The organism is uncultured Bradyrhizobium sp., assembly GCF_964252615.1.
Lineage (GTDB): Bacteria > Pseudomonadota > Alphaproteobacteria > Rhizobiales > Xanthobacteraceae > Bradyrhizobium.
Window position 1 is genome coordinate 1 of sequence record NZ_CAXUNQ010000042.1, and the last position, 44,070, is coordinate 44,070.

Sequence of the window (44,070 nt, forward strand, 5' to 3'; positions counted from 1 at the left end):
CTTCATGCCGCTTCGCAGAACCGGGACCCCGGTTCCTTTGCAGCCGCAACAACCGGAACCCCGGTTTCTTTGCGCCGCAAGCAACCGGGACCCCGGCTCTGCAGCGCACCGCTCCGCAAGGGCTGCGCGCTGCGCTGCGTCCGGGGAACGGCCCGATTAACGGCAGATGCTTCCACGCCTATGTCGAGCAAATCCTTTTGCCATTGCTCAACTCCCGCGACAACGTCATCAGGACAATCTCGGCAGCCACAAGGGGGCGGCGCTGCGGCCGCCTCTCAAGACGGCCGGCGCAAGGCTCTGGTATTAGACCTGGACAGCGGTTACGCCGCTTCGGCGGGCTTCGACTGATCCGGCCCGGAATCCAGGCCCTTGGCGTCGACGTCGCGGTCGACGAATTCGATCACGGCCATCGGCGCGTTGTCGCCGTAGCGGAAGCCGGCCTTGATGATGCGGGTATAGCCGCCCTGCCGGTCCTTGTAGCGCGTCGCCAGCACATCGAACAGCTTGCGCACCTGATCGAGATCGCGCATCTCGCTGATGGCCTGGCGGCGCAAGGAAAGACCGCCCTTCTTGCCAAGCGTCACCAGCTTCTCGACGACCGGGCGCAATTCCTTGGCCTTCGGCAGCGTGGTGACGATCTGCTCGTGCTTGATCAGCGCCGCGCACATATTGGCAAACATCGCTTTGCGGTGCTCGGCGGTGCGGTTGAGCTTCCGATGAACCTTGCCGTGACGCATATTTTATTCCTCAAACCTTGTTCGGTCGCGACGGCTCGCCGGACACGTTGCTCAGGTGGGCCGCCTGCGTTCGCCCGTCATTCCGGACGCCGCGCAGCGACGACCCGAATCTCGATGTATTCAACTTCTGAATTCCGGGTTTGCGCACGCGCGCACCCGGAATGACAAAAATCAGTAATGATCCTCAAAGCGCTTGGCCAGTTCGTCGATATTCTCCGGCGGCCAGCCCGGCACTTCCATTCCGAGATGCAGACCCATCTGGGCCAGCACTTCCTTGATCTCGTTCAACGACTTGCGTCCAAAATTCGGAGTGCGAAGCATTTCCGCTTCCGACTTCTGCACGAGGTCGCCGATGTAGACGATATTGTCGTTCTTCAGGCAGTTCGCCGAACGCACCGACAGCTCGAGTTCGTCGACCTTCTTGAGGAATGCCGGGTTGAAGGCGAGATCGGGAATGATCTCCTGCGCAACTTCCTTACGCGGCTCTTCGAAGTTCACGAACACGTTAAGCTGGTCCTGCAGGATACGTGCGGCATAGGCCACCGCGTCGTCCGGGCTGATCGCGCCGTTGGTCTCGATGGTCATAGTAAGCTTGTCGTAATCGAGGATCTGTCCCTCGCGGGTATTCTCGACCTTGTACGACACCTTGCGCACCGGCGAGAACAGGCTGTCCACCGGGATCAGGCCGATCGGCGCATCTTCGGGCCGGTTGCGCTCGGCGGCGACATAGCCCTTGCCCGCCGCGACCGTGAATTCCATGCGGATTTCGGCGCCTTCGTCGAGGGTGCAGATCTGCAGGTCCGGATTGAGCACCACGACGTCGCCGACGGTCTGGATGTCGCCGGCGGTGACCGCGCCGGGTCCCTGCTTCTTCACGACCATGCGCTTGGGACCTTCGCCCTGCATCTTGATCGAGATGTCCTTGATGTTGAGCACGATGTCCGTGACGTCCTCGCGCACGCCGGCGATCGACGAGAATTCATGCAGCACGCCGTCGATATGCACCGACTGCACCGCAGCACCCTGCAGCGACGACAGCAGGATGCGGCGCAGCGCATTGCCAAGTGTCTGACCGAAGCCGCGCTCAAGCGGCTCGGCGACCAAAGTCGCAAAACGGTTGGAGTCGGTGCCCGGGGTCACCTGGAGCTTGTTCGGCCGGATAAGTTCTTGCCAGTTTTTCTGAATCGTCACTGTTGTCACCCATACCTGCCAGTCAAAATTGCGATCAAATTACTGGCGTTGGAAATCGCGGACCGGTCCGCGTCATAAACATCTAAACATCGCAGGCAGACAGTCCGCCCGCGGTCGAAAACTCAAACGCGCCGACGCTTGCGCGGCCGGCAGCCATTGTGGGGGATCGTGGTTACGTCACGGATCGAGGTCACGGTGAAACCCGCGGCCTGCAATGCGCGAAGCGCAGATTCTCGGCCCGAACCGGGACCTGCGACCTCAACCTCCAGCGTGCGCATACCGTGTTCCTGCGCTTTTTTCGAGACGTCTTCCGCCGCGACCTGCGCGGCATAGGGCGTCGACTTGCGCGAGCCCTTGAAGCCCATCGTGCCAGCCGACGACCACGCAATAGTGTTGCCCTGCGCATCGGTGATGGTGATGGTCGTGTTGTTGAACGACGAATTCACATGCGCAACGCCGGACGCGATGTTCTTGCGTTCGCGGCGGCGTATGCGGGTGGCTTCCTTGCCCATTTCAAACCTTTCCTTAAGATCTCAACGCCGCCGTAATGCCAGCGGCTCCACCTGAATAACGAGTGGCGAATGGCCAATAGCGAACGGACCCTGGCCGCTGCCGCCTGTTCGCTATTCGCCTGATTACTTCTTCTTGCCGGCGATCGACTTGGCCGGGCCCTTGCGCGTTCGCGCATTGGTATGGGTACGCTGACCGCGCACCGGCAATCCGCGGCGATGACGCAGCCCGCGATAGCAGCCGAGGTCCATCAGACGCTTGATGTTCATGCCGGTCTCGCGACGCAGGTCGCCCTCGACCATGTAGTCGCGGTCGATGACTTCACGAATCTGCAGCACTTCCTGGTCGCTCAACTGCGACACCCGGCGATCGTCGGGAATCTTGACCTTCTCCATGATCTCGGCGGCATTCTTCTGGCCGATGCCATGGATGTACTGAAGCGCGATCAGAACGCGCTTGTTGGTCGGAATATTCACGCCGGCAATACGGGCCACAGAGTTCTCTCCTGTCGCCGATCATCCAATGACCGGCATTCTTTCATTACGTCAGGCGGGTATCCGCAAACGCGAACACGACGCCCGTCCCCCTGAATTGTCTCGGGGCCCGGCATCGTTGGAAACTATCCGACTGGATACCGGGCTTATTAAAGGATTCCACGTGGTTTCGTCAACCGTCTCTAGGCTTTAGCTCGCTTTTTCGGTGGTTTTTTAGCGAATTTTTTGGACCCTTCGATCGCCTTGGCCTTGGAACCCGGTCCGGTCGTGCGGCCTGACTTTTTTGCGCGCTTGGGTACGGGTTTTCCGGCCTTTCCAGCCCTCTTGGCGGTCTTTTTGACCGGCCTGCCTGCTTTGACCACGCGCGTAGGCGCCTCTCCTCGGGCCTTTTTAACCGATTTCGCGTCCATCGCGCCGATTGCGGCCAGGATGCGATGGATCTCGCGGGTGACGTGCTCGATGGTCATCATGCCGTCGACCGTCAGCAGCTTGCGCCGCTCCGAATAATAGTGAATCAGCGGCTCGGTCAGCGACCGATAGCTTGCCAGACGCTTCGACAAAACCTCGGGGGTGTCGTCGACGCGGACTTCTTCGCCGCGCGCGATCATTTCCGCGACCCGGGTCTCTACCCGCGCCAGCAACGCGCTTTCATTGACGCGCAGTTCGATCACGGCGTCGAGCTTGATATGCTTTTTCTTCAGCAGATCATCCAGCGCCTGCGCCTGCGGAACGGTACGCGGGAAGCCGTCGAGGATAAAACCCTTCACCATGTCAGGCTCGTCGAGACGGTCGGAAATGATTCCGACCACGATGTCGTCCGGCACAAGGCCGCCGCCGGCCATGATGTCCTTGGCCTTGAGGCCGATCGGGGTCTGCGCCGCGACTGCGGCGCGCAGCATCTCGCCCGTCGACAACTGAACGATACCGTAGCGGTGAACCAGCCGTTGCGCCTGCGTTCCCTTGCCCGACCCCGGCGGCCCGAGAAGAATCAGTCTCATGTAATCGCCCCCTGGCCGCCCGCGTTATCGACGGCGGCCCCGCAGCTTCGATTTCCTGATCAAACCCTCGTACTGATGCGCGAGCAGATAGCCCTGCACCTGCGCCACCGTATCCATGGTCACGCTGACGACGATCAACAGCGACGTGCCGCCGAAGTAGAACGGTACCGAGGCGTAAGAGATCAGAATCTCGGGGATCAGACAGACGATCGCAAGATACGTCGCGCCGAGCACCGTGATGCGCGAGAGCACGTAGTCGATGTATTCGGCGGTGCGTTCTCCAGGACGAATGCCGGGTATGAAGCCGCCATGCTTTTTCAGATTGTCGGCCGTTTCAGTCGGGTTGAACACGATCGCCGTATAGAAGAACGCGAAGAATACGATCAGCGCCAGATAGAGAAACAGGAACAGTGGACGGCCGTGGCTCAACTGCGTGTTGAGCCACTGAAACCACTCCGGCCCCTTGCCGGCATTGAAATTCGCGACCGTAGTCGGCAGCAGCAACAGCGACGAGGCAAAGATCGGCGGGATCACGCCCGAAGTGTTCAGCTTGAGCGGCAGATGCGAGGACTGCCCTTCAAACATCTTGTTGCCGACCTGGCGTTTCGGATACTGGATCAGCAACCGGCGTTGAGCCCGCTCCATGAACACGATGAATGCAATCACCGCGACCGCCATCACGATGACGACTAGGATGAGGCCGGTCGACAGCGCACCTTGACGGCCAAGCTCGAGCATATTGGCGAGCGCCGAGGGCAACTCGGCGACGATACCCGCCAGTATGATCAGTGAAATGCCGTTGCCGATGCCGCGCGAGGTGATCTGCTCGCCGAGCCACATCAGGAACATGGTGCCGCCGGTCAAGGTAATCGCCGTCGAGAGACGGAAGAACAGGCCGGGATCGCTGACCACATTGCCGGCGCCTTCGAGCCCTACGGCGATGCCATAGGACTGAAACGCCGCCAGGATCACCGTAAGGTAGCGCGTGTACTGGTTGAGGGTCTTGCGGCCAGCCTCGCCTTCTTTCTTCAAGGCTTCGAGTTGCGGCGACACGGTGGTCAGCAGTTGAATGATGATGGAAGCCGAGATGTACGGCATGATGTTCAGCGCAAAGATCGCCATGCGGTGAATGCCGCCGCCGGCAAACATGTTGAACATGCCGAGGATGCCGCCCGCCTGCGAGCGGAATACCTGTTCCCAGATATTGGGGTCGATGCCCGGCAGCGGGATGTAGGTACCGAGGCGATAGACCAGCAGCGCACCCAGTGTGAACCAGATGCGCTTCTTCAGTTCGTCGGCCTTGGCCAGAGCGCCGAAATTAAGGTTTGCCGCCAGTTGTTCTGCTGCAGAGACCATCGGTCCCGGTCCTTTCGCTCGTCATGGCCGGGCTTGTCCCGGCCATCCACGTCTTTTATCGCAAAATAGCAGGTAAAGACGTGGATGCCCGGCACAAGGCCGGGCATGACGATAAATTTACGACGCCTGTTGCTCGGCGCCTTCGTCCTTTTTCGGCGCCAGGATTTTCACCGTGCCGCCGGCTTTCTCGACCGCCGCGATGGCGGATTTCGACGCACCGTGAACCTCGATCGTCAGTTTGGCCTTGATCTCCCCGCGGCCCAGCAGACGCACGCCGCCCTTGGCGCGCCGGATGGCCCCGGATTTCACCAGCGACTCGGCATTGATGGTGCCATTGGCATCGAGCGTCTTGGCGTCGATCGCGCCCTGGATCCGGTCGAGGTTGATTTCGGCAAACTCGATCCGGAAGATGTTGTTGAAGCCGCGCTTAGGCAACCGTCGATGCAGCGGCATCTGGCCGCCTTCAAAGCCCTTGATGCGCACGCCGGAGCGCGCGGTCTGGCCCTTGCCGCCGCGCCCCGACGTCTTGCCCTTGCCGGAGCCGATGCCGCGGCCGACCCGCATGCGCTTTTTGCGCGAGCCGGCGTTGTCGGCGAGTTCGCTGAGCTTCATCGTCGTATTTCCTTCTCTCTTCGTCTTGGCCGGGCTTATCCCGGCTACCCACGTCTTTTGCGAGCTTGACACGAAAGACGCGGATGCCCGGCACAGGGCCGGACATGACGGCAAAAACTATTTCTCATCCACAACGCGGACGAGGTGTTGAACCTTTGCGATCATGCCGCGAACCGCAGGCGTATCCTGCAGCTCCGTGACTCGGCCGATCTTGTTGAGTTTCAAGCCGATCAGCGTCGCGCGCTGCGAGTGATGGCGGCGGATCGCGCTGCCGGTCTGCTCGACCTTGATCGTCTTTGCGGCATTGGCCATCGTCATAAGCTCCAAGCGTATTCAATCGGGCATGATCTTATCGGAAAGCCGGTATCGGATTTTCCGGATCATGCCATTATTCAGCAACCACTTCAGCATCGCCGCCGACACGGCGCGACTGCAGTGTGGAGACCTTGATGTTGCGGCGCGCCGCGACCGAACGCGGCGAGTCCTGATGCTTCAACGCGTCGAAGGTGGCGCGAACCATGTTGTAGGGATTCGACGAGCCGATCGACTTGGCAACGACATCCTGGATACCGAGCGTCTCGAACACCGCACGCATCGGACCGCCGGCGATGATGCCGGTTCCGGCCGGGGCTGCGCGCAGATAGACACGGCCAGCGCCATGGCGGCCAGCGATGTCGTGGTGCAGCGTGCGGCCCTCGCGCAACGCCACGCGCGTCAGATTGCGTTTCGCCGACTCGGTCGCCTTGCGGATCGCCTCGGGCACTTCGCGCGCCTTGCCGTGGCCGAATCCGACCCGGCCCTTCTGATCGCCGATGACGACCAGCGCCGCAAAGCCGAAGCGCTTGCCGCCCTTGACGACCTTCGCCACACGATTGATGTGGACGAGCTTGTCGACGAATTCGCTGTCGCGTTCTTCCCGGCCGCCCCGGTGGCCGCCACCGCGTTCGCGTTCACCTGCCATGGTGTTTTCCAATCTATCCGTTCATTAGTTAGAAGCTGAGGCCGCTTTCGCGCGCAGCGTCCGCAAGCGCCTTGACGCGGCCGTGATAAAGGTAGCCGCCGCGATCGAAGACCACTTCCTTGACGCCGTTCTTCACGGCGCGTTCCGCCAGCAGCTTGCCGACCGCCTTGGCCGCATCGATGTCCGCGCCGGTCTTGCCGCCATCACGCAGCGTCTTTTCCAGCGAAGACGCCGAAGCCAGCGTCTCACCCTTCTGATCGTCGATGACCTGCGCATAGATGTGCTTCGACGAGCGGAACACCGACAGACGCGGACGGCCGCCGGCGGTGCGGCGCAACGACAGCCTTACGCGGTGCTTGCGCCGGGCATTCGTAATCTTGAGTTTCGACATGACCGGCTCCGTTACTTCTTCTTGCCTTCCTTGCGGAAGATAAATTCGTCCGAATATCTCACGCCCTTGCCCTTGTAGGGCTCCGGCGGACGATAGCTGCGGATCTCTGCGGCGACCTGGCCGACTTTCTGCGAGTCGTTGCCGACGATGGTGATTTCGGTCGGTTTCGGCACCGTGATCGTGATTCCCTCCGGGATCGCGTAGACCACGTCGTGGCTGTAGCCGAGCGCAAGCTGCAGATTCTTGCCCTGCAACGTCGCGCGGTAGCCGACGCCGGTGATATCGAGCTTTTTCTCGAAACCCTTGGTAACGCCCTCGACCAGATTGGCGACCTGCGCACGCGCGGTGCCGTAAAGCGCGCGCGCGCGGTTGGTTTCGAACCTCGGCTCGACTTTGACCGCCCCGTTCTCAAACTTCACGTCGACGTCGTCATGCACGACGAACTGAAGCTGGCCTTTCGGCCCCTTCATCTTGACGGTCTGTCCTTCGACGGTCGCGGTAACGCCCGAAGGGACCGTGACAGGTCGTTTGCCAACGCGTGACATGATCGATCCTTCCTCAGAACACCGTGAAGAGAATTTCGCCGCCGACATTCGCGTCGCGCGCGTCGTGATCGGCCATGATTCCCTTCGGCGTCGATAACACCGAAATTCCGAGACCGTTGTTGACGCGCGGCAGGTTCTTGACCGAAGCGTAAACCCGACGCCCCGGCTTGGAAACCCGCTCGATCTCGCGGATAACGGGCTCGCCGTCGAAATATTTCAGCTCGATCTCAAGCTCGCTGCGGCCGGAAGCATGCTCGACGCTGGCGTAACCGCGGATGTAGCCTTCGCTCTTCAGCACTTCGAGCACGTTAGCGCGCATTTTCGAGCCCGGGGTCGAAACCTTTGGCTTGGCGCGCATCTGTGCGTTGCGGATGCGGGTGATCAGATCGCTGATAGGATCGTGCGTCGACATGTCCGCCCCCTTACCAGCTTGACTTGACAAGGCCGGGAATAAGGCCCTTGGAGCCGTATTCTCGCATCGCAATGCGGCTCATCTTGTTCTTGCGATAGACCGAGCGCGGACGGCCGGTGATTTCGCAGCGGTTGCGAATCCGCGTCGCCGACGAGTTGCGCGGAAGTTCGGCGAGCTTCAACGTCGCCGCGAAACGCTCTTCCATCGGCTTCTTCTTGTCGGCGATGATGGCCTTCAGCTTCGCCCGCTTGGGCGCGGCGTTCTTGGTCATCTTCTTCCGCCGGTTGTTCTTCTCGATCGAACTCTTCTTTGCCATGCTTGGCTCCTTACGTTTCCGCGTTTGAGAGGCTGATCAGCTTCTCACTGCCGGAACGGGAAATTGAATGCAGTCAACAATGCTCTGGCTTCGTCGTCGGTCCGCGCCGTAGTGCATACCGTGACGTCCATGCCCCATGTTTCCCCCATCTTGTCGAAGTCGATTTCGGGAAAAATGATGTGTTCCTTGATGCCGAGCGAATAGTTGCCGCGGCCGTCGAAGCTCTTCGGGTTGAGGCCACGGAAATCCCGCACGCGCGGCAGCGCAATGTTAATGAGACGATCGATAAAATCGTACATCTTGGACTTGCGCAGCGTGACCTTGGCGCCGATCGGCTGGTTTTCACGCAGCTTGAATGTCGCGATCGCGACGCGCGAATAGGTCACGATCGGCTTCTGGCCCGCGATCAGCGCGAGATCGGCAGCAGCGGTTTCCGCCTTCTTGCGGTCGTTGACGGCCTCGCCGATGCCCATGTTGAGCACGACCTTGTCGAGGCGCGGCACCTGCATGACGTTGGCATAGCCGAACTGCTCGGTCAGCTTGCCGCGGATTTCCTTGTCGAACTGTTCGCGTAAACGTGGAACGTATGCGGTTTCAGCCATCGATCTCTGCTCCCGAGCGCTTGGCGATGCGTACCTTCTTGCCATTCGCCTGAACCTTGAATCCAACCCGTATCGGCTTGCCGTCCTTGCCGACGATGGCGATGTTGGACAGGTGGATCGGCGACTCCTTGGAGATGATGCCGCCTTCCTGCGCCTGGGTCTGCTTCTGGTGACGCTTCACCAGGTTGACACCGCGGACGAGCGCCTTGTTGTCGCCGGGGCGCACCTCGAACACTTCGCCGGTGCGGCCCTTGTCGCGGCCGGACAAAACGATGACCTTGTCACCCTTCCGGATCTTGGCAGCCATCACAGCACCTCCGGGGCGAGCGAAATGATCTTCATATGGTTCTTGGCCCGCAGCTCGCGCGGCACCGGCCCGAAGATACGGGTGCCGACCGGCTCGGACTGATTGTTGATCAGCACCGCGGCGTTGCGATCGAAGCGGATCACCGAGCCGTCGGCGCGGCGAATGTCCTTGCGGACCCGCACCACCACGGCCTTCATGACGTCGCCTTTCTTCACCTTCCCGCGCGGGATGGCTTCCTTGATCGACACCACAATGACGTCGCCAACGGTGGCATACCGGCGCTTGGAACCGCCAAGCACCTTGATGCACATGACACGGCGTGCGCCTGAATTGTCGGCCACGTCGAGGTTGGTCTGCATCTGAATCATTGATGCACCTCGTCCTCTTCCCTGCGCGCGCTACGCGCTGGTTTGCGCTACCGCAGTCTGCTTCTGTGCGCCCCCGCCGACGGTCCAGCGCTTCAACTACGAGATCGGCTTGCTCTCCTCGATCCACACCATGTCGCCGGGCTTGAACTCGTTGTTCTCGTCGTGCGCGTGGTAGTTTTTCGAGCGGCGGATGGTCTTCTTGTAGATCGGATGGGTGAAACGGCGATCGACGCGCACCACAACCGTCTTGGCTTGCTTGTCACTGACGACCACGCCCTGCAGCGTACGTTTTGGCATGTCGGCCCCTTACTTCTTGGCGTCGCGCTTCTGCGCGGCGATGGTCTTGATGCGGGCGATGTCGCGTCGAGCTTCACGCAGCCGCGAGGTGTTTTCCAGCTGCCCGGTGGCGCGCTGAAAACGCAAATTGAACCGTTCCTTCTTCAGGTTGACGACGGCGTCGTCCATCTGATCGGGACTCATTGCACGGATATCGGCGGTTTTCATCTCGGCCATGACGCTCACTCCGCGATGCGCGCAACGAAGCGCGTTTTGATCGGCAATTTGGCTGCGGCAAGCGACAGCGCTTCCCTCGCGGTCTGCACGGTGACGCCGTCGATCTCGAAAATGACACGGCCGGGCTTTACCCGCGCGACCCATAGTTCCGGCGTGCCCTTGCCCGAGCCCATGCGCACTTCGGCCGGCTTCTTGGACACTGGAACATCCGGAAAGATTCGGATCCAGACCCGGCCGGCGCGTTTCATGTGGCGGGTCAATGCGCGCCTGGCTGCTTCGATCTGGCGCGCGGTGATGCGCTCGGGCGCCATTGCCTTCAGGCCAAACTGTCCGAACGACAACGTCGCGCCGGAAGTCGCGGTGCCGTGAATCCGGCCCTTATGCGCTTTCCGGAACTTCGTCTTCTTTGGTTGCATCATGGCTTACGCCCTCAAACCTTATCTGTCTTTTTGTGCATGATTTGGTCCGAAAACCGGTACCCACTTTTCGGGATCATGCTGTAGCTAATCAAGCGGCGTCGCGGCGCGGACGCGAGCCGTCGCCTTCGGCCATCTTCTTGTCCTGGGCCATCGGATCGTGCTCGAGGATCTCGCCCTTGAAGATCCAGACCTTGACGCCGCAGGTGCCGAACGTGGTGAATGCGGTGGCGACGCCGTAATCGACATCGGCGCGCAATGTATGCAGCGGAACGCGACCTTCGCGATACCATTCCATGCGCGCGATTTCGGCGCCGCCAAGACGGCCAGAACAGTTGATACGAATGCCTTCGGCGCCGAGACGCATCGCCGACTGTACCGCGCGTTTCATGGCGCGCCGGAATGCGACACGGCGTTCGAGTTGTTGCGCAATGGATTCCGCAACCAGGGTGGCGTCGAGTTCGGGTTTGCGGATTTCGACGATGTTGATGACGACGTCGGAGGCGGTGATGTCGGCGACCTTCTTGCGCAGCTTGTCGATGTCGGCGCCCTTCTTGCCGATCACGACGCCGGGACGCGCTGAATGGATCGTCACGCGGCACTTCTTGTGCGGACGCTCGATCACGATCCTGGCGACGGCCGCCTGCTTCAATTCCTTATGCAGCATCTCGCGAATTTTGACGTCCTCGTGCAACAGCTTGCCGTATTCGTTCTTGCCTGCGTACCAACGGGAATCCCACGTCCGGTTGATGCCGAGACGCAGCCCAATTGGATTGATCTTCTGACCCATCGTTTTCTCCCGCGCTCTTTTTAAGCGCTCGCCTCGACCTGACGAACCACGATCGTCAGCTGCGAAAATGGTTTAAAGATACGACCCGAGCGGCCCCGGCCGCGCGGTGCGAAACGTTTCATCACGATACCCTTGCCGACATGCGCCTCGGAGACGATCAGGTCGTCGACCTCGAGGTCATGGTTGTTTTCGGCATTGGCGATCGCCGACTCCAGGCACTTCTTGACGTCGATCGCGATCCGCTTGCGCGAGAACTGCAGGTCGGCGAGCGCAGCCGACGCCTTCCGGCCGCGGATCAACTGCGCGACAAGATTGAGCTTCTGCGGGCTCACCCGCAGCATCCGGGCGATCGCCTTGGCCTCGTTATCCGGGAGACTCCGTTCGCGCTTTGGTTTGCTCATAGCTTACGTCCTCAAGCCTTCTTGGCTTTCTTGTCGCCCGAATGGCCGTGGAAGGTCCGGGTCGGAGAAAACTCGCCGAACTTGTGACCTACCATTTCCTCGTTGACCGACACCGGCACATGCTTCTGGCCGTTGTAAACGCCGAAAACCAGGCCGACGAACTGCGGCAGGATTGTCGAGCGGCGGCTCCAGATCTTGATCACGTCGTGACGGCCGGACGAACGCGCGGCATCTGCTTTCTTGAGCAGCGAGCCTTCAACGAACGGGCCTTTCCAGACTGAACGAACCATGTCCGGGGTTCCTTACTTCTTCCGCTTGTGGCGGCTGATGAGAATGAATCGGTTGGTCGACTTGTTCGACCGGGTCTTCTTACCCTTCGTCGGCTTGCCCCATGGCGTCACCGGATGACGGCCGCCGGAGGTGCGGCCTTCGCCGCCGCCATGCGGATGATCCACCGGGTTCATGGAGACGCCACGGTTGTGCGGCTTGCGGCCGAGCCAGCGGTTGCGGCCGGCTTTGCCGATCGAAATATTCATATGATCCGGGTTCGACACTGCACCGATGGTGGCGGTGCATCTGCCATGAACCAATCGTTGCTCGCCCGAGTTGAGGCGGACGATGACGTAGTCATGATCGCGTCCGACCACCTGCGCGTAGGTGCCTGCGGAGCGCGCCAGCTGGCCGCCCTTGCCGATCTTCAGTTCGACGTTGTGGACAATGGTGCCGATCGGCATGTTGCCCAGCGGCATGACATTGCCCGGCTTCACGTCAACATAGTTGCCGGCGATCACGCTGTCGCCGACAGCCAGACGCTGCGGGGCGAGAATGTAAGCTTGCGTGCCGTCGGCATATTTCAGCAGCGCGATAAAGGCGGTGCGGTTCGGATCGTATTCCAGACGTTCGACAGTCGCCGCCACGTCCACTTTGGTGCGTTTGAAATCGACAATGCGATAGGTCTGCTTGTGACCGCCGCCGCGAAATCGCACAACCATGCGGCCGGTGTTATTGCGGCCGCCGCTGGAATGTTTGCCTTCGGTCAACGCCTTGACCGGTTTGCCCTTATAGAGGGCAGAACGATCGACCATCACCAGCTGCCGCTGGCCGGGCGTCGTGGGGTTGTATTTTTTCAATGCCATCGTCGTATCCGCCTTATAGCCCGGTGGTAACGTCGATACGGTGGCCCTCTTCAAGGGTCACGATCGCACGCTTCACATCCGACTGCGAACCGAACTGGCCGCGGAAGACCTTGGTCTTGCCCTTGCGCACCAGCGTGTTCACGCTCTTAACCTTGACGTCGAACAGTTTTTCGACGGCTTCCTTAATCTGCGGCTTGGTGGCCTTGGAGGCGACCTTGAACACGACCTTGTTGTGCTCGGAGGCAACGGTCGCCTTTTCGGTCACGACGGGCGCTACGATGATGTCGTAATGGCGCGGATCGATGTTCTTCATTTGAAGCGCGCCTCCAACGCATCGACCGCGGCCTTGGTCAGCACCAGCTTCTGACGGCGCAGAATGTCATAGACATTGATGCCCTGGATCGGCAGCACGTCGATATTGGGAATGTTGCGGGCCGCCGCCGCAAAACCGTTATGAACCTCGGCGCCATCGATGATCAGCGCGCTGGTGAGACCAAGACCCGAGAAGTGGCCGATCAGGGCCTTGGTCTTGGCGGCTTCAAGTATGGCCGACTCGATCACGATCAGGCCGCCGTCCTTGGCCTTGGCTGAAAGTGCGTGGCGCAACGCCAGCGAGCGAACCTTCTTCGGCAGAGCAAATGCGTGACTGCGGACCACCGGACCGAAGGCACGGCCGCCGCCGCGGAACTGCGGCACCCGGGCCGAGCCGTGACGCGCACCGCCGGTGCCCTTCTGCTTGTACATTTTCTTGCCGGTGCGCCAGACGTCCGCGCGACCTTGCGTCTTGTGGGTGCCGGCCTGACGCTTGGCGAGCTGCCAGTTGACGCAACGCTGGATCAGATCCTTGCGCGGCTCCAGGCCGAAGATGGCATCCGATAGCTCGACCGAGCCGGCATCCTTGCCCTCAAGCGTGGTGATATTCAATTTCATCTCACACGCCCTCCTGCCCGGCAGCCGGCGCTTCCGCGGGAGCGGCAGCCTCCGTACCGCCATTGGCGAGCTTGAACTTGCCGGGCTTCGGTGCGTCTTTCGGCAACGCTCTCTTCACCGCATCGCGCACTGCGATCCAGCCGCCCTTGGAGCCGGGAACGGCGCCCTCGACCAGGATCAGACCACGCGCGACGTCGGTCTGCACCACGCGCAGATTGAGCGTGGTGATGCGATCGACGCCCATGTGCCCGGGCATCTTCTTGTTCTTGAAGGTCTTGCCGGGATCCTGCCGTCCGCCGGTTGAACCGATCGAGCGATGCGATACCGAGACACCGTGGGTGGCGCGCAAGCCGCCGAAATTCCAGCGTTTGATGCCGCCCGCAAAGCCCTTGCCGACCGACGTGCCGGTGACATCGACAAACTGGCCGACCACGAAATGGTCCGCCTGAATTTCGGCGCCGACCGGGATTAGCGCGTCTTCCGAAACCCGGAATTCGGTGACCTTGCGCTTCGGCTCGACCGAGGCTTTGGCGAACTGGCCGCGTTCCGCCTTGGGCAGATAGACGGTCTTGCGCGTGCCCGAGCCGAGCTGCAGCGCGATGTAGCCGTTCTTCTCGCTGGTACGGTGACCCAACACCTGGCAATTGCCGAGCTTGAGCACGGTCACAGGGATATGCTCACCGGCCTCCGTAAAGACCCGCGTCATCCCGACCTTTTGTGCGATCACTCCGGAGCGCATCGGCGTGCTTCCTGTTCCTGTCGTCCGGCTAATGCGGACTGGCTAAAATCTAGAGCTTGATTTCGACGTCGACACCGGCGGCCAAGTCAAGCTTCATCAAGGCATCGACGGTCTGCGGTGTCGGATCGACAATGTCGAGCAGGCGCTTGTGCGTGCGCATCTCGAATTGCTCGCGGCTCTTCTTGTCGACGTGCGGCGAACGGTTGACGGTGAACTTCTCGATACGCGTCGGCAGCGGAATCGGCCCGCGAACCTGCGCACCGGTCCGCTTCGCGGTGTTCACGATCTCACGCGTCGACGAGTCGAGAATTCGATGGTCGAACGCCTTGAGGCGAATGCGAATATTCTGGCCGTTCATTGTGTCGATCTCTGTTGGCTCTTCTGTTCGTCATTGCCGGGCTTGACCCGGCAATCCATCGATCTTGCGAAGAAGATGGATGCCCGGGTCAAGCCCGGGCATGCCGACGGATAGTCTGTTACTCGATAATGCTGGCCACCACGCCGGCGCCGACGGTGCGGCCGCCTTCGCGGATGGCGAAGCGGAGCTTCTCTTCCATCGCGATCGGCACGATCAGGTGCACTTCCATGGCGATGTTGTCGCCCGGCATCACCATCTCGGTGCCTTCCGGCAGGTGCACCACCCCGGTCACGTCGGTGGTGCGGAAGTAGAACTGCGGACGGTAGTTGGTGAAGAACGGGGTGTGGCGGCCGCCCTCCTCCTTGGTCAGGATGTAGGCCTCGGCCTTGAACTTGGTGTGCGGCTTGACCGAACCCGGCTTGGCCAGCACCTGGCCGCGTTCCACTTCCTCGCGCTTGGTGCCGCGAAGAAGCGCGCCGATGTTGTCGCCGGCCTGGCCCTGGTCCAAGAGCTTGCGGAACATCTCCACCCCGGTGACGATGGTCTTCTGGGTGTCGCGCAGCCCCACGATCTCGATTTCCTCGCCGACCTTGACCACGCCGCGCTCCACCCGCCCCGTCACCACCGTGCCGCGGCCCGAAATCGAGAACACGTCTTCCACCGGCATCAGGAACGGCTGGTCGATCGGACGCTCCGGCTGCGGAATGTAGGCGTCAACCGCCTTCATCAGCTCCAGGATCGAATCATGGCCGAGCTTCGGGTCCTTGCTTTCCAGCGCCGCCAGCGCCGAACCCTTCACGATCGGAATGTCGTCGCCAGGAAATTCGTACTTCGACAACAGTTCGCGGACTTCCATCTCCACCAGTTCCAGCAGCTCCGGATCGTCCACCATGTCGCACTTGTTCAGGTACACCACCAGCGCCGGAACGCCGACCTGGCGCGCCAGCAGGATGTGCTCGCGGGTCTGCGGCATCGGGCCGTCGGCCGCCGACACCACCAGGATCGCGCCGTCCATCTGCGCCGCTCCCGTGATCATGTTCTTGACATAGTCGGCATGCCCCGGGCAGTCGACATGCGCATAGTGACGGTTCGCGGTCTCGTATTCGACATGCGCCGTCGAAATCGTGATCCCCCGCGCCTTCTCCTCCGGCGCCTTGTCGATCTGGTCATAGGCCGTGAACGTCGCACCGCCGGTTTCCGCCAATACCTTGGTGATCGCCGCCGTCAGCGACGTCTTGCCGTGGTCAACATGACCAATCGTCCCGATGTTGCAATGCGGCTTGGTACGTTCAAACTTTGCTTTGGCCATTTGACTCTCCGTTCAGTCGTTAACTGTCGCCAACGACAATCAGGCAAACTTCTTCTGGACTTCCGCCGACACGTTTGCCGGCGCTTCCGCGTAGTGGTCGAACTGCATGGTAAAGGTCGCGCGGCCCTGGCTCATCGAGCGAAGGTTATTCACGTAACCGAACATATTCATGAGCGGCACCATCGCGTTGATGACGTTGGCATTACCGCGCATATCCTGACCTTGGATCTGGCCGCGCCGCGAATTCAGATCGCCGATGACGGAACCCGTGTAGTCTTCCGGGGTCACCACCTCGACCTTCATGATCGGCTCGAGCAGCACGGATTTGCCCTTCGTTAACGCTTCGCGGAAACAGGCTCGCGTCGCAATTTCGAAGGCCAGCGCCGAGGAGTCGACGTCATGATACTTGCCATCGATGAGCTGCACCTTGACGTCCACCACCGGAAAGCCGGCGACCACGCCCGCACCCAGCACTGACTCGATGCCCTTCTCGACTCCCGGGATGTATTCTTTCGGCACCGTGCCGCCGACGATCTTGGACTCGAACTCGTAACCTTTTCCGGGCTCGTTGGGTTCGACGATCAGCGTCACAGCCGCAAACTGACCGGTACCGCCGGTTTGCTTCTTGTGAACGTGGCTGTGTTCCACGCGCCTGGTAACGCGCTCGCGGAACGCCACCTGGGGCGCGCCGATATTGGCATCGACTTTGTAGGTGCGGCGCAGAATGTCGACCTTGATGTCGAGATGAAGTTCGCCCATGCCCTTCAGGATGGTCTGGCCGGACTCGAGGTCCGTCGACACCCGGAACGACGGATCCTCCGCGGCGAGTTTGGCCAATGCGACGCCGAGCTTTTCCTGGTCGGCTTTTGACTTCGGCTCGATCGCGATTTCGATGACGGGTTCCGGAAATTCCATCTTTTCGAGAATTACCGGCTTGTTGGCATCGCACAGCGTGTCACCGGTGCGCGCTTCCTTCAGGCCAGCCAGTGCGACGATATCGCCGGCGTAGGCTTCCTTGATGTCTTCGCGGTTGTTCGCATGCATGAGCAGCATGCGGCCGATGCGCTCCTTGCGGTCGCGCGTCGAATTGACGACGCCGGTGCCGGAAAGCAGCGTGCCTGAATAAATACGGCAGAAGGTGATAGTGCCGACAAACGGATCGTCCATGATCTTGAACGCGAGCAGCGCCAGCGGCTCCTTGTCGTTCGGCAACCGAACGACTTCGTTGCCGTCCTCATCGACGCCCTTGATGGCGGGCACGTCGACCGGCGACGGCAGGTAGTCCACCACCGCGTCGAGCAGCGGCTGCACGCCCTTGTTCTTGAAGGCCGAGCCGCACAGCACAGGAAAGAACGCGCCGGTCAGCACCGCCTTGCGGATCATGCGCTTCAGCGTGGCTTCGTCGGGCTCATTGCCATCGAGGTAGGCGGACAATACTTCGTCGTCGAGTTCGACGGCGGCTTCCAGCATCTTCTCACGATATTCCTTGGCCTTCTCGACCATATCCTCTGGAATGTCGATGTCCCTGAAATTGGCGCCTAGCGCCTCGTCTTCCCAGACCACGCCCTTCATGCGGACGAGATCGATCAGGCCCTTGAAATTATTTTCCGAGCCAATGGGGAGCTGGATCGCGATCGGCTTGGCGCCAAGACGGTCGATGATGTCCTGCAGGCATTTGTAGAAATCGGCGCCGGTCTTGTCCATCTTGTTGGCGAAGACGATACGCGGAACTTTGTATTTGTCGCCTTGACGCCAGACGGTCTCGGTCTGCGGCTCAACGCCCTGGTTGGAATCGAGCACGCATACCGCGCCGTCGAGCACGCGCAGCGAACGCTCGACTTCGATGGTGAAATCGACGTGGCCGGGGGTATCGATGATGTTGAGGCGCTTGCCGTTCCAGAACGCGGTGGTCGCGGCCGACGTGATGGTGATGCCGCGCTCCTGCTCCTGCTCCATCCAGTCCATCGTCGCGGCACCTTCGTGCACTTCGCCGATCTTGTGGCTCTTGCCCGTGTAGTAAAGAATACGCTCGGTGGTGGTGGTCTTACCGGCATCGATATGCGCCATGATACCGAAGTTGCGGTAATCCTCTATGGCATGAACGCGTGGCATTGAATGATCCTTAAATTCCGTTGCTTCGCCGTTACCAGCGATAGTGCGAGAAGGCGCGGTTGGCTTCCGCCATCCGGTGCACGTCTTCGCGCTTCTTAACGGCGTTTCCCCTGCCATTCGAGGCGTCGAGCAGTTCGGCCGAGAGCCGCTCCGTCATCGTCTTTTCGTTGCGGTCGCGCGCCGCAGTGATGATCCAGCGAATGCCCAACGCTTGGCGTCGGACGTTGCGGACTTCCACCGGAACTTGGTAGGTAGCGCCGCCGACGCGGCGCGAGCGTACCTCGATGGTCGGCATCACGTTCTCGAGCGCCTGCTCGAAGATCGGCAACGGGCTCTGCTTGGTCTTGGTTTCGATCATGCCGAGCGCGCCGTAGACGATGCCTTCGGCAACCGATTTCTTCCCGGCGTACATCACCGAGTTCATGAACTTCGTAATGATAATGTTTCCGAACTTCGGATCCGGAAGCACTTCGCGCTTTTCAGCAGAATGGCGGCGAGACATCTCTTCTCTTCCTTCGTCATGGCCGGGTCGTCTCGGCCATCCACGTCTTTCCTTTTTCTCCATGCCCGGACTTCGCCCGGGCATCCATCTCCTTGCGAAGAGGATAGATCGCCGGGTCAAGCCCGGCGATGACAGCAGCAACTTATTTCGGACGCTTCGCGCCGTACTTCGAACGGCGCTGCTTACGGTTCTTGACGCCCTGGGTATCGAGGACGCCGCGAAGAATGTGGTAGCGCACGCCGGGCAAATCCTTGACGCGGCCGCCGCGGATCATGACCACGGAGTGTTCCTGAAGGTTGTGGCCTTCGCCGGGAATATAGCCGATGACTTCAAAGCCGTTGGTCAAACGCACCTTGGCGACCTTACGAAGCGCCGAATTCGGCTTCTTTGGAGTCGTGGTGTAGACGCGCGTGCAAACGCCGCGCTTCTGCGGCGACTGCTGCAACGCCGGCACCTTCTTGCGCGACTTCTGTACTAAGCGCGGACTTGCGATCAGCTGGTTGATCGTCGGCATCGTTCACCCTTGCTCGCGCGAAACCTGGACGGCTCCGCAAATTCGTTCGGGACCCACCTTGTCCCATCGGCCGCATTGCGCGAATTAAACCCGCGCAAAGCGAAATCGCGCCAACCGCTCGTTGCTGAGCGGAAGCGCTTCGACGCACAGAGGACCGCGATTCCCGCCGGCCAGCATGTGCCGCCCAGCCCGCATCGAGGTCATGCATCCGAAATCAATCTCGAGAGAACTTGCTCAAGAGAACGAAAATCGTCCTGGCATTGCCTGACTTTGATCGACAGCGTTTGAGCGGCATTTGTCGAGGTTGGTGCCCGTCTCAATCCCGAGAGATTTTGAGGGTGATCCGTTCCGACTCTGGCGACGCTCACCGCCTGTCGTTAAGTGCGCGGGTTTTATCCACCATGATTGGCCAAGTCAAGGCCAAACCCACCGCGGCGGAAGCGCGTTTAACATCAACGAAAACAACGGTCGAACGATGTATCTGGTCGCCAAACCTTGTCATCGCGACCCGGCTCGCGAGGCTGTTGCTCTGAGGGTGAAAGTCCCGCCTTCGTGAGTCGGCGATCCGCCCCGGCCTGCGAGAATCGCGCGACCAGGAGCCTTTGGGAAAGGGCCGCGAATCCTAATAACACCCGGGTATATTTAACGAAGTGCGGAATTCGCGGAACGGGCGGACCAGCGCGAAAATCGCGGGCTCGATTGCCGCGAGCCGCGGTTTCACGCCCCTGCTCAAGCTAGGCGACAAACTAAGGATTTGTTTGCCTTTTCGGGCGCAATGATAGCGCTGCAAAGCGAAGACAGGCCTATGCGGTACACGGACATTGCGATCGTCGGCGGAGGTCTTGCCGGCTCGACCGCTGCGGCAATGCTGGGGCGCGCGGGCATTCCGGCGATCCTGATTGATCCGCATCCCGTCTACCGGCCCGACTTCCGCGTCGAGAAGCTCAGCGGCCAACAGCAGCTCGAACGCTTTCGCAAGACCGGCCTCGCCGAAGCCGTGCTTCGATCCGCCACCCATGACGGGGAAAACTGGATCGCGCGCTTCGGTGTTCTGCTCGAAAAGAAGCCCAGCCAGCAGTTCGGCATCATGTACGATGCCCTTGTCAACGCAATCCGGGCTGAAATTCCACACGAGGTCGCAACGGTTCATGCCAAGGTCACGGCGATCAAGACAAGCTCGGAGCGTCAGAAACTCACGCTGTCGGATGGCGACGAAATTTCCGCACGCCTGGTCGTGCTGGCCAATGGATTGAATGTTGGATTGCGTCAGACGCTTCGCATCGAACGCAAGGTCGCCAGCGCCTGCCACTCTATCTCGCTTGGATTCGATATGGCGCCGATCGGCCGCCCGGCCTTCGAGTTTTCCGCGCTCACTTATTTTTCCGAACGGTCGAGCGACCGGATCCCTTATCTCACGCTGTTTCCCGTCGGCAATACCATGCGGGCCAATCTGTTCGTCTATCGTGAGATTGACGATCCATGGCTTCGGCAGATGCGACGAGTGCCCGAAGAAACGCTGAATGCGTCGTTGCCGAGGCTGCGCAAGCTCACAGGGAATTTCAAAATCACGGGAGACATCAAGATTCGGCCGGCTGACCTCTGTGTCAGCACGGGCTATTACCAAGCCGGCGTCGTTCTGGTGGGCGACGCTTTCGCTACCTCCTGCCCTGTCACCGGAACCGGCACCGACAAGGTGTTCACGGACGTCGAACGGCTCTGCAACGTCTACATCCCGAACTGGCTCGCTACCGAGGGCATGGACGAACTCAAAATCGCGGCGTTTTACGATGATCCGGTCAAGACGGCCTGTGACGCCTGGTCAGCCGCGAAAGCCTACAGCTTCCGTTCGGTGACGTTGGACGACGGCATTTCCTGGCGAGCCCGGCGCTGGGCCCGGTTCATCGTGGGCTTCAGCAGGGGCGCGTTGCGGCGGCTGCGCAATCGGCTCACAATCGGATCGAGGGATCGAAATGGCGGAGCGGCACAGCCATCGCAGGAAGGGCTCGCGTAAAGCCGGTTGGAGCGGACGGAGGGAATCGAACCCACACCTCCAGTTTGGAAACCGTCGCTCGGCCATCGAGCTGCATCCGCGAGATGAAATCTATCATCACGGCAAACCTTGGCAGCTAATTTCTTCAGGTGACCTGCAATTCGTTAAAGTTGGCGTTAATTTTCTCTCACCACGGGCTGTAGCGAACGCCCCGGTTCGACCTCAATCGTCGTCGTCATCGTCATCATCGTCGTCATCCCCAGCAGCGGGCGCATGCATTTGAACACCCTGATCGTCCCAGAGTCTCCGATAAATCCCGTTGGCGGCAAGCAGCCTTGCATGCGAACCGCGCTCGATCGCCCTGCCGCCGCTGATGACGATAATCTCGTCCATGTCGACCACCGATGTGAGACGGTGGGTGGAGAAAATCATGGTGCGGCCCTTGGCTAGCTTTAGCAGCGTCTTATTGATCGCCGCTTCGGTGGTCTGGTCCAGCGCCGAGGTCGCTTCGTCCAGCAACAGCACCGAGGGATTGCGAACGATGGCGCGCGCTATTGCGATGCGCTGACGCTGCCCGCCCGACAGGGTATCCCCGCGCTCGCCCACCGGCGTGTCGTACTTCTGCGGCAGGCTCATGATATAGCGGTGGATCTCCGCCTTGCGCGCCGCCTGCTCGACCTCCTCGTCGCTAGCTCCCTCCTTGCCGAGACGGATGTTTTCCCGGATCGACATGTTGAACAGCATGTTTTCCTGGAACACCACCGCCATGCTGCTGCGCAGCGATTCGCGGGTTACCTTGCGGATATCGACCCCATCGATGGTGATACGTCCCTCATCCGGCACGTAGAGCCGCAGAATGAGGTTGAGCAGCGTGCTCTTGCCGGAGCCGCTGGGACCGACGATGGCGATGGTTCTTCCGACATTGAGCTTGAGACTGAGATTGTCGAGAACCGGAGTCTGGCTACCTTCATACCGGAAGGTGACACGGTCGAAGGTGATATCGTTGGTGATGCGCGGCAGATCGGGCGCGCCGGCCCGATCGGCGCCGCGGGTCGGTTCATCCAGCAGCTCCTGCATGTGGCGAACCGCGGCGGCGGACTGGATCGATACCGGAATGAAATGCATCAAATGTGCGATATTATACGACACTTCCCAGAACGCGCTCTCGAAGGTCACGAAAGTCCCGATGGTGATCTGGCCCTTGGTCGCGAGATAGGCGCCGATCGCCAGCACCACGAGATGCAGCAACAGCACGGAAATCGTGACGGAACGCTCCACCATCGTCGATAAAAACACGGCAGAAGCGGTTTTATGGCGCACGTCGTTGTTGCGCAGCGTGAACCAGCCGAACGTCCGGCGCTGCAGGCTGAAGGCCTTGACCACCGCCTGCGCGGCGACGTTTTCCTGCACCATGCCGAGCAGCGCCGATTCGTTGAGTTTCTGTTCGTAATTCGCCTGCACCGCCTTCGGTGTCAGAATACGCGGTCCGATCAGCGTGATCGGAAACACCAGCAGCGCCACGGCGGCGAGCTGCCAGTTCAGGAACAGCATCAGAACGATGCCGGCAATTAGTTCCAGAAACGGAAGCGCGGCGCTATTCGCAAAACTCTTGATCGATCCTTCGAACGCCGACAGATCGATGGAAAACCGCGACAGGATTTCGCCGCGTTTGGTGCGCGCAAAATAAGCCGAAGGCAAATTCTGGACATGCTCGAACAGCCGCGATCGCACGTCCGAAATAACACACGCGGCCAGCCTTGCATCCCAGCGTTCGTACCAGACCGCGACGATCGAGGTGAAAATACCGGTCACGGCCAGCACGCCCAGAATTGTATAAAGCGCCTGAAAATCTTCCTCGCCGAGAGCGTCGTCGATCAGGAATTTGAGGCTCAACGGCATGATGACGTTAAACAGGGTTTCGACGACAACGCCGATGCCGACGAACGCCAGCATTTTCTTGTAATTCTTCAGGAACGGCTTGACGAATGCATAGACCGTCCCGAGCGCTCCCGCGGCTTCCTTCGCGGTAAAGACGACGAGGTCTTCTTCATTATCCTCGTCGTCGATATCCAGTTCCTCGTCCTCCTCGGACGGAACCGGTGCCGTCGGCTTGCCGTCGGTGATATGAAGCGAGGCCGCAACGCCGGCGGCTGCCGCGAGCTTTTGCTCGAGTTCCGGCGCGGCGGGATCAGCCGCAGCGGAATCCGGATTATCCGACGATGGAGGCTTCGGCGCCATGAAACGAACCGGTGCTCACGGCCGGCATGACCGTAAATTGACTGCATTGGTTAGTCGTCGGCGGCGACCTTGTCAAAGAACGAGTAACGCAGGCTGTCGGAGTCCGCATACCACTGGCCGGGGCCCTTGTTCGCAGCCAGTGTAGCCGCCCAAACTGCGTCGGTGCAATCGCGTCGGTGCATCGACAAGTCGAATCCGTTGCCGAAAAACAGCTCCGACCACTCCCACCAGGTGCCGAGCTTCCTCACCCCGCGCAACAGGTCGTAACGATCGATCAACGCCGGCGCCATATCCGAGGTGACCGATCCGAACAGCAGGCCGTTTCTCACCACGCGGTTCAATTCGCGAACGGCGCGGGAAACTTGTTTTTCGGAGACGTGACAGAGGCTGGTTTCGAACACGAAGTCAAACTCGCCGTCCTTGAACGGCATGCCGACGATCGATCCGAGCTTGTTGAATTTTCTCAGCGCTTTCGGCGTCTTCGCGTGGATCGCCCGGTTGTTCTCGATTCCCCACGCATCGATGCCGCGCTCGCGCAGCGCTCCGACCAACTCGCCGCTCGCCGATCCGGCCACTAGCAGCTTGTAACCCTTGGCCCTGTTCCAGACGATTTTGATCAGGTCCGTCAGGTAGGCTGGATCGGTGAACCTGCTCCAGACCTCGCTATAGGGCCCCAGCCCGCGATAATTCTCGAAATAATCGCGGTCAATCTTGTCGGAAATCGCAACGCCGTCCTCGCGGCGCGCATGGCGCAGCTTGATCATCTCGGTAAGAATGATGTCGGTTGCGGCATCGGAGGAATCGAGCAACCCGTTGAGGGTGGAGTCAAACAGATAATCGCCAACAACGACCAGGCCGGGATGCTGCTTCGGATCGGGCCGATGATTGGTCATTACGTCGCGTACCGGCAAGCCGCCCGGGATCGCATTCACTGACGATAGCCAACGGTGCGTCTTGCCCTCGACGAAGTGCGCGCGGGCATTTCCGAGCGACGCCGGCAGCGACTTCATCGCAGCGTCGATCAGCTGTTCATCGCTCAGATTAGCGAACGCCAGCGCGTCGGAGCCGGCGATCAGCCAATTCAGCACGCCATGCCTGCCGACATCGTGACGCGCGCCCTCATTGTAGACGCAGCAGCCGCCGAACGCCTCGGACATGAACCATGCACCGGGAATTTTCTCGCCCCAGAACGGCGTATCGAACAGGATCGAAACCCGAAGATAATGCGCCGGACGATCGAAGTAAGCCACGTGCTTGACCATCGACTTGCGCAATTGCTCGCCGCCCCATCGCATCGTTGCTAACCAGGAGTGCGGCAGGCACATCAGCACCAGATCGAACTCCCGGGTTTCCGGCCCCTTGCCGTTCATCATGTCGAGCTGATAGCGGCCCGTCGGCGTCTTGCCGACCTTGAGGACGCGATGATTGAGCTGGATGTCCGCGTCGACTTCGGACTGCAGGCAGCCGATCAATTGCTCGTTGCCGTTCTGGATCGAATACAGGCCGATATAGCCGTCGACGTCCATGACGAAGTTCTTCAGCGCATTCAGGCCGTTGGTATTGTGGCTTTCGGTCGCCAAATCGGAGCGCGCCATCACTTTTAAAAAACGCTTGGCGGTGGGATCATCGACATGCCTGTCGAGCAGTTCCTCGCACGTCATCGAGGCCCAGGGATGTTCGTTGTCATGCGCGCCGACGCCTTCATAATACTCGACAGGAGTAACCATATTGGTGCAAAGCTTGCGGAACGCCTCGATCGCGTCGGCGGTTTTCGCCCCGTATTTTCGGCGCATGCCCGGCACGTCGTTCAGCAATTCGCCGTCGAGCTGCACCTGCTCGGCGTCCATGGGAATGGTCTGCAGGCCGAAATGCTGGATCAGTTCGCGTAAGGGGTCCGGGCCGGTCATCGAGTAGTCGTAGATTTCGGCGACGCCGGCTTCGTACATTGCCGGTGCGGAATCGAATTTACGCGTAAGTATCTTGCCACCGACGCGGTCGGTCGCTTCATAGATGGTGACGCGGCAGAGCTCGCCCAGCTTCTTTTTCAGATACCAGGCGCTCATCAGACCGCCGGGACCGCCGCCAACAATTGCAAGATCGAGCATCGTTTCTTCCGTCGCCTGCCGTTGCGCCGCATCCGCCGGCATGCGGTCTAAGCCACCCTAGCAAAAGCGCTTTTCACCCTGAAGGAAAGATGAACAAAGCAGGTTCGTGCGCCGCAGCATCAAAGAAAACCGCAAAAAAGGCCGGCATAAGCCGGCCTTTCATAACATCGTGCATCCGCTGGGCTTATTCAGCGGGCGGCAGCGCCAGAGGTTCGACTTCCGGTGCGGCAGGAACGATTGTTGCCTGTTTTTCGCGCTCGTCGAGAATCAGCTTGTCGCGCTTGACGGCGACTTCGCGGATTTTGGCCATCGATGCGCCGGTGCCCGCCGGGATCAGCCGGCCGACAATGACGTTTTCCTTGAGGCCTTCGAGCGGATCCACCTTGCCGTTGACGGCGGCTTCGGTGAGCACGCGGGTGGTTTCCTGGAACGAGGCCGCGGAGAAGAACGAGCGGGTCTGCAGGCTCGCCTTGGTGATGCCGAGCAGCACCGGCGTTCCCGTAGCGATCTTCTTGCCCTCTTCCTTGGCCTTGGCATTGATCTGGTCGAACTCGATCTTGTCGATCTGTTCACCCGAGATCATGTCGGTGTCACCCTGGTCGGTGATCTCCACCTTCTGCAGCATCTGACGCACGATCACTTCGATGTGCTTGTCGTTGATCAGCACGCCCTGCAACCGGTAGACCTCCTGGATTTCGTTGACCAGATAGGCCGCGAGTTCCTCGATGCCTTTGATCGCCAGAATGTCGTGCGGCGCGGGGTTGCCTTCGACGATGAAGTCGCCCTTCTCGACGATGTCGCCATCCTGCAGATGGATGTGCTTGCCCTTCGGAATGAGGTATTCGCGTGTCTCCTCATTCTTGTCCATCGGCTCGATCGAGATGCGGCGCTTGTTCTTGTAATCGCGGCCGAACCGGATGGTGCCGGCGATTTCCGCGATGATGGCGGCGTCCTTCGGCTTGCGGGCCTCGAACAGTTCCGCGACCCGCGGCAGACCGCCGGTGATGTCGCGGGTCTTTGCGCTTTCCGTGGAGATACGCGCGAGAATGTCGCCGGTCTTCACCTTGGCGCCGACGTCGACCGACAGAATGGCGTCGACCGACAGCATGTAGCGGGCCTCGCCGCCCCGCGCGAGCTTGAGAATCTTTCCGTCCATGCCCTTGATGACGATAGCCGGACGCAAGTCCGCGCCGCCCCGCGACGAGCGCCAATCGATGACGATGCGCTTGGCGATGCCGGTTGATTCGTCGAGCGTCTCCGAGATCGACTGACCTTCCACCAGATCCTCGAACCCGATGGTGCCCTCGACTTCGGTAAGAACGGGCCGAGTGTACGGATCCCATTCGGCGATGCGCTGGCCGCGCTTGACCATGTCGCCTTCGTCGACATGCATGCGCGCGCCGTATTGGATACGATGCGTTGCACGTTCGGTACCGTCGGCGTCGGTGATGGCAACCACCATGTTGCGCACCATCGCGACCAGATGATTTTCGCCGTTCTTGGCGATAGCCTTGTTCTTGATCGTGATCTTGCCGTCGAAATTCGACTCGATCACCGACTGCTCGTTGATCTGTGCCGCACCGCCAATGTGGAAGGTACGCATCGTCAACTGGGTACCCGGCTCACCGATCGATTGCGCCGCGATGACGCCGACCGCTTCACCGTGGTTGACTGGCGTGCCGCGCGCAAGATCGCGGCCATAGCACTTGCCGCAGATGCCGTTGACGAGCTCGCAAGTCAGCGCGGAGCGGATCTTCACTTCCTGAATACCGGCCTGCTGGATGGCGTCGACATGACTCTCTTCCATCAGCGTGCCGCGCTTGACCACGACCTTGTTGGTCGCGGGGTCGCGCAAGTCCTCGCCCGCGGTGCGCCCGAGAATACGGGAACTCAGCGAAGCGACCACGGTGCCGGCATCGATGATGGCGCGCATCTTGATGCCGAGCTTGGTGCCGCAATCGTCCTGGGTGATGATGCAGTCCTGCGCCACGTCGACCAGACGGCGCGTCAGGTAGCCGGAATTCGCGGTCTTCAACGCGGTGTCCGCGAGACCCTTGCGGGCGCCGTGGGTCGAGTTGAAGTATTCGAGCACCGACAGGCCTTCCTTGAAGTTGGAAATGATCGGCGTTTCGATGATCTCACCCGACGGCTTGGCCATCAGACCGCGCATGCCGGCGAGCTGACGCATCTGCGCCGGCGAACCGCGCGCGCCCGAATGCGCCATCATGTAGATCGAATTGATCTGGGCCTCGCCGCCCTTCGGGTTCTTTTTAACGGCAGAGATTTCCTTCATCATCTCCTTGGCGATTTCTTCCGTCGCCTTGGACCAGGCATCGACAACCTTGTTGTACTTCTCGCCGTGCGTGATCAGGCCGTCGTTGTACTGCTGCTCGAAATCCTTTGCCAGCGTACGGGTAGTGTCGACGATCTTCCACTTCGAAGCCGGCACGACCATGTCGTCCTTGCCGAACGAGATGCCGGCCTTGAACGCGTTATAGAAACCCAGCGCCATGATACGGTCGCAGAAGATTACCGTCTCCTTCTGGCCGCAGTGGCGGTAGACCTGGTCGATAACGCCGGAGATTTCCTTCTTGGTCATCAGCTTGTTGATGACGTCGAACGGCATCCTTGGCGACTTTGGAAGCACCTGACCGAGCATGGCGCGGCCGGCCGTGGTTTCGTACCAGCGGCTGACCGGCATGTTGTTTTCATCGACGCCCTGCCAGCGATATTTGATCTTGGTGTGAAGATGGATCACCTTGGAGTGCAGGGCATGCTCGATCTCGGACATCTCGCCATAGAGCTTGCCCTCCCCGGGCAGCCCTTCGCGCAGCACCGATAGATAATAAAGGCCGAGCACGATATCCTGCGAGGGCACGATGATCGGCTGACCGTTCGCCGGATGCAGGATATTGTTGGTCGACATCATCAGCACGCGCGCTTCCAGCTGCGCTTCCAGCGACAGCGGAACGTGTACGGCCATCTGGTCGCCGTCGAAGTCGGCGTTGAACGCCGCGCACACCAGCGGGTGCAGTTGGATCGCCTTGCCTTCGATCAGCACCGGCTCGAATGCCTGGATGCCCAGGCGATGCAGCGTCGGCGCACGGTTCAACAGCACGGGGTGCTCGCGGATGACTTCATCGAGGATGTCCCAGACCTCCGGACGCTCCTTTTCAACCAGCTTCTTCGCCTGCTTCACCGTGGTGGACAGACCTTTGGCATCGAGCCGCGAATAGATGAAGGGCTTGAACAGTTCGAGCGCCATCTTCTTGGGCAGGCCGCATTGATGCAGCCGCAATTCGGGACCGACCACGATGACCGAGCGGCCGGAATAATCGACGCGCTTGCCGAGCAGGTTCTGGCGGAAGCGGCCCTGCTTACCCTTCAACATGTCGGCGAGCGACTTCAACGGACGCTTGTTGGCGCCGGTGATGACCCGGCCGCGGCGGCCATTGTCGAACAAGGCGTCGACAGCCTCCTGCAGCATGCGCTTTTCATTGCGGATGATGATGTCGGGCGCGCGCAGCTCCATCAGCCGCTTCAACCGATTATTGCGATTGATGACGCGGCGGTAGAGGTCGTTGAGATCGGACGTGGCAAAGCGGCCGCCGTCAAGCGGCACCAGCGGGCGCAGGTCCGGCGGGATCACCGGCACGACCGTGAGGATCATCCACTCCGGCTTGTTGCCGGAGAAGCGGAACGCCTCCACGATCTTCAGGCGCTTGGCAAGTTTCTTGTGCTTGATGTCGGATTCGGTTTCGTGCATCTCGGCACGCAGCTGCGTCTCGAGCTTTTCGAGTTCGAGTCCCTTCAGCAGTTCGCGGATGGCTTCCGCGCCGATCATGGCCGTAAACGAGTCCTGGCCGTATTCGTCCTGGGCGCGGAGATATTCCTCCTCGGACAGCAGCTGACGATCCTTCAGCGCGGTGAGGCCCGGCTCGAGCACGACGTAGTATTCGAAGTACAGGATCCGCTCGAGATCCTTCAGCGTCATGTCGAGCAACAGGCCGATGCGCGACGGCAGCGACTTCAGGAACCAGATGTGCGCGACCGGGGCAGCCAGTTCGATATGGCCCATGCGCTCGCGGCGAACCCGCGACAGCGTGACTTCGACCGAGCACTTCTCACAGATGATGCCCTTGTACTTCATGCGCTTGTACTTGCCGCACAGGCACTCGTAGTCCTTGATCGGCCCGAAAATGCGCGCGCAGAACAGGCCGTCGCGCTCCGGCTTGAAGGTGCGGTAGTTGATGGTCTCCGGCTTCTTGATTTCGCCGTAGGACCACGACAGAATCTTCTCGGGCGACGCGATGGAAATCCGAATCTGGTCGAAGACCTGAGCCGGCGTCGTCGGGTTGAAAAGATTCATAATTTCTTGGTTCATGGTCTTCTCCTTAGCCGCTTGGCGGCTTTAAGAAATTCCGTAGTCGTCTTGCCCGGGCTTGCCCCGGGCATCCACGTCTTCAAGCCGGAAACGCAGCGAAGAGGTGGATGGCCGGGACATCCGTGCGAAGACGCGCTTCGCGCTTAAGCCCGGCCATGACGTTGTTGACCGCTACTGCTACTCGGCCGCCTCGGATGTCGTGCCGCCGATCTTCGAATTGTGCAGATCGACGTTGAGGCCCAGCGAACGCATTTCCTTGACCAGCACGTTGAACGATTCCGGGATGCCGGCTTCGAACGTGTCGTCGCCGCGCACAATGGCCTCGTACACCTTGGTACGGCCGGCCACATCGTCCGACTTCACGGTCAGCATTTCCTGCAAGGTGTATGCCGCGCCGTAAGCCTCGAGTGCCCACACTTCCATTTCGCCGAAACGCTGCCCGCCGAACTGCGCCTTGCCGCCCAGCGGCTGCTGGGTGACGAGCGAGTACGGGCCGATCGAACGCGCGTGGATCTTGTCATCCACCAAATGGTGCAGCTTGAGCATGTAGATATACCCAACCGTCACCTTGCGATCGAAGGCGTCGCCGGTGCGGCCGTCGTAAACGGTCGACTGGCCCGACTTGTCCATGCCAGCCAACTCGAGCATCTGCTCGATGTCGGCTTCCTTGGCGCCGTCGAACACCGGCGTTGCAATGGGCACGCCGTGCCGAAGGTTGCCGCCGAGTTCCATCAGTTCGGTATCGTTGAGCGACTTGATGGTCTCGTCGTCGCCGTAAATCTTCTTCAAGGTTTCCTTCAGCGGCCTGGTGTCCTGCTTGGCATTCGCAAGGTAGGCGTCCACCGCCTGCCCGATCCGCTTGCCGAGACCCGCGCAAGCCCAGCCAAGATGCGTTTCCAGAATCTGGCCGACGTTCATCCGGCTCGGCACGCCCAGCGGATTGAGCACGATGTCGGCATGAGTCCCGTCTTCAAGGAACGGCATGTCTTCGACCGGAACGATCTTGGACACCACGCCCTTGTTGCCGTGACGGCCCGCCATCTTGTCGCCAGGCTGAATCTTGCGCTTCACCGCGACGAAGACCTTCACCATCTTCATCACACCGGGCGGCAACTCGTCGCCGCGCTGTAGCTTTTCGACCTTATCGAGGAAGCGCTGTTCAAGGCCCTTCTTCGATTCATCGTACTGCTTCCGCATGGCTTCGATTTCGGTCATCAGCTTGTCGTTGGGCGAGGCGAACATCCACCACTGCGACCGCGGATGCTCGTCGAGCACTGCGCGCGTGATCTTGGTGTCCTTCTTGAATCCCTTCGGACCGGCGATGCCCTGGCGGTTTTCCAGAAGCTCCGCGAGGCGGCCGTAGACGTTACGGTCGAGAATTGCCTGCTCGTCGTCGCGATCCTTGGCAAGACGCTCGATCTCTTCCCGTTCGATCGCCAGAGCGCGCTCATCCTTGTCGACGCCATGGCGGTTGAACACCCGCACCTCCACGATGGTGCCCTGGACGCCCGGGGGCACCCGGAGCGAGGTGTCGCGAACGTCCGAGGCCTTTTCGCCGAAGATGGCGCGCAGCAGCTTTTCTTCCGGCGTCATCGGGCTTTCGCCCTTCGGCGTGATCTTGCCGACCAGGATATCGCCGGCGCGGACTTCGGCGCCGATGTAGACGATGCCGGCTTCGTCGAGGTTCTTCAGCGCTTCTTCCGAGACGTTCGGAATGTCGCGGGTGATTTCCTCCGGGCCGAGCTTGGTATCGCGGGCCATCACCTCGAATTCCTCGATATGGATCGAGGTGAAAACATCGTCCTTCACGATCCGCTCGGAGAGCAGGATGGAATCTTCGAAGTTGTAGCCGTTCCACGGCATGAACGCGACCAGCACGTTGCGGCCGAGTGCGAGTTCGCCGAGATCGGTCGAGGGACCGTCGGCAATGATGTCGCCCTTGCGCACGAGGTCGCCGACCTTCACCAGCGGACGCTGGTTGATGCAGGTCGACTGGTTGGAGCGCTGGTACTTCATCAGGCGATAGATATCGACGCCTGACTTGGTCGGGTCGAGATCTTCGGTGGCGCGGATTACGATACGCGTGGCGTCGATCTGGTCGATCACGCCCGAGCGGCGCGCCGCGATTGCGGCACCCGAATCGCGCGCGACCACGCCTTCCATGCCGGTGCCTACGAACGGCGCTTCGGCGCGCACCAGCGGCACGGCCTGACGCTGCATGTTCGAGCCCATCAGTGCGCGGTTGGCGTCGTCATTCTCAAGGAACGGAATCAGCGCCGCGGCGACCGAGACGAGCTGTTTCGGCGACACGTCCATGTAGTCGACCTTGTCGGGCGTGATCATCAGCACGTCGCCGGCGTGGCGGCAGACCACGAGGTCGTCGGTGAAGCGGCCCTTGTTGTCCAGCGCCAGATTGGCCTGCGCGACGTGATAGCGGCCCTCTTCCATCGCCGAGAGATAGATCACCTCGTCGGTGACGCGGCCGTCCTTTACCTTGCGATAAGGCGTCTCCACGAAGCCGTATTTGTTGACCCGCGCAAAAGTCGCGAGCGAGTTGATCAGGCCGATGTTCGGACCTTCCGGCGTCTCGATCGGGCAGATGCGTCCGTAATGGGTCGGATGCACGTCGCGGACTTCGAAGCCGGCACGCTCGCGCGTCAGACCGCCCGGGCCAAGCGCCGAAAGGCGGCGCTTATGGGTGATCTCGCTGAGCGGATTGGTCTGGTCCATGAACTGCGACAGCTGCGAGGAGCCAAAGAATTCGCGCACGGCGGCAGCCGCCGGCTTGGCGTTGATCAGGTCCTGCGGCATCACGGTGTCGATATCGACGCTGGACATGCGCTCCTTGATGGCGCGCTCCATGCGCAACAGGCCGATGCGATACTGGTTCTCCATCAGTTCGCCGACCGAGCGTACGCGCCGGTTGCCGAGGTGATCGATGTCGTCGATCTCGCCCTTGCCGTCGCGCAGGTCGACCAGCGTCTTGATCACCGCCAGGATGTCTTCCTTGCGCAGCGTGCGGTGAGTGTCGGGCGCGTCGAGTTCAAGGCGCATATTCATCTTGACGCGGCCGACCGCGGACAGGTCATAGCGCTCGCTGTCGAAAAACAACGACTGGAACATGTTCTGCGCCGAATCGATGGTCGGCGGCTCGCCGGGACGCATCACACGGTAGATGTCGAACAGCGCGTCTTCGCGCGTCATGTTCTTGTCCGCGTTCAGCGTATTGCGGATATAGGCGCCGACATTGACGTGGTCGATGTCGAGCAGCGGCAATTCCTTGTAACCGTGCTCATTGAGACCCTTCAGCGACTTCTCGGTGATTTCCTCGCCGGCTTCCGCGTAGATTTCACCGGTTTTCGGATTGACCAGATCCTCGGCGAGGTAGTTCCCGACCAGTTCCTCATCCGACAGCCGGAGCGCCTTGAGGCCTTTTTCCTGCAGCTGCCGGGCCGAGCGAACGGTGAGCTTCTTGCCGGCTTCGAGCACGACCTTGCCCGAGTCGGCGTCGATCAGGTCATTGATGGTGGAATAGCCGCGGAACCGGTTTGCATCGAACGGAACGCGCCAGCCTTCCTTGGCGCGCTTGTACATGATCTTCTTGTAGAACGTCGAAAGGATCTCTTCGCCGTCGAGGCCGAGCGCGAACATCAGCGACGTCACCGGAATCTTGCGGCGGCGGTCGATCCGCGCAAACACGATATCCTTGGCGTCGAACTCGATGTCGAGCCAGGAGCCGCGATAGGGGATCACGCGCGCGGCGAACAAGAGCTTGCCGGACGAATGGGTCTTGCCCTTGTCGTGGTCGAAGAACACGCCGGGCGAACGATGCATTTGCGAGACGATGACGCGCTCGGTGCCATTGACGACGAAGGTGCCGTTCATGGTCATGAGCGGAATATCGCCCATATAGACGTCCTGCTCCTTGATGTCCTTGACCGACTTCGCCGCCGTTTCCTCGTCGATATCGAATACGACAAGACGCAGCTTCACCTTCAACGGGGCCGCGTAGGTCATGCCGCGCTGGCGGCATTCATCGACGTCATATTTCGGCTGTTCGAATTCGTAGCTGACGAAATGCAGTTCGGATGTATTCGAGAAGTCCTTGATCGGAAAAACCGATAGGAAGACCGCCTGCAAACCTTCATTCAGGCGTCCGCCGACGGGCTCGTCGACCATCAGAAACTGGTCGTAGGACGCCTTCTGAACCTCGATGAGGTTTGGCATCTCCGCCACTTCCTTGATATGCCCAAAGAACTTGCGAACGCGTTTGCGACCGGTGAACGTCTGCTGCGCCATCGTGGCCTCTCATTTCGTCGCCCGTCAGAGGCGAACCTTCCGAAGCGCGATTGGCATCGCCCCCGGGTTGAATCCCGACATCCCAATTTCCGGCTCAATTTCAGGTTTTTATTCTTAAACCTGACTTGTAGCCTTCAGAACGCAAAACGACGCGCGAAGCAGGTCTCCCGCTTCGCCCGTCTCAATCAACGTTCTACGGACCGAAAAAGCCCGAAATTTGCCATCTCCCAACGGCTTGTGCAGAAACGTCGCCGTCTCTGCCGCCAAACCGTGCTTTCGTGCTGCCGTCCCGATATGGGATGGCAATCGTGGAGATTCGAGGGTTAAGCCAGCGAATCCCCACACAATCTTGTGTACAACGCGTCCAGATCACACCAATCATGGCGGGGCTCGACACCCAAGTCGGTTTTAGCCGACCAAGGTCCTTCAATCCACCGTACCGGGCAGGTCCCAATTCGGTGGCCATCCAGGTTCTACTGCTGTCCCGGTCGCGCTGGGCCGCGGCCTGCTTGTCCGGAAGTCGCCGGAATTGCCTGCGGTTACTTGAGCTCGACCTTGGCGCCAGCCTTCTCGAGCTGAGCCTTGATCTTCTCGGACTCGTCCTTGTTCACGCCTTCCTTGACAGGCTTTGGCGCGCCTTCGACAAGATCCTTGGCTTCCTTGAGGCCAAGGCCGGTGATCGCACGGACTTCCTTGATGACCTCGATCTTCTTTTCGCCGGCGGCCAGCAGGATGACCGAGAACTCGGTCTTTTCCTCGGCGGGTGCGGCGGCGGCAGCGGCGGGTCCGGCCACCGCAACGGCGGCGGCGGCGGACACGCCCCACTTCTCTTCAAGCAGCTTTGCAAGTTCGGCGGCTTCGAGCACGGTGAGGCTCGAGAGGTCGTCGACGATTTTCTGTAAGTCAGCCATTGATCTGTTTCCTTAAACGGTTTGGTTCGAACCAGGTTTGATGTGCGAAGGGCGTCAGGCCGCTTCGCTCTTTGAGGCATAGGCCTGAACCACGCGCGCGAGCTTGGCGGCGGGCGCGGTGGTGAGCTGGGCGATCTTGGTCGCCGGCGCCACAAGGAGGCCGACAATCTTCCCGCGCAATTCATCCAGCGAGGGTAGCGCGGCCAGTGCCTTTACGCTGTCGACATTCAGGACGGTTTTACCCATCGAACCGCCGAGAATGACGAACTTTTCGTTCGCTTTGGCGAATTCGACGGCAACCTTCGGCGCCGCCACCGGATCGTTTGAAGTCGCGATCACGGTCGGCCCCTGCAACAGGGAGCCGATGGCAACGACGTCCGTGCCTTCAAGAGCAATTTTGGCGAGACGGTTTTTCGAGACCTTCACCGAGGCGCCCGCCTGCTTCATCTGCATCCGCAGCTTCTGCATCTGGGCCACGGTAAGGCCGGAATAATGAGCTACGACCGCGACGCTGGTGGTCTTGAACAGACCGTTCAGCGCTTCGACCGCCTCTTTTTTTGCCGCTCTTTCCACTAGCGAAGCTCTCTCTGCCTTGGCGGCCCATGGGAATGGGACCGCCGGGTTACACCCGATCGCCCCGCCCAAACCTGACCTCAAGACACACGGTCTGTCGGACGCGCCGGGCAGGACGACATTTAAAAAGCCTGCCCTCCCGACCCCAATGGGGCGCGGGGTGTCGAGGTTCGAACCCAATCACGGCCCGCCGCAGGCGCGGCGAAACGCAAAATCCGGTCTTCACCCGTCTGTGCAGGCCATGCGATTAAGCCGTTGAAGAGATTCGTATCTCGCCGCGGGCGCCTACAGTCTTGGACAGGATCGAGGCCAGCGGCTCAAGCCCGCGGCCCCTGCCGTATTCCTCCAACGCGACAGGTTTCCTTCCTTTCGAGCAATCCATGCGGACGTCTTGAAAGGAATGATCTCCTAGCGAATCGGGTTTTCGGAATGCGAGCACAGACGCGCCAGCAACGGCCAGCACGCCCGGAAGCCGCTGTGTAGCGAGTCTTTTCCGGCTTGCCAAGCGGTTTTTTGCCGGACTCGTAACCACCGGCGTGACGGCTGGAACCTGCGGTGCAGGCGTCTTTCACTGAATCGATAGGGCGTAGCGATCCCGCCTCCGCGGGGGGACGACCCATGGCGAGTGGTCATTTCACCGGATACGGCAGCGCCTTGCCTGCAAAAAACGCGTCCAGATTGGCCATCACGCAATTCTGCATGGCGACGTGCGAGTCGAGCGTGTGGCCACCGATATGCGGGGTCAGCACCACATTGGCAAACGCGGTCAAGGCATCCGGCGCGTGCGGCTCCGTCTGGTAGACGTCGAGACCGGCTCCGGCAATGGTCTTGTCGGTCAACGCGGCAACCAGCGCATCCTGGTCGATTACGGAGCCGCGCGAAATGTTGACGATATATCCGTCCGCGCCGAGTTTTCGAAGCATCTGCGCATCGATCGCGTGATGGGTGTCGGCGCCCGCACGGACCGCGATCATCAGGACGCTGCACCATTCCACCAGTGCTTCAAGGCTCGGAACATACCGATACGGCACGTCGTGCCGGCTGCGGCTGTAATAGGCGACATCCATCTCGAACGCCGCCGCCCTCGCCGCGATCCGCCGCCCGATCTCGCCCATGCCGTAGACGCCGACGCGGCGGCCGGGATTGCCGGGCTGCGGCTTCATCAGCGGCGAGGGTTTTGCGCCCGACCAGTTTCCGCTGCGCACGTAATCGTCGGCGGGCAGCAGCCTCCGCGTTACCGCCAGCATCAGCGTCATCGCGATATCCGCGACCGAAGACGCATTCGCCGCGGGACTGTTGCCGACGGCAATGTTCCGGCGCGCAGCGGCGGCGAGATCGACGCCGTCATAGCCGGTGCCGTAGCAGACGATCGCCTGCAGCGCCGGCAGCGTGTCGATCACCTCGGCGCCGAGCGGCGTGCCGCCCGCCGTGATCATGGCGCGGACGCCTGCGAGTTGACCAGCCGAGAACATGTCATTCGGCGGTTTTCCGGCGGCGTCCATCAAGTCGTAGCGCTGCCCGATGCGCACCATCATCGCTTTCGGAAACCGCGAATAGATCAGGACTTGCTCGGGCATATTCTCTCTTTCCCGTCATCGCCGGGCTCATCCCGGCCATTCCGTCTTCCTGCTCGCGAGGTCGAGAAAGACATGGATGCCCGCGACAAGCGCGGGCATGACGAACGATAGACGGAACAATGAAAAGGGCGAAACCGGTGTCCCGAATTCGCCCTCGTTCTTATCACGCGTACCGCAAGCGGCGCGGCTCAGGTCCCGCCGGCGTTGCCGACGAGGCTGAGGCTGGCCGGTTCGACCTTCACGCCCGGTCCCATGGTCGATGACACCGCCACGCGCTGGATGTAGGTGCCCTTGGAGCCGGAGGGTTTTGCTTTCGCGACCGCGTCGGCGAGCGCCTTGACGTTCTGCACCAGTTTTTCTTCGGAGAACGACGCCTTGCCGATTCCGGCCTGCACGATACCGGCTTTTTCGACGCGGAATTCGACCGAGCCGCCCTTCGCGCCTTTCACGGCGGTGGTGACGTCCATCGTCACGGTGCCGATCTTCGGGTTCGGCATCATGCCGCGCGGACCAAGCACCTTACCGAGGCGGCCGACCAGCGGCATCATGTCCGGGGTCGCGATGCACCGATCGAAATCGATGCTGCCGCCCTGCACCTTCTCCACCAGGTCTTCCGCACCGACCACATCGGCGCCGGCAGCCCTGGCTTCGTCGGCCTTGGCGCCGCGCGCGAACACGCCGACACGCAGCGTACGGCCGGTGCCGTTCGGCAGCGTCACCACGCCACGCACCATCTGGTCGGCGTGACGCGGATCGACGCCGAGATTGATGGCGATTTCGATGGTTTCGTCGAACTTCGACGTAGCCCGCTCCTTCACCATCCTGATGGCGTCGGTGAGCGGATAGAGTTTTTCGCGGTTGACGCCTTCGCGGGCCTTTTTCAAACGTTTTCCGATTGTCATGCCCGTTACCCCGCTACTTCAAGGCCCATCGAGCGGGCTGAGCCCTCGACCATTTTCATGGCTGCCTCGATGGTATCGCAATTGAGATCCTTCATCTTCTTTTCGGCGATCTCGCGCACTTGCGCCGCGGTCACCTTGCCGGCCTTGTCGCGGCCCGGAGCTTTCGAGCCGGACTGGATCTTGGCGGCCTGCTTGAGGAAGTAGGACATCGGCGGCGTCTTCAGCTCGAAGGTGAAGGAACGATCGGCAAAGATCGTGATCACCACCGGGATCGGCGTGTTCTTTTCTTCCTTCTGCGTCTGCGCGTTGAACGACTTGCAGAATTCCATGATGTTGAGGCCGCGCTGACCAAGCGCGGGTCCGATCGGGGGCGACGGATTCGCGGCTCCCGCCGGCACCTGCAATTTCAGGTATCCGGTCACTTTCTTTGCCATGCGTTACTCCTTTGTTGTTCCGGATGATCCGGAGCTTCACAGGACCGTGGTACGGTCACAGGCGACTGGCGATCGCCTGCTTCCTTCCACGGCATTCTTGGAAACAGCGCCTGCTGTCTCCCCGTTCGTCATACGCGGGCTTGGCCCGCGTATCCATCTTCTTCGCAAAAGTCTTTCGAAGCGGATGGATTGCCGGGTCAAGCCCGGTAATGACGGCGATCAGACCTTCTCGACCTGACCGAATTCCAGCTCGACCGGCGTCGCGCGGCCGAAGATCGACACCGCGACCTTGACGCGCGAGCGGCCTTCGTCGATTTCCTCCACCACGCCGGAGAACGACGCGAACGGGCCGTCGGCCACGCGCACGTTCTCGCCGATCTCGAACGATACCGATGCCTTCGGCCGCTCGACGCCTTCCTGCACCTGATGCAGGATCCGCATCGCCTCGGCCTCGGAAATCGGCATCGGCTTGTTTTCCGCGCCGAGGAAGCCCGTCACTTTCGGCGTGTTCTTGATCAGATGGAACGCCTCGTCGGTGAGGTTCATCTTCACCAGCACATAGCCCGGGAAAAACTTGCGTTCGGCGTCGACCTTGCGGCCGCGGCGGATTTCCACGACCTTTTCGGTCGGCACCAGCACCTGCTCGAACAATTCCTCAAGCCCGCGCTGCTTGGACTGTTCGCGGATCGATTCGGCGACCTTCTTTTCGAAGTTCGAATAGGCGTGGACGATATACCAGCGCATGCTCATGGTTCAGTTCCGCGCCCGTGTCATTAGTGGATCCCCAGCAGGAAGGTGACGAGGATGCGGATCACCTGATCCGAAAGGAAGAAGAAGATCGACGCCAGCGCCACCATCACGAACACCATGATGGTGGTAATCATGGTTTCGCGCCGCGACGGCCACGTCACCTTCGCGGTCTCGCTGCGCACTTCCTGCAGGAATTTGAACGGGCTGAAAGCCATCGTGGTTATCGCGTCCATGGTTGATCGATCGTCAGGATGTTCGAGAATCCGAACAGCCCTCTTGCGCCCAACCCTCTCTTGAAGGATGAGCGCCAAGCGGGCTCGATTGTCCGGGAAATTTCAAGGCCGCGCCGGATATCCGTTAAACGGGCCGGCAGCAGGTGGCCGCTATGTACTGTGCGCGTCACGCAAGGTCAAGGCGCGCGGCTTGCGGCGAAATCAAGGCGCCGGGACCGCTTCGGGGCCAAAACCGACGCCGGTTGAAGGGCTTAAGGTCATGCGGACGATGGCCGCGGGGCGCGGCGAGTCTTGCGGCAAACTTCAGGCGCGTTGCGGCGAACCGAAGGCAATCGACCGCCTTTTGCGCGTTCGGCGCAACGCGCAGCAGCTGAAAAAACGTGCCGAGGCAAGCACTTGCCCCGCACGGCGTGGAAGTTCGCCGGTTTCCTAGCGAAATTCAGCAGCGCATTCAGACGCTTGCAAGCTGTCACGCCGCGCCCCGCCGCGCTTGCGCCGCGTTGTCCAGCGAGAAATCCGCTGCCCCTGATAGGACTTAACTGCGGTCTGCGTTGCACGCAGAGCTCGAACATTAACTGCGCCGACGAGTCTTGCGGCAAACTGAAGGCAGCCGATCCCGGCGATTTTCTTGCGGCAGGATCAGGTTTTTTCGCGGCAAAAAAGTGTCAGCGCTTGAATCGGCGATCGCTCGTGCCGAGCACGTCGAATCCGGACGATGCCCGCTTCCGCAGATGTGTGTTCTTACCCAGGAGGGCAGGCTCGCCATGGATGGTGAAAAAGGATCTTACGCGATCGCTCAACCGTTGCGCCGCCAGGCCCGCCTTGCCGGAGAGGTGAGCCGGGCGGCGCGGCCGCCGACTTGAAGCCATCCTGCGTTGATACCGGAATTCCGACGATGGTACCAACCCGAAGCTCGAGACTCGCCGATTTGCCGGTGCTACTATCGCAGGCGCGACAGGCCGATGCGGCGCCGTGTCCCTGCCGCCGTCATCGGGCCGGCGTCGAACAAGAAAATCCAGCCTCGGGAGAGCTTGCGCGGATCAACCCCGGGCTATGCGCGACAGGGAGGCTCTCATGAATCGAATGACCGGATTTGTGTTTGGCATCGGCATTGCGGCGGCGGCGTTCGACGGCGCGGCGATCGCGCAAGATTCATCCGTCAAGGCCGCGCTCGACACAAGCCTGCGCGGCGCCGTCGAGGCCAAGGACGTGCCGGGCGTGGTCGCGCTGGTCACCGACCGCGAGCGCGTGCTGTATCAGGGCGCCTTCGGGGTGGCGGATGTGTCGACGGGACGCCCGCTCGCATCGGATGCGCTGTTTCGCATCGCCTCCATGACCAAGCCGGTGACCTCGGTGGCAGTGATGCAACTGGTCGAACAGGGCCGCATCGGTCTCGACGATGCAGCCGAGAAATACCTGCCGGAGCTTGCCGGACTGCAAGTCTTGGACTCGTTCGATGCCGGCACCGGAGACTACAGGCTGCGCGCGCCGGCGCGGCCGCCCACGGTCAGGCATTTCCTCACCCACACCTCCGGCCTTGCCTACGGATTCACCAGCGCGATCTGGCGCGATCTGAAGCCGCGCGCCGGCGACGTCTTTCCGTTCGGCGGGCCGCTGCTGTTCGATCCCGGCGAACGCTGGCACTACAGCACCTCGACCGATGTAGCCGGCAAGCTGGTCGAAGCGGTGTCGGGCCAGAAGCTGGAGGATTATTTCCGCCAGCACATCTTCGCCCCGCTGAAGATGGACGACACGTCCTACAACGTGCCGGAGACCAAGGGCCCGCGCCTGGTCGCGCAGCAGCAGCGCGCCGGCGAGCGCATGGACGGCCCGGTCGTTCTGCAGAATCCGCAAGCCCCGCTCACCGTCGCAGCCCCGATCGGCGGCGGTGGCCTCGCCTCGACCGCCGAGGATTACGGGCGCTTCGTGCGCATGCTGCTCAATGGCGGCGCGCTCGACGGCGCGCGGGTGCTCAAACCGGAGACGGTAGCGCTGATGGGGCAGAACCACATCGGCGCGGTCTCGGTCCCCGCGCTCAAAAGCGCGCTGCCGCGCAGCGCCGACTTCGGCTTCATCGCCGACGGCCGCGACAAATGGGGGCTCGGCTTCCTGATCACCGCCGATCAGGTGCCGGGCAAGCGCTCTCCCGGGAGTCTCAGCTGGGGCGGCATCAACAACACCTTCTTCTGGGTCGATCCGGCGCGCGGCATCGCCGGGGTGATCATGATGCAGTATCTGCCGTTCGCCGACGCCAAGGCGCTCGCCGTCTACGACGCGTTCGAGCGCGGCGCGTATCAGTTCGTGAACGCGGAGCGGTAGAAGCATGATGCGTTGCTGTTGAACCTTCACTGGCAGCGAGGCGAAGCAACGCAAGCGCGGATTGGACTGCTTCGTCGCGTCGCTGCCCGCAATGACGCACTCAACCTGATGTCATCCTGTTTTACACCCGCGGGGCGGGCGAGAACACACTCGGGCAACGGACAACAGCATGAAGAAAACGGCACCCACGACCAAGCGCGGGGCGGAGCCGGCGACACTCACCGCCTCTTCCTCCAGGCTGATCGATGCGCGGATCGAGGAACTGGGTGACTGGCGCGGCACGACGCTGGCCCGCGTCCGCGCGCTGATCAGGCAGGCGGATCCCGATGTGGTGGAGGCGTGGAAGTGGCGCGGCGTTCCGGTGTGGGAGCATGCCGGAATCATCTGCACCGGCGAGACCTACAAGAGCGTGGTGAAATTGACTTTCGCCAAAGGCGCCGCGCTTGAGGATCCGTCGCGCCTCTTCAACTCCAGCCTCGACGGCAACGTCAGGCGCGCCATCGATATCCACGAGGGCGACAGCATCGATGCAACGGCGCTGCAGGCGCTGATCCGCGCCGCGGTGGCGCTGAACACGTCCAGGCGCGCTTCCGCCGGCGCCGGCCGCGCGCCGAAAAAGCCGAACAGCGCTTAATCCGCGTCAGTCCTTTGCGCCCGCCGCTGTTTCTGCAACGAATTCCGGCGCATCAGTCTGGCCTTTGCGGCCTGGATGGCGTCTTCTCTGGTCGGCCGCTTTTTCGGGAGCGGCGCCTTTGCTTTTTTTTCGGCGGTCGGCATCGCCGGCAGCAATTGCGTCGGTACGATTGAGCCGTGTTCGACCGGCTGCACGCTCATAGGACCGGGCGATGTCGGTTTGCGCTTGGACATCCTGGACAACGCGGTAAAGCCCGGTTCGTTCGACATCCTGAGACGTCCTGCCCCAGGTCACGATCCGCATGAAGCGCTTTGCCGCTTGAACTTCCATTGCGAAATATTGCGTTCATGCGAATCGGGAAATTCCGCAATCTTCGAATTCGCGATCACCTTGATAATTCTTTCCGGTCCGGAGCGCACGCTCAACTTCGCCAGTTGAAGTTTCATGACGGCCAGAACGGCCTGATCGGCGGCCTTTTCGTCGTATGCGTTCTGCTTTCTATTCGCGGAAAAATCCTGGCCCCCTATAGCGGCTTCGCCGGCGACAGAATTAGCCGTAACAATTCGACGATTGCTGACGGTACGTTTGAAAAATCCTTGTATTTCAATCATTAAAGCTGGCAGGGGCGGCAGGGCTCGAACCTGCGACAACCGGTTTTGGAGACCGGTACTCTACCAACTGAGCTACACCCCTGTAGGAACCCCGGCGTCACCGCCGATCCCGGCCGTTTCAAGCATAGGGACGGGCTGAAAAGCAAGGGCGAAGCGGGGGCTGGCCTGCGTGCTAAGCCTGGGTCCGGTTCGGCCAAGCACGCACCGCAGACTCGACCATCCGTCATACGCCGGCCCGACCCACATCGTCATACGCGGGCTTGACCCGCGTATCCGTCCATCTTCGGAAGAGTCGTTTCGAAGCGGATGGATTGCCGGGTCAAGCCCTACTGGATGCACACATCTCGCCGTCATGCCCGGCCTTGTGCCGGGCATCCACGTCTTCCTTCCGATGTGGAGCACAGACGTGGATGGCCGGGCATGACGACGGACGACAGAGAAACGACCGACGACAGACGACAGATGTTCCCAATGTCTCGCCCGTCTCTGCCTTTCTGTCCTCGGCCGTCCGTCGTCTGTCGTCCGTCGTCTGTCCTTACTCGATAATGCTGGCCACCACGCCGGCGCCGACGGTGCGGCCGCCTTCGCGG

47 protein-coding genes, 1 tRNA gene and 1 pseudogene are annotated in these 44,070 nt (G+C 61.0%); 4 read left to right on the forward strand and 45 right to left on the reverse strand.

Going from position 1 to position 44,070, the window contains the following annotated elements; genetic code table 11:
* Window positions 1-146 precede the first annotated feature (146 nt).
* Window positions 147-304: pseudogene (locus tag ACFE72_RS18235) on the forward strand (IS630 family transposase); the annotation flags it as partial.
* 16 nt (window positions 305-320) lie between these two features.
* On the opposite strand, the gene rplQ reads toward ACFE72_RS18235, so the two are convergent.
* The 31 genes from rplQ to rpsL all read right to left on the reverse strand — a co-directional run bounded on the left by rplQ (window position 321) and on the right by rpsL (window position 19,520).
* Window positions 321-737 carry a 50S ribosomal protein L17 gene (gene rplQ, locus ACFE72_RS18240; RefSeq protein WP_375414528.1) on the reverse strand — a complete coding sequence of 139 codons (417 nt, stop codon included), beginning with the start codon at window positions 735-737 and terminating at the stop codon, window positions 321-323.
* Window positions 738-908: 171 nt separating this feature from the next.
* The gene (locus tag ACFE72_RS18245) at window positions 909-1,937 is read right to left on the reverse strand and encodes a DNA-directed RNA polymerase subunit alpha (protein WP_375414529.1); all 1,029 of its coding nucleotides are present in this window, start codon (window positions 1,935-1,937) and stop codon (window positions 909-911) included.
* 113 nt (window positions 1,938-2,050) lie between these two features.
* The gene (rpsK, locus tag ACFE72_RS18250; RefSeq protein ID WP_291695768.1) at window positions 2,051-2,440 is read right to left on the reverse strand and encodes a 30S ribosomal protein S11; all 390 of its coding nucleotides are present in this window, start codon (window positions 2,438-2,440) and stop codon (window positions 2,051-2,053) included.
* A 123-nt stretch (window positions 2,441-2,563) separates the two neighbouring features.
* A complete protein-coding gene (rpsM, locus tag ACFE72_RS18255) occupies window positions 2,564-2,932 on the reverse strand; it encodes a 30S ribosomal protein S13 (RefSeq protein WP_375414530.1) in 369 nt (122 codons plus the stop codon).
* A gap of 182 nt (window positions 2,933-3,114) precedes the next feature.
* Window positions 3,115-3,930, reverse strand: a complete 816-nt coding sequence (locus tag ACFE72_RS18260; protein ID WP_375414531.1) for an adenylate kinase — start codon at window positions 3,928-3,930, stop codon at window positions 3,115-3,117.
* Window positions 3,931-3,954: 24 nt separating this feature from the next.
* Window positions 3,955-5,286 carry a preprotein translocase subunit SecY gene (gene secY / locus ACFE72_RS18265; protein ID WP_375414532.1) on the reverse strand — a complete coding sequence of 444 codons (1,332 nt, stop codon included), beginning with the start codon at window positions 5,284-5,286 and terminating at the stop codon, window positions 3,955-3,957.
* Window positions 5,287-5,403: 117 nt separating this feature from the next.
* Entirely contained in the window at window positions 5,404-5,898 is a 495-nt protein-coding gene (gene rplO / locus ACFE72_RS18270; RefSeq protein WP_375414533.1) for a 50S ribosomal protein L15, read from the reverse strand.
* A gap of 117 nt (window positions 5,899-6,015) precedes the next feature.
* Window positions 6,016-6,210, reverse strand: coding sequence for a 50S ribosomal protein L30 (gene rpmD, locus ACFE72_RS18275; RefSeq protein ID WP_375414534.1), 195 nt, complete (start codon window positions 6,208-6,210; stop codon window positions 6,016-6,018).
* A gap of 76 nt (window positions 6,211-6,286) precedes the next feature.
* Complete coding sequence (gene rpsE, locus ACFE72_RS18280) at window positions 6,287-6,859, reverse strand: 30S ribosomal protein S5 (protein ID WP_079570998.1); 573 nt, start codon at window positions 6,857-6,859, stop codon at window positions 6,287-6,289.
* A 28-nt stretch (window positions 6,860-6,887) separates the two neighbouring features.
* Window positions 6,888-7,250 (reverse strand): 50S ribosomal protein L18, encoded by a 363-nt coding sequence (rplR, locus tag ACFE72_RS18285; RefSeq protein WP_375414535.1) that lies wholly within the window; start codon window positions 7,248-7,250, stop codon window positions 6,888-6,890.
* Between the two features lie 11 nt (window positions 7,251-7,261).
* The gene (gene rplF, locus ACFE72_RS18290) at window positions 7,262-7,795 is read right to left on the reverse strand and encodes a 50S ribosomal protein L6 (protein WP_375414536.1); all 534 of its coding nucleotides are present in this window, start codon (window positions 7,793-7,795) and stop codon (window positions 7,262-7,264) included.
* Between the two features lie 13 nt (window positions 7,796-7,808).
* A complete protein-coding gene (gene rpsH, locus ACFE72_RS18295; protein WP_375414537.1) occupies window positions 7,809-8,207 on the reverse strand; it encodes a 30S ribosomal protein S8 in 399 nt (132 codons plus the stop codon).
* Window positions 8,208-8,217: 10 nt separating this feature from the next.
* A complete protein-coding gene (gene rpsN, locus ACFE72_RS18300; protein ID WP_375414538.1) occupies window positions 8,218-8,523 on the reverse strand; it encodes a 30S ribosomal protein S14 in 306 nt (101 codons plus the stop codon).
* A gap of 44 nt (window positions 8,524-8,567) precedes the next feature.
* Window positions 8,568-9,125 carry a 50S ribosomal protein L5 gene (rplE, locus tag ACFE72_RS18305; RefSeq protein ID WP_375414539.1) on the reverse strand — a complete coding sequence of 186 codons (558 nt, stop codon included), beginning with the start codon at window positions 9,123-9,125 and terminating at the stop codon, window positions 8,568-8,570.
* Window positions 9,118-9,432: a 50S ribosomal protein L24 gene (gene rplX, locus ACFE72_RS18310; RefSeq protein WP_375414540.1), complete on the reverse strand. Its 315-nt coding sequence runs from the start codon at window positions 9,430-9,432 to the stop codon at window positions 9,118-9,120. Before rplX ends, rplE begins: the two co-directional genes overlap by 8 nt.
* Window positions 9,432-9,800 (reverse strand): 50S ribosomal protein L14, encoded by a 369-nt coding sequence (gene rplN, locus ACFE72_RS18315; protein ID WP_011473865.1) that lies wholly within the window; start codon window positions 9,798-9,800, stop codon window positions 9,432-9,434. The genes rplX and rplN overlap by 1 nt, the downstream gene beginning before the upstream one ends.
* Window positions 9,801-9,896: 96 nt before the next feature.
* Window positions 9,897-10,097 (reverse strand): 30S ribosomal protein S17, encoded by a 201-nt coding sequence (gene rpsQ, locus ACFE72_RS18320; protein WP_375414541.1) that lies wholly within the window; start codon window positions 10,095-10,097, stop codon window positions 9,897-9,899.
* Window positions 10,098-10,106: 9 nt separating this feature from the next.
* On the reverse strand, window positions 10,107-10,313 hold the full coding sequence (gene rpmC / locus ACFE72_RS18325) for a 50S ribosomal protein L29 (protein ID WP_375414542.1): 207 nt from the start codon (window positions 10,311-10,313) through the stop codon (window positions 10,107-10,109).
* A gap of 5 nt (window positions 10,314-10,318) precedes the next feature.
* The gene (rplP, locus tag ACFE72_RS18330) at window positions 10,319-10,732 is read right to left on the reverse strand and encodes a 50S ribosomal protein L16 (RefSeq protein WP_375414543.1); all 414 of its coding nucleotides are present in this window, start codon (window positions 10,730-10,732) and stop codon (window positions 10,319-10,321) included.
* 88 nt (window positions 10,733-10,820) lie between these two features.
* Window positions 10,821-11,519, reverse strand: a complete 699-nt coding sequence (gene rpsC, locus ACFE72_RS18335) for a 30S ribosomal protein S3 (RefSeq protein WP_375414544.1) — start codon at window positions 11,517-11,519, stop codon at window positions 10,821-10,823.
* Between the two features lie 20 nt (window positions 11,520-11,539).
* Entirely contained in the window at window positions 11,540-11,920 is a 381-nt protein-coding gene (rplV, locus tag ACFE72_RS18340) for a 50S ribosomal protein L22 (RefSeq protein ID WP_375414545.1), read from the reverse strand.
* An 11-nt stretch (window positions 11,921-11,931) separates the two neighbouring features.
* The gene (rpsS, locus tag ACFE72_RS18345) at window positions 11,932-12,210 is read right to left on the reverse strand and encodes a 30S ribosomal protein S19 (RefSeq protein ID WP_100417518.1); all 279 of its coding nucleotides are present in this window, start codon (window positions 12,208-12,210) and stop codon (window positions 11,932-11,934) included.
* Window positions 12,211-12,222: 12 nt separating this feature from the next.
* Window positions 12,223-13,056 carry a 50S ribosomal protein L2 gene (gene rplB, locus ACFE72_RS18350; protein WP_375414546.1) on the reverse strand — a complete coding sequence of 278 codons (834 nt, stop codon included), beginning with the start codon at window positions 13,054-13,056 and terminating at the stop codon, window positions 12,223-12,225.
* A 13-nt stretch (window positions 13,057-13,069) separates the two neighbouring features.
* A complete protein-coding gene (locus ACFE72_RS18355; RefSeq protein ID WP_079603856.1) occupies window positions 13,070-13,369 on the reverse strand; it encodes a 50S ribosomal protein L23 in 300 nt (99 codons plus the stop codon).
* Window positions 13,366-13,986 (reverse strand): 50S ribosomal protein L4, encoded by a 621-nt coding sequence (gene rplD, locus ACFE72_RS18360; RefSeq protein WP_375414547.1) that lies wholly within the window; start codon window positions 13,984-13,986, stop codon window positions 13,366-13,368. Before rplD ends, ACFE72_RS18355 begins: the two co-directional genes overlap by 4 nt.
* A 1-nt stretch (window position 13,987) precedes the next feature.
* Window positions 13,988-14,725 carry a 50S ribosomal protein L3 gene (gene rplC, locus ACFE72_RS18365; protein ID WP_375414548.1) on the reverse strand — a complete coding sequence of 246 codons (738 nt, stop codon included), beginning with the start codon at window positions 14,723-14,725 and terminating at the stop codon, window positions 13,988-13,990.
* A gap of 49 nt (window positions 14,726-14,774) precedes the next feature.
* Window positions 14,775-15,083 (reverse strand): 30S ribosomal protein S10, encoded by a 309-nt coding sequence (gene rpsJ / locus ACFE72_RS18370; protein WP_011473876.1) that lies wholly within the window; start codon window positions 15,081-15,083, stop codon window positions 14,775-14,777.
* A gap of 118 nt (window positions 15,084-15,201) precedes the next feature.
* A complete protein-coding gene (gene tuf, locus ACFE72_RS18375) occupies window positions 15,202-16,392 on the reverse strand; it encodes an elongation factor Tu (RefSeq protein WP_375414549.1) in 1,191 nt (396 codons plus the stop codon).
* A gap of 39 nt (window positions 16,393-16,431) precedes the next feature.
* Window positions 16,432-18,504, reverse strand: coding sequence for an elongation factor G (gene fusA / locus ACFE72_RS18380; protein WP_375414550.1), 2,073 nt, complete (start codon window positions 18,502-18,504; stop codon window positions 16,432-16,434).
* A 31-nt stretch (window positions 18,505-18,535) separates the two neighbouring features.
* A complete protein-coding gene (rpsG, locus tag ACFE72_RS18385; protein WP_375414551.1) occupies window positions 18,536-19,006 on the reverse strand; it encodes a 30S ribosomal protein S7 in 471 nt (156 codons plus the stop codon).
* 142 nt (window positions 19,007-19,148) lie between these two features.
* Window positions 19,149-19,520: a 30S ribosomal protein S12 gene (rpsL, locus tag ACFE72_RS18390; RefSeq protein ID WP_375414552.1), complete on the reverse strand. Its 372-nt coding sequence runs from the start codon at window positions 19,518-19,520 to the stop codon at window positions 19,149-19,151.
* An 805-nt stretch (window positions 19,521-20,325) separates the two neighbouring features.
* Between rpsL and ACFE72_RS18395 the strand changes: the two genes are divergently transcribed.
* Window positions 20,326-21,531 carry an FAD-dependent oxidoreductase gene (locus ACFE72_RS18395; protein ID WP_375414553.1) on the forward strand — a complete coding sequence of 402 codons (1,206 nt, stop codon included), beginning with the start codon at window positions 20,326-20,328 and terminating at the stop codon, window positions 21,529-21,531.
* A 201-nt stretch (window positions 21,532-21,732) separates the two neighbouring features.
* Here the strand turns inward: ACFE72_RS18395 and ACFE72_RS18400 are convergent, their stop codons facing one another.
* From ACFE72_RS18400 to secE, 11 genes are all read right to left on the reverse strand, one after another.
* Window positions 21,733-23,748: an ABC transporter ATP-binding protein gene (locus ACFE72_RS18400; protein WP_375414554.1), complete on the reverse strand. Its 2,016-nt coding sequence runs from the start codon at window positions 23,746-23,748 to the stop codon at window positions 21,733-21,735.
* A gap of 50 nt (window positions 23,749-23,798) precedes the next feature.
* Window positions 23,799-25,853, reverse strand: coding sequence for an FAD-dependent oxidoreductase (locus tag ACFE72_RS18405; protein WP_375414555.1), 2,055 nt, complete (start codon window positions 25,851-25,853; stop codon window positions 23,799-23,801).
* 184 nt (window positions 25,854-26,037) lie between these two features.
* The gene (rpoC, locus tag ACFE72_RS18410) at window positions 26,038-30,237 is read right to left on the reverse strand and encodes a DNA-directed RNA polymerase subunit beta' (RefSeq protein WP_375414556.1); all 4,200 of its coding nucleotides are present in this window, start codon (window positions 30,235-30,237) and stop codon (window positions 26,038-26,040) included.
* 177 nt (window positions 30,238-30,414) lie between these two features.
* Window positions 30,415-34,536 carry a DNA-directed RNA polymerase subunit beta gene (gene rpoB, locus ACFE72_RS18415; RefSeq protein ID WP_375414557.1) on the reverse strand — a complete coding sequence of 1,374 codons (4,122 nt, stop codon included), beginning with the start codon at window positions 34,534-34,536 and terminating at the stop codon, window positions 30,415-30,417.
* Between the two features lie 539 nt (window positions 34,537-35,075).
* Window positions 35,076-35,447, reverse strand: a complete 372-nt coding sequence (gene rplL / locus ACFE72_RS18420; RefSeq protein WP_079603867.1) for a 50S ribosomal protein L7/L12 — start codon at window positions 35,445-35,447, stop codon at window positions 35,076-35,078.
* 54 nt (window positions 35,448-35,501) lie between these two features.
* On the reverse strand, window positions 35,502-36,020 hold the full coding sequence (rplJ, locus tag ACFE72_RS18425) for a 50S ribosomal protein L10 (RefSeq protein WP_375414566.1): 519 nt from the start codon (window positions 36,018-36,020) through the stop codon (window positions 35,502-35,504).
* Between the two features lie 629 nt (window positions 36,021-36,649).
* On the reverse strand, window positions 36,650-37,597 hold the full coding sequence (locus tag ACFE72_RS18430) for a 2-hydroxyacid dehydrogenase (protein WP_375414558.1): 948 nt from the start codon (window positions 37,595-37,597) through the stop codon (window positions 36,650-36,652).
* Between the two features lie 188 nt (window positions 37,598-37,785).
* Window positions 37,786-38,499: a 50S ribosomal protein L1 gene (gene rplA, locus ACFE72_RS18435; protein ID WP_375414559.1), complete on the reverse strand. Its 714-nt coding sequence runs from the start codon at window positions 38,497-38,499 to the stop codon at window positions 37,786-37,788.
* Window positions 38,500-38,504: 5 nt separating this feature from the next.
* The gene (rplK, locus tag ACFE72_RS18440; protein WP_375414560.1) at window positions 38,505-38,933 is read right to left on the reverse strand and encodes a 50S ribosomal protein L11; all 429 of its coding nucleotides are present in this window, start codon (window positions 38,931-38,933) and stop codon (window positions 38,505-38,507) included.
* 219 nt (window positions 38,934-39,152) lie between these two features.
* A complete protein-coding gene (gene nusG, locus ACFE72_RS18445) occupies window positions 39,153-39,683 on the reverse strand; it encodes a transcription termination/antitermination protein NusG (protein ID WP_375414561.1) in 531 nt (176 codons plus the stop codon).
* Window positions 39,684-39,706: 23 nt separating this feature from the next.
* A complete protein-coding gene (gene secE / locus ACFE72_RS18450) occupies window positions 39,707-39,898 on the reverse strand; it encodes a preprotein translocase subunit SecE (protein ID WP_375414567.1) in 192 nt (63 codons plus the stop codon).
* 1,092 nt (window positions 39,899-40,990) lie between these two features.
* On the opposite strand from secE, the gene ACFE72_RS18455 reads away from it, so the two are divergent.
* The gene (locus ACFE72_RS18455) at window positions 40,991-42,235 is read left to right on the forward strand and encodes a serine hydrolase domain-containing protein (protein WP_375414562.1); all 1,245 of its coding nucleotides are present in this window, start codon (window positions 40,991-40,993) and stop codon (window positions 42,233-42,235) included.
* 169 nt (window positions 42,236-42,404) lie between these two features.
* Window positions 42,405-42,869 carry a DUF1801 domain-containing protein gene (locus ACFE72_RS18460; protein ID WP_375414563.1) on the forward strand — a complete coding sequence of 155 codons (465 nt, stop codon included), beginning with the start codon at window positions 42,405-42,407 and terminating at the stop codon, window positions 42,867-42,869.
* 6 nt (window positions 42,870-42,875) lie between these two features.
* On the opposite strand, the gene ACFE72_RS18465 is transcribed toward ACFE72_RS18460, so the two are convergent.
* The 3 genes from ACFE72_RS18465 to ACFE72_RS18475 all read right to left on the reverse strand — a co-directional run bounded on the left by ACFE72_RS18465 (window position 42,876) and on the right by ACFE72_RS18475 (window position 43,562).
* Window positions 42,876-43,172 (reverse strand): hypothetical protein, encoded by a 297-nt coding sequence (locus ACFE72_RS18465; RefSeq protein ID WP_375414564.1) that lies wholly within the window; start codon window positions 43,170-43,172, stop codon window positions 42,876-42,878.
* A complete protein-coding gene (locus tag ACFE72_RS18470; RefSeq protein ID WP_375414565.1) occupies window positions 43,160-43,480 on the reverse strand; it encodes a hypothetical protein in 321 nt (106 codons plus the stop codon). Before ACFE72_RS18470 ends, ACFE72_RS18465 begins: the two co-directional genes overlap by 13 nt.
* 6 nt (window positions 43,481-43,486) lie before the next feature.
* Window positions 43,487-43,562, reverse strand: a tRNA-Trp gene (locus tag ACFE72_RS18475).
* Window positions 43,563-44,070 lie beyond the last annotated feature (508 nt).

What these genes read in the sequence shown, in the direction of transcription:
- rplQ (WP_375414528.1), bottom strand. Translation starts at nt 737, where the DNA reads ATGCGTCACGGCAAGGTTCATCGGAAGCTCAACCGCACCGCCGAGCAC.
- rpsK (WP_291695768.1), bottom strand. Translation starts at nt 2,440, where the DNA reads ATGGGCAAGGAAGCCACCCGCATACGCCGCCGCGAACGCAAGAACATC.
- ACFE72_RS18260 (WP_375414531.1), bottom strand. Translation starts at nt 3,930, where the DNA reads ATGAGACTGATTCTTCTCGGGCCGCCGGGGTCGGGCAAGGGAACGCAG.
- secY (WP_375414532.1), bottom strand. Translation starts at nt 5,286, where the DNA reads ATGGTCTCTGCAGCAGAACAACTGGCGGCAAACCTTAATTTCGGCGCT.
- rplO (WP_375414533.1), bottom strand. Translation starts at nt 5,898, where the DNA reads ATGAAGCTCAGCGAACTCGCCGACAACGCCGGCTCGCGCAAAAAGCGC.
- rpmD (WP_375414534.1), bottom strand. Translation starts at nt 6,210, where the DNA reads ATGGCCAATGCCGCAAAGACGATCAAGGTCGAGCAGACCGGCAGCGCG.
- rpsE (WP_079570998.1), bottom strand. Translation starts at nt 6,859, where the DNA reads ATGGCAGGTGAACGCGAACGCGGTGGCGGCCACCGGGGCGGCCGGGAA.
- rplR (WP_375414535.1), bottom strand. Translation starts at nt 7,250, where the DNA reads ATGTCGAAACTCAAGATTACGAATGCCCGGCGCAAGCACCGCGTAAGG.
- rplF (WP_375414536.1), bottom strand. Translation starts at nt 7,795, where the DNA reads ATGTCACGCGTTGGCAAACGACCTGTCACGGTCCCTTCGGGCGTTACC.
- rpsH (WP_375414537.1), bottom strand. Translation starts at nt 8,207, where the DNA reads ATGTCGACGCACGATCCTATCAGCGATCTGATCACCCGCATCCGCAAC.
- rpsN (WP_375414538.1), bottom strand. Translation starts at nt 8,523, where the DNA reads ATGGCAAAGAAGAGTTCGATCGAGAAGAACAACCGGCGGAAGAAGATG.
- rplE (WP_375414539.1), bottom strand. Translation starts at nt 9,125, where the DNA reads ATGGCTGAAACCGCATACGTTCCACGTTTACGCGAACAGTTCGACAAG.
- rplX (WP_375414540.1), bottom strand. Translation starts at nt 9,432, where the DNA reads ATGGCTGCCAAGATCCGGAAGGGTGACAAGGTCATCGTTTTGTCCGGC.
- rplN (WP_011473865.1), bottom strand. Translation starts at nt 9,800, where the DNA reads ATGATTCAGATGCAGACCAACCTCGACGTGGCCGACAATTCAGGCGCA.
- rpsQ (WP_375414541.1), bottom strand. Translation starts at nt 10,097, where the DNA reads ATGCCAAAACGTACGCTGCAGGGCGTGGTCGTCAGTGACAAGCAAGCC.
- rpmC (WP_375414542.1), bottom strand. Translation starts at nt 10,313, where the DNA reads ATGGCCGAGATGAAAACCGCCGATATCCGTGCAATGAGTCCCGATCAG.
- rplP (WP_375414543.1), bottom strand. Translation starts at nt 10,732, where the DNA reads ATGATGCAACCAAAGAAGACGAAGTTCCGGAAAGCGCATAAGGGCCGG.
- rpsC (WP_375414544.1), bottom strand. Translation starts at nt 11,519, where the DNA reads ATGGGTCAGAAGATCAATCCAATTGGGCTGCGTCTCGGCATCAACCGG.
- rplV (WP_375414545.1), bottom strand. Translation starts at nt 11,920, where the DNA reads ATGAGCAAACCAAAGCGCGAACGGAGTCTCCCGGATAACGAGGCCAAG.
- rpsS (WP_100417518.1), bottom strand. Translation starts at nt 12,210, where the DNA reads ATGGTTCGTTCAGTCTGGAAAGGCCCGTTCGTTGAAGGCTCGCTGCTC.
- rplB (WP_375414546.1), bottom strand. Translation starts at nt 13,056, where the DNA reads ATGGCATTGAAAAAATACAACCCCACGACGCCCGGCCAGCGGCAGCTG.
- ACFE72_RS18355 (WP_079603856.1), bottom strand. Translation starts at nt 13,369, where the DNA reads ATGAAGAACATCGATCCGCGCCATTACGACATCATCGTAGCGCCCGTC.
- rplD (WP_375414547.1), bottom strand. Translation starts at nt 13,986, where the DNA reads ATGAAATTGAATATCACCACGCTTGAGGGCAAGGATGCCGGCTCGGTC.
- rplC (WP_375414548.1), bottom strand. Translation starts at nt 14,725, where the DNA reads ATGCGCTCCGGAGTGATCGCACAAAAGGTCGGGATGACGCGGGTCTTT.
- rpsJ (WP_011473876.1), bottom strand. Translation starts at nt 15,083, where the DNA reads ATGAACGGCCAGAATATTCGCATTCGCCTCAAGGCGTTCGACCATCGA.
- tuf (WP_375414549.1), bottom strand. Translation starts at nt 16,392, where the DNA reads ATGGCCAAAGCAAAGTTTGAACGTACCAAGCCGCATTGCAACATCGGG.
- fusA (WP_375414550.1), bottom strand. Translation starts at nt 18,504, where the DNA reads ATGCCACGCGTTCATGCCATAGAGGATTACCGCAACTTCGGTATCATG.
- rpsG (WP_375414551.1), bottom strand. Translation starts at nt 19,006, where the DNA reads ATGTCTCGCCGCCATTCTGCTGAAAAGCGCGAAGTGCTTCCGGATCCG.
- rpsL (WP_375414552.1), bottom strand. Translation starts at nt 19,520, where the DNA reads ATGCCGACGATCAACCAGCTGATCGCAAGTCCGCGCTTAGTACAGAAG.
- ACFE72_RS18395 (WP_375414553.1), top strand. Translation starts at nt 20,326, where the DNA reads ATGCGGTACACGGACATTGCGATCGTCGGCGGAGGTCTTGCCGGCTCG.
- ACFE72_RS18400 (WP_375414554.1), bottom strand. Translation starts at nt 23,748, where the DNA reads ATGGCGCCGAAGCCTCCATCGTCGGATAATCCGGATTCCGCTGCGGCT.
- ACFE72_RS18405 (WP_375414555.1), bottom strand. Translation starts at nt 25,853, where the DNA reads ATGCTCGATCTTGCAATTGTTGGCGGCGGTCCCGGCGGTCTGATGAGC.
- rpoC (WP_375414556.1), bottom strand. Translation starts at nt 30,237, where the DNA reads ATGAACCAAGAAATTATGAATCTTTTCAACCCGACGACGCCGGCTCAG.
- rpoB (WP_375414557.1), bottom strand. Translation starts at nt 34,536, where the DNA reads ATGGCGCAGCAGACGTTCACCGGTCGCAAACGCGTTCGCAAGTTCTTT.
- rplL (WP_079603867.1), bottom strand. Translation starts at nt 35,447, where the DNA reads ATGGCTGACTTACAGAAAATCGTCGACGACCTCTCGAGCCTCACCGTG.
- ACFE72_RS18430 (WP_375414558.1), bottom strand. Translation starts at nt 37,597, where the DNA reads ATGCCCGAGCAAGTCCTGATCTATTCGCGGTTTCCGAAAGCGATGATG.
- rplA (WP_375414559.1), bottom strand. Translation starts at nt 38,499, where the DNA reads ATGACAATCGGAAAACGTTTGAAAAAGGCCCGCGAAGGCGTCAACCGC.
- rplK (WP_375414560.1), bottom strand. Translation starts at nt 38,933, where the DNA reads ATGGCAAAGAAAGTGACCGGATACCTGAAATTGCAGGTGCCGGCGGGA.
- nusG (WP_375414561.1), bottom strand. Translation starts at nt 39,683, where the DNA reads ATGAGCATGCGCTGGTATATCGTCCACGCCTATTCGAACTTCGAAAAG.
- secE (WP_375414567.1), bottom strand. Translation starts at nt 39,898, where the DNA reads ATGGCTTTCAGCCCGTTCAAATTCCTGCAGGAAGTGCGCAGCGAGACC.
- ACFE72_RS18455 (WP_375414562.1), top strand. Translation starts at nt 40,991, where the DNA reads ATGAATCGAATGACCGGATTTGTGTTTGGCATCGGCATTGCGGCGGCG.
- ACFE72_RS18460 (WP_375414563.1), top strand. Translation starts at nt 42,405, where the DNA reads ATGAAGAAAACGGCACCCACGACCAAGCGCGGGGCGGAGCCGGCGACA.
- ACFE72_RS18465 (WP_375414564.1), bottom strand. Translation starts at nt 43,172, where the DNA reads ATGCGGATCGTGACCTGGGGCAGGACGTCTCAGGATGTCGAACGAACC.
- ACFE72_RS18470 (WP_375414565.1), bottom strand. Translation starts at nt 43,480, where the DNA reads ATGATTGAAATACAAGGATTTTTCAAACGTACCGTCAGCAATCGTCGA.